General features: G+C 34.2%; 54 protein-coding genes, 1 pseudogene and 3 other annotated features (2 of these 58 cut by a window edge). Of the genes and pseudogenes, 41 read left to right on the forward strand and 14 right to left on the reverse strand.

Annotated elements, in window-relative coordinates:
• The 9 genes from AN960_RS13385 to rplT all read left to right on the forward strand — a co-directional run.
• Positions 1–419, forward strand: the 3' portion of a protein-coding gene (locus tag AN960_RS13385) for a glyceraldehyde-3-phosphate dehydrogenase (RefSeq protein ID WP_056472267.1). 601 nt of this gene lie to the left of the window's left edge; only the last 419 of its 1,020 coding nucleotides appear in the window; its start codon lies off the left edge, out of view; its stop codon occupies positions 417–419.
• A 492-nt stretch (positions 420–911) separates the two neighbouring features.
• Positions 912–1,298: an adenosylmethionine decarboxylase gene (gene speD / locus AN960_RS13390; protein ID WP_056472268.1), complete on the forward strand. Its 387-nt coding sequence runs from the start codon at positions 912–914 to the stop codon at positions 1,296–1,298.
• Positions 1,299–1,610: 312 nt separating this feature from the next.
• A complete protein-coding gene (nrdR, locus tag AN960_RS13395) occupies positions 1,611–2,081 on the forward strand; it encodes a transcriptional regulator NrdR (protein WP_025568424.1) in 471 nt (156 codons plus the stop codon).
• Positions 2,082–2,117: 36 nt separating this feature from the next.
• Positions 2,118–3,548 carry a replication initiation and membrane attachment family protein gene (locus AN960_RS13400; RefSeq protein ID WP_056472274.1) on the forward strand — a complete coding sequence of 477 codons (1,431 nt, stop codon included), beginning with the start codon at positions 2,118–2,120 and terminating at the stop codon, positions 3,546–3,548.
• A gap of 14 nt (positions 3,549–3,562) precedes the next feature.
• A complete protein-coding gene (dnaI, locus tag AN960_RS13405; protein ID WP_056472276.1) occupies positions 3,563–4,498 on the forward strand; it encodes a primosomal protein DnaI in 936 nt (311 codons plus the stop codon).
• A gap of 111 nt (positions 4,499–4,609) precedes the next feature.
• Positions 4,610–5,443 (forward strand): sporulation protein YtxC, encoded by an 834-nt coding sequence (ytxC, locus tag AN960_RS13410; RefSeq protein ID WP_056472278.1) that lies wholly within the window; start codon positions 4,610–4,612, stop codon positions 5,441–5,443.
• Positions 5,444–5,575: 132 nt separating this feature from the next.
• Positions 5,576–5,702, forward strand: a sequence feature (ribosomal protein L20 leader region).
• 74 nt (positions 5,703–5,776) lie between these two features.
• Entirely contained in the window at positions 5,777–6,280 is a 504-nt protein-coding gene (gene infC / locus AN960_RS13415) for a translation initiation factor IF-3 (protein WP_069034593.1), read from the forward strand.
• 23 nt (positions 6,281–6,303) lie between these two features.
• Entirely contained in the window at positions 6,304–6,504 is a 201-nt protein-coding gene (rpmI, locus tag AN960_RS13420) for a 50S ribosomal protein L35 (protein WP_025568429.1), read from the forward strand.
• Positions 6,505–6,546: 42 nt separating this feature from the next.
• Complete coding sequence (gene rplT, locus AN960_RS13425) at positions 6,547–6,903, forward strand: 50S ribosomal protein L20 (RefSeq protein ID WP_025568430.1); 357 nt, start codon at positions 6,547–6,549, stop codon at positions 6,901–6,903.
• 136 nt (positions 6,904–7,039) lie between these two features.
• On the opposite strand, the gene AN960_RS13430 is transcribed toward rplT, so the two are convergent.
• Positions 7,040–7,906: an MBL fold metallo-hydrolase gene (locus AN960_RS13430; RefSeq protein WP_056472280.1), complete on the reverse strand. Its 867-nt coding sequence runs from the start codon at positions 7,904–7,906 to the stop codon at positions 7,040–7,042.
• Positions 7,907–8,035: 129 nt separating this feature from the next.
• Positions 8,036–9,106: a nitric oxide synthase oxygenase gene (locus AN960_RS13435; RefSeq protein WP_056472284.1), complete on the reverse strand. Its 1,071-nt coding sequence runs from the start codon at positions 9,104–9,106 to the stop codon at positions 8,036–8,038.
• A 205-nt stretch (positions 9,107–9,311) separates the two neighbouring features.
• Here AN960_RS13435 and AN960_RS13440 point away from each other — a divergent pair, with 205 nt between their 5' ends.
• The 3 genes from AN960_RS13440 (at position 9,312) to AN960_RS13450 (ending at position 14,200) form a co-directional block, all read left to right on the forward strand.
• A complete protein-coding gene (locus tag AN960_RS13440) occupies positions 9,312–10,397 on the forward strand; it encodes a M42 family metallopeptidase (RefSeq protein ID WP_056472286.1) in 1,086 nt (361 codons plus the stop codon).
• Positions 10,398–11,254: 857 nt separating this feature from the next.
• Positions 11,255–12,457, forward strand: coding sequence for a glycine betaine/L-proline ABC transporter ATP-binding protein ProV (gene proV / locus AN960_RS13445; protein WP_056472290.1), 1,203 nt, complete (start codon positions 11,255–11,257; stop codon positions 12,455–12,457).
• A gap of 3 nt (positions 12,458–12,460) precedes the next feature.
• Complete coding sequence (locus AN960_RS13450) at positions 12,461–14,200, forward strand: glycine betaine ABC transporter substrate-binding protein (protein WP_056472293.1); 1,740 nt, start codon at positions 12,461–12,463, stop codon at positions 14,198–14,200.
• 70 nt (positions 14,201–14,270) lie between these two features.
• Here AN960_RS13450 and sspI read toward each other — a convergent pair whose 3' ends face one another.
• A complete protein-coding gene (gene sspI, locus AN960_RS13455; RefSeq protein WP_056472294.1) occupies positions 14,271–14,480 on the reverse strand; it encodes a small acid-soluble spore protein SspI in 210 nt (69 codons plus the stop codon).
• Positions 14,481–14,582: 102 nt separating this feature from the next.
• On the opposite strand from sspI, the gene AN960_RS13460 reads away from it, so the two are divergent.
• From AN960_RS13460 to pheT, 3 genes are all read left to right on the forward strand, one after another.
• Positions 14,583–15,332, forward strand: a complete 750-nt coding sequence (locus AN960_RS13460; RefSeq protein ID WP_056472297.1) for a TrmH family RNA methyltransferase — start codon at positions 14,583–14,585, stop codon at positions 15,330–15,332.
• 134 nt (positions 15,333–15,466) lie between these two features.
• Positions 15,467–15,713, forward strand: a binding site (T-box leader).
• A gap of 56 nt (positions 15,714–15,769) precedes the next feature.
• On the forward strand, positions 15,770–16,804 hold the full coding sequence (gene pheS, locus AN960_RS13465) for a phenylalanine--tRNA ligase subunit alpha (protein ID WP_056472299.1): 1,035 nt from the start codon (positions 15,770–15,772) through the stop codon (positions 16,802–16,804).
• Between the two features lie 18 nt (positions 16,805–16,822).
• Positions 16,823–19,237 carry a phenylalanine--tRNA ligase subunit beta gene (gene pheT, locus AN960_RS13470; RefSeq protein WP_056472301.1) on the forward strand — a complete coding sequence of 805 codons (2,415 nt, stop codon included), beginning with the start codon at positions 16,823–16,825 and terminating at the stop codon, positions 19,235–19,237.
• Between the two features lie 296 nt (positions 19,238–19,533).
• Here the strand turns inward: pheT and AN960_RS25075 are convergent, their stop codons facing one another.
• Positions 19,534–21,207: a hypothetical protein gene (locus AN960_RS25075; protein ID WP_286131707.1), complete on the reverse strand. Its 1,674-nt coding sequence runs from the start codon at positions 21,205–21,207 to the stop codon at positions 19,534–19,536.
• A gap of 291 nt (positions 21,208–21,498) precedes the next feature.
• Here AN960_RS25075 and AN960_RS13480 point away from each other — a divergent pair, with 291 nt between their 5' ends.
• The 4 genes and pseudogenes from AN960_RS13480 to AN960_RS13490 all read left to right on the forward strand — a co-directional run bounded on the left by AN960_RS13480 (position 21,499) and on the right by AN960_RS13490 (position 26,507).
• Positions 21,499–23,124, forward strand: a complete 1,626-nt coding sequence (locus tag AN960_RS13480; RefSeq protein ID WP_286131708.1) for an exosporium glycoprotein BclB-related protein — start codon at positions 21,499–21,501, stop codon at positions 23,122–23,124.
• A 154-nt stretch (positions 23,125–23,278) separates the two neighbouring features.
• A partial coding sequence (locus tag AN960_RS13485) for a collagen-like domain-containing protein (protein ID WP_502692549.1) occupies positions 23,279–24,183 on the forward strand: 905 nt, incomplete at its 3' end.
• A 1-nt stretch (position 24,184) separates the two neighbouring features.
• A pseudogene (locus AN960_RS25080) lies at positions 24,185–24,889 on the forward strand (collagen-like protein); the annotation flags it as partial.
• Positions 24,890–25,130: 241 nt separating this feature from the next.
• Positions 25,131–26,507 carry a glycosyltransferase gene (locus tag AN960_RS13490; protein WP_056472306.1) on the forward strand — a complete coding sequence of 459 codons (1,377 nt, stop codon included), beginning with the start codon at positions 25,131–25,133 and terminating at the stop codon, positions 26,505–26,507.
• Between the two features lie 22 nt (positions 26,508–26,529).
• Here the strand turns inward: AN960_RS13490 and AN960_RS13495 are convergent, their stop codons facing one another.
• Both AN960_RS13495 and AN960_RS13500 read right to left on the reverse strand, forming a co-directional pair.
• Positions 26,530–27,588, reverse strand: a complete 1,059-nt coding sequence (locus tag AN960_RS13495) for a tetratricopeptide repeat-containing glycosyltransferase (RefSeq protein WP_156339688.1) — start codon at positions 27,586–27,588, stop codon at positions 26,530–26,532.
• Between the two features lie 204 nt (positions 27,589–27,792).
• A complete protein-coding gene (locus AN960_RS13500; protein ID WP_056472313.1) occupies positions 27,793–28,878 on the reverse strand; it encodes a tetratricopeptide repeat-containing glycosyltransferase family 2 protein in 1,086 nt (361 codons plus the stop codon).
• A gap of 123 nt (positions 28,879–29,001) precedes the next feature.
• Positions 29,002–29,223: a binding site (T-box leader), on the forward strand.
• 42 nt (positions 29,224–29,265) lie between these two features.
• On the opposite strand from AN960_RS13500, the gene argS reads away from it, so the two are divergent.
• On the forward strand, positions 29,266–30,954 hold the full coding sequence (gene argS, locus AN960_RS13505) for an arginine--tRNA ligase (protein ID WP_056472315.1): 1,689 nt from the start codon (positions 29,266–29,268) through the stop codon (positions 30,952–30,954).
• Positions 30,955–31,212: 258 nt separating this feature from the next.
• Complete coding sequence (locus AN960_RS13510) at positions 31,213–31,806, forward strand: nitroreductase family protein (protein WP_056472318.1); 594 nt, start codon at positions 31,213–31,215, stop codon at positions 31,804–31,806.
• A gap of 64 nt (positions 31,807–31,870) precedes the next feature.
• Here the strand turns inward: AN960_RS13510 and AN960_RS13515 are convergent, their stop codons facing one another.
• Positions 31,871–33,427 carry an ABC-F family ATP-binding cassette domain-containing protein gene (locus AN960_RS13515; protein WP_056472320.1) on the reverse strand — a complete coding sequence of 519 codons (1,557 nt, stop codon included), beginning with the start codon at positions 33,425–33,427 and terminating at the stop codon, positions 31,871–31,873.
• A 260-nt stretch (positions 33,428–33,687) separates the two neighbouring features.
• On the opposite strand from AN960_RS13515, the gene AN960_RS13520 reads away from it, so the two are divergent.
• Entirely contained in the window at positions 33,688–34,314 is a 627-nt protein-coding gene (locus AN960_RS13520; RefSeq protein WP_056472322.1) for a YgaN family protein, read from the forward strand.
• A gap of 94 nt (positions 34,315–34,408) precedes the next feature.
• A complete protein-coding gene (locus AN960_RS13525) occupies positions 34,409–35,023 on the forward strand; it encodes a PH domain-containing protein (protein WP_056472324.1) in 615 nt (204 codons plus the stop codon).
• A gap of 403 nt (positions 35,024–35,426) precedes the next feature.
• Here the strand turns inward: AN960_RS13525 and AN960_RS13530 are convergent, their stop codons facing one another.
• Together AN960_RS13530 and AN960_RS13535 are read right to left on the reverse strand one after the other, a co-directional pair.
• Entirely contained in the window at positions 35,427–35,885 is a 459-nt protein-coding gene (locus tag AN960_RS13530) for a PH domain-containing protein (RefSeq protein ID WP_056472325.1), read from the reverse strand.
• A 15-nt stretch (positions 35,886–35,900) separates the two neighbouring features.
• Positions 35,901–36,341, reverse strand: a complete 441-nt coding sequence (locus AN960_RS13535; RefSeq protein ID WP_056472327.1) for a DinB family protein — start codon at positions 36,339–36,341, stop codon at positions 35,901–35,903.
• 119 nt (positions 36,342–36,460) lie between these two features.
• Here AN960_RS13535 and AN960_RS13540 point away from each other — a divergent pair, with 119 nt between their 5' ends.
• Positions 36,461–36,733, forward strand: coding sequence for a hypothetical protein (locus AN960_RS13540; protein WP_056472328.1), 273 nt, complete (start codon positions 36,461–36,463; stop codon positions 36,731–36,733).
• A gap of 34 nt (positions 36,734–36,767) precedes the next feature.
• Here the strand turns inward: AN960_RS13540 and rnhC are convergent, their stop codons facing one another.
• Entirely contained in the window at positions 36,768–37,700 is a 933-nt protein-coding gene (gene rnhC / locus AN960_RS13545) for a ribonuclease HIII (protein WP_056472330.1), read from the reverse strand.
• A 97-nt stretch (positions 37,701–37,797) separates the two neighbouring features.
• Between rnhC and zapA the strand changes: the two genes are divergently transcribed.
• The 6 genes from zapA (at position 37,798) to AN960_RS13575 (ending at position 44,315) form a co-directional block, all read left to right on the forward strand.
• Positions 37,798–38,088 carry a cell division protein ZapA gene (zapA, locus tag AN960_RS13550; protein WP_056472333.1) on the forward strand — a complete coding sequence of 97 codons (291 nt, stop codon included), beginning with the start codon at positions 37,798–37,800 and terminating at the stop codon, positions 38,086–38,088.
• Positions 38,081–38,608: a CvpA family protein gene (locus tag AN960_RS13555; RefSeq protein ID WP_056472335.1), complete on the forward strand. Its 528-nt coding sequence runs from the start codon at positions 38,081–38,083 to the stop codon at positions 38,606–38,608. The genes zapA and AN960_RS13555 overlap by 8 nt, the downstream gene beginning before the upstream one ends.
• A 49-nt stretch (positions 38,609–38,657) precedes the next feature.
• A complete protein-coding gene (gene polX / locus AN960_RS13560; protein WP_056472338.1) occupies positions 38,658–40,382 on the forward strand; it encodes a DNA polymerase/3'-5' exonuclease PolX in 1,725 nt (574 codons plus the stop codon).
• A gap of 15 nt (positions 40,383–40,397) precedes the next feature.
• The gene (locus tag AN960_RS13565; RefSeq protein ID WP_056472341.1) at positions 40,398–42,752 is read left to right on the forward strand and encodes an endonuclease MutS2; all 2,355 of its coding nucleotides are present in this window, start codon (positions 40,398–40,400) and stop codon (positions 42,750–42,752) included.
• A 228-nt stretch (positions 42,753–42,980) separates the two neighbouring features.
• Entirely contained in the window at positions 42,981–43,850 is an 870-nt protein-coding gene (locus AN960_RS13570; RefSeq protein ID WP_056472344.1) for an alpha/beta hydrolase, read from the forward strand.
• A gap of 9 nt (positions 43,851–43,859) precedes the next feature.
• Entirely contained in the window at positions 43,860–44,315 is a 456-nt protein-coding gene (locus AN960_RS13575; RefSeq protein WP_056472347.1) for a GNAT family N-acetyltransferase, read from the forward strand.
• A 36-nt stretch (positions 44,316–44,351) separates the two neighbouring features.
• Here the strand turns inward: AN960_RS13575 and AN960_RS13580 are convergent, their stop codons facing one another.
• Positions 44,352–44,792 (reverse strand): hypothetical protein, encoded by a 441-nt coding sequence (locus AN960_RS13580; protein ID WP_056472349.1) that lies wholly within the window; start codon positions 44,790–44,792, stop codon positions 44,352–44,354.
• 95 nt (positions 44,793–44,887) lie between these two features.
• Here AN960_RS13580 and AN960_RS13585 point away from each other — a divergent pair, with 95 nt between their 5' ends.
• The 6 genes from AN960_RS13585 (at position 44,888) to AN960_RS13610 (ending at position 49,984) form a co-directional block, all read left to right on the forward strand.
• Complete coding sequence (locus AN960_RS13585; protein WP_056472352.1) at positions 44,888–45,424, forward strand: hypothetical protein; 537 nt, start codon at positions 44,888–44,890, stop codon at positions 45,422–45,424.
• A 107-nt stretch (positions 45,425–45,531) separates the two neighbouring features.
• Entirely contained in the window at positions 45,532–45,888 is a 357-nt protein-coding gene (locus AN960_RS13590) for a hypothetical protein (RefSeq protein WP_056472353.1), read from the forward strand.
• A gap of 2 nt (positions 45,889–45,890) precedes the next feature.
• Positions 45,891–47,135: a glutathionylspermidine synthase family protein gene (locus AN960_RS13595; protein ID WP_056472355.1), complete on the forward strand. Its 1,245-nt coding sequence runs from the start codon at positions 45,891–45,893 to the stop codon at positions 47,133–47,135.
• Between the two features lie 23 nt (positions 47,136–47,158).
• The gene (locus AN960_RS13600; protein WP_082459504.1) at positions 47,159–47,560 is read left to right on the forward strand and encodes a DUF350 domain-containing protein; all 402 of its coding nucleotides are present in this window, start codon (positions 47,159–47,161) and stop codon (positions 47,558–47,560) included.
• A 309-nt stretch (positions 47,561–47,869) separates the two neighbouring features.
• A complete protein-coding gene (locus tag AN960_RS13605; RefSeq protein ID WP_056472357.1) occupies positions 47,870–48,754 on the forward strand; it encodes an ABC transporter ATP-binding protein in 885 nt (294 codons plus the stop codon).
• Positions 48,755–49,984: an ABC transporter permease gene (locus tag AN960_RS13610; RefSeq protein ID WP_056472359.1), complete on the forward strand. Its 1,230-nt coding sequence runs from the start codon at positions 48,755–48,757 to the stop codon at positions 49,982–49,984.
• 64 nt (positions 49,985–50,048) lie between these two features.
• On the opposite strand, the gene AN960_RS13615 is transcribed toward AN960_RS13610, so the two are convergent.
• The 3 genes from AN960_RS13615 to dat all read right to left on the reverse strand — a co-directional run bounded on the left by AN960_RS13615 (position 50,049) and on the right by dat (position 52,415).
• Complete coding sequence (locus tag AN960_RS13615) at positions 50,049–50,885, reverse strand: SGNH/GDSL hydrolase family protein (protein ID WP_056472362.1); 837 nt, start codon at positions 50,883–50,885, stop codon at positions 50,049–50,051.
• 279 nt (positions 50,886–51,164) lie between these two features.
• A complete protein-coding gene (locus AN960_RS13620; protein ID WP_056472363.1) occupies positions 51,165–51,464 on the reverse strand; it encodes a hypothetical protein in 300 nt (99 codons plus the stop codon).
• 66 nt (positions 51,465–51,530) lie between these two features.
• Positions 51,531–52,415: a D-amino-acid transaminase gene (dat, locus tag AN960_RS13625; RefSeq protein WP_056472366.1), complete on the reverse strand. Its 885-nt coding sequence runs from the start codon at positions 52,413–52,415 to the stop codon at positions 51,531–51,533.
• Between the two features lie 153 nt (positions 52,416–52,568).
• On the opposite strand from dat, the gene AN960_RS13630 reads away from it, so the two are divergent.
• The 5 genes from AN960_RS13630 to AN960_RS13650 form a co-directional block, all read left to right on the forward strand.
• Complete coding sequence (locus tag AN960_RS13630; RefSeq protein WP_056472369.1) at positions 52,569–53,378, forward strand: sugar nucleotide-binding protein; 810 nt, start codon at positions 52,569–52,571, stop codon at positions 53,376–53,378.
• 126 nt (positions 53,379–53,504) lie between these two features.
• On the forward strand, positions 53,505–55,211 hold the full coding sequence (locus AN960_RS13635) for an AMP-binding protein (protein WP_056472372.1): 1,707 nt from the start codon (positions 53,505–53,507) through the stop codon (positions 55,209–55,211).
• A gap of 268 nt (positions 55,212–55,479) precedes the next feature.
• On the forward strand, positions 55,480–56,067 hold the full coding sequence (fadR, locus tag AN960_RS13640; protein ID WP_056472373.1) for a fatty acid metabolism transcriptional regulator FadR: 588 nt from the start codon (positions 55,480–55,482) through the stop codon (positions 56,065–56,067).
• 37 nt (positions 56,068–56,104) lie between these two features.
• Entirely contained in the window at positions 56,105–56,875 is a 771-nt protein-coding gene (locus AN960_RS13645) for an enoyl-CoA hydratase (RefSeq protein ID WP_056472375.1), read from the forward strand.
• Between the two features lie 56 nt (positions 56,876–56,931).
• Positions 56,932–57,671: the 5' portion of an electron transfer flavoprotein subunit beta/FixA family protein gene (locus tag AN960_RS13650; RefSeq protein WP_056472378.1), read on the forward strand. Its footprint extends 34 nt past the window's final position; 740 of the gene's 774 nt are visible here — the first part of the coding sequence; the start codon lies at positions 56,932–56,934; its stop codon lies off the right edge, out of view.

Here is a 57,671-nt window from a genome sequence, read left to right on the forward strand (position 1 = left end):
GTCAATCAATTATTCCAACAACTACAGGTGCAGCAAAAGCATTATCTAAAGTACTTCCACATTTAAATGGTAAGTTACATGGTATGGCTTTACGTGTTCCTACTCCAAACGTATCACTTGTTGACTTAGTTGTAGACTTAAAGAGAGAAGTAACTGTTGAAGAAATTAATGAAGTGTTTGAAACAGCTTCTAAAGGTTCAATGCACGGAATTGTCGAATATTGTAACGAGCCATTAGTATCAATCGATTTTAATACTAATACACACTCTGCAATTATCGATTCTCTTTCTACAATGGTAATCGACGGTACAAAAGTTAAAGTATTAGCTTGGTATGACAATGAGTGGGGCTACTCAAGACGCGTTGTTGACTTAGTGTCAATCGTTGCATCTAAAATAAAAAAGCTTGAAACTGTTTAATCATTAAATATTGTACTTATAAAAAATTGTAAACGAATACAAAAGGCTAACTAGTTAATCTAGTTAGTCTTTTTGAAGTTGTATGACATATTAAGAAGTAATGTGAATTTATGACTACATAAAAGGGGGAAGCATGACTTAATATCTATGAAAGAAGACTGTTGAACTAAGATTAGAAAAAAATTTAAGACCAGAAAAAGTTAAATATCCCCTTAAAAGGCATAGCTTTTGTGTAACTCGCTTTTCTTGTCATTCCTGTGTTTTCAAATCTGCCTGACGCATTTTCTTCACAATTAATTTAGTAAATAACAAAAAAATAAAATTTATCTTGCAATTCAAATTTAAAAAAAGTATACTAACTTTCGTGAACTTCTAAAAGTATAACTAATTACTTAAAGGGTTAGGACCTCTTTGGACTAACTTTCCCCCGTGGTAGTTGATCATACTTTCGCAATAGAAGTCATGACAAATTATTTTAAGGGGGAAATGAATATGGATACTATGGGTCGTCACGTCATTTCAGAATTATGGGGTTGCAATTCAGAAAAATTAAATGATATGAAATTTATTGAGGAAACTTTTGTTGATGCTGCGTTACGCTCTGGTGCAGAAGTTCGTGAAGTTGCTTTTCACAAGTTCGCTCCTCATGGCGTTAGTGGTGTCGTAATCATTTCAGAATCACACTTAACTATTCACAGTTTTCCTGAGCATGGTTATGCAAGTATTGATGTTTACACTTGCGGTGATAGAATTGATCCGAATGTAGCTGCAAACTTTATCGCTGAAGCTTTAGAAGCTGATACTCGCGAAAACGTTGAGTTACCAAGAGGAATGGGTCCCATTCAAGTTGATAATGTAAAAGTTGTAAATGGTAACTAAAGAGAATTGAGAGAGGTGATTTTTCATCTCTCTTTTTTGTTTTTGCTTAATTACCATACCCGAAAAATATATTCTGTAGCGGATTCAGATTATCTAAACAATCTTGCTTTTAATAGCCTTCTAGAGAATGAACTAGCTTTACATAGTGAAAAATATTTCCATTAACATAAAATAATGAAATTTTGTTGATCATGACGAAAAATAGGCTTTATGACTTTTATGAAATAAACTTTAGTTTATTTTGAATTTGTTATAGTATAGAGTTATAATAATACGTTTAAACAATTAAGTGTTTGGAGTTGAACTATAACGATGAGATGTCCAACGTGTAACTTTAATGGGACAAGAGTACTTGATAGTAGACCAGTTGATGAAGGTCGTTCAATTAGAAGAAGACGTGAATGTGAAGAATGTCAGCATCGTTTTACAACTTTTGAACGAGTTGAAGATAATCCTATTTTAGTTGTAAAAAAAGAGGGAGCTCGTGAAGAATTTAGTAAAGATAAGATGTTAAGGGGACTGATTAAAGCGTGTGAAAAACGCCCTGTCTCTTTATCTCAGCTAGAAGACATTATTCATAGTATTGAAAAAGAACTAAAAAATAGTGGCACATCAGAAGTTCCGAGTGAAGTTCTAGGTGAAATGGTCATGGAACATTTATCTAAAGTTGATGAAGTTGCATACGTACGATTTGCGTCAGTTTATCGTCAATTTAAAGATATTAATGTATTCATTGATGAATTAAAAGATTTAATTAACAAAGAGCGAGGTAAAGACGAATAATACTTCGCTCTTTTGATACAAGAAAGGGATGTTTGAATGTCTATTGATAAGCAACATTGGATGGATGTTCTACCGGCGGATCCTTATACTGTAATGGCAGCTGGGTATTTACATAATTTTCATAGGCAAGTATTAACGATGTTGTATCAACCAATAATTGGTAGTCAAGCTTTAAGTTTATATATGACACTTTGGGGTGAATGTGAGCAAACGGACCTTAATCCTAATACGTTAACACATCATTCTTTAATGCTTGGAATGAAAAGTAATTTAAAATCAATTTATGAACAAAGATTAATCCTTGAAGGAATCGGCTTACTTAAAGTTTATGAAGGATTTGAAAATGGTACAAAAAAGCTTCTATATGAGCTTCAATCTCCGCTAGATCCTCATTCTTTTTTCGAAGACCCTATCCTAAATATCTTTCTGTTTAAAACAATTGGAAAAACACAATATCAACGAACTAAAACCTTTTTTAGTAGACAATCATTTGCGAAAGAAGGGTTTCGTGAGATTTCACGTTCATTTGATTCGGTATTCCAAGCTATTACAGTTGAGCAATTAAATGAAATTCAGCAAAGTAACGATCTTTCTACGTCAAATGATAGTAGGATTTTACAAGACAATCAGCCAATTAAAATATCTGTCAAAATGGAAGAATTTGATTATGCTTTATTTTTAGATGGGCTTTCGGATTCGTTTGTTCCAAAAAGAGCATTTACTACAGAGGTAAAAGAAACAATTCTAAAACTTGCATTTTTATATGGCATAAATCCGATTCAAATGAAAACGATTGTTATGCGCTCGTTAAATGAAGATAATAAAATCAATATTGAGACTCTACGACTTGAAGCTAGAGATTGGTATCAATTCCAACATCATGAAGCTCTGCCTACGATTGTTGAAAAGGTTCAACCTATTCAGCATAGACAAATGGTTAATGAGCAGCCATCAACTCAAGAAGAAAAATTAATTCATTGCTTCGAAACAATTTCTCCGCGTCAGTACCTTAAGGAGATATCTGGTGGAGCTGAACCAAGTGAAGCTGATTTGAAAATTATCGAAGAGATTATGATTGATCAAAAGCTTCTACCTGGAGTAGCAAATGTGTTAATTGACTATGTAATGATCCGTTTAGATAAAAAGCTTTCTAGAAATTACGTAATTAAGATAGCAAGTCATTGGGCGAGAAAAGGTGTAACAACAGTTAAACAGGCTATGGATCTTGCACGTAAAGAGTTTGAAGAAACTAAACAGAGTGCAACTGCTGCTAAAACTCGCTCAAGTAATAGACGAAATAAAACAATTCGAACTGAGATTGTACCTGACTGGCTTCAATCAAATGAGTCGAATGATTCTCAGAGTGCACCGGCAACAATCAATAACCAAAATGATTCTTCGATAGATGAAGAACGAAAACGATTAGAAAAAGAACTAGAAATGTTTAAAAATAAAAAGAAACGTTAAATGGGAGGACGCTAATGGAACCTATTCAAAACGCATTTAGTGCATTAATGAAAAATAAACAATTCCAGGACACCTTTGAAAAAATGCGACAAGAAGTCCGTAGTCACCCAAAAATCATTTCATTTTTAGCCGAGCATAAAAATGAAATTACGGATCAAATGATTGATAGTAGCCTAGTGAAGCTATATGAGTATATTGGACAAAGTGTAAATTGCGAAGATTGCCCATCTTTTAGTGAGTGTAAAAATATGGTGCATGGATATCATCCCCATTTGATTATTCAAGGAAAACGCATCGATGTTCAATATGATCGTTGTCCAAATGGTGTGAAAAATGATAAACGCAAAAAACATGAGTCATTGATAAAATGCATGTACTTACCAAAGGATGTTCTTCAAGCTTCTATGTCAAACTTGTCATTAGAAGACCCTGGCCGTTTTGAAGCTATTTCTGCTGCTAGACAGTTTATTATGAACTATGAAAAAGGAAAAATGGCTCAAGGTTTATATTTACATGGTCCATTTGGGGTTGGAAAAACATTTATTCTTGGGGCTATAGCAAATGAACTAGCAGAGGAAGAAATAACTTCAATGCTCGTTTATTTACCAGAATTTTTACGTGAACTAAAAAGCTCTATTAGTGATGGCACTTTAGAGGAAAAAATTGAAGCTGTAAAAAAAGTGGAAGTTCTTATGTTAGATGATATTGGTGCAGAGCAAATGTCTAGTTGGGCAAGAGATGAAATATTAGGTACAATTCTTCAATACCGTATGCTAGAAAAATTGCCAACATTCTTTACATCGAATGCTGATTTAAATCAATTAGAGCATCACTTAACATATTCTCAACGTGGAGAAGAAGAAAGGGTTAAAGCAGCACGTATAGTAGATCGTGTTAAATTTTTAGCCAAACCAGTTAAAATTTCAGGTTCAAATTTAAGACATTCATAAAAAAATCAAAAAATGGCGTAAAATCACAAATTACTAAGTGATTTTGCGTCATTTTTTAATTATTTCTTTAATATATATAGGACTAGGTGGTGCTAGAAAGGGGGGAACAGGGTGATTGAAATTTTTTTCAATGAACCCATTGACGCAGCTTATGTCTACGAACGATTACAAAAACGCTTAAGAAAGCAATCGAGACCATACATTTTAAGAAGACACAAAATCAATACAATTTTAATCACATTTCCTCAAAACACTGAAGATTTAATAAAAAGTATTTTAGTTCCGACACTAGTACAATTTATTTTACTTCAAAAAGAAGATAAATGGATTCAATCCATTTTACATACATCTTTTTTCTATGAGGAAGACGAGCAAAGTCAAATCATACCTATTGCACAATCATTATTAAGAGGTACTAGAAGAAGCATACCAAATCAGAAAAAAATTCGTAGAAGTAAGAATTTAGTATCATATGCACTTTCTGAGTATATAAAAGATGGAGTAAATTTTAGCTTCGATTCATTTATTACATTTCGTTTGAAGGAATATTATAAGCAGTTAGCCTATGTTTGTGAAATTGCAATAGATGAGTACAAGTTAGAAAACGAATACCAGAATCTTATTGAGAGTCTAAGACAGCAGGTACTTAAAACGGATGCACTTATTCCTCATGTGCATATAGTGTTTGACGGGAAGTTTAGCGTTTATGATCATCTGTTTTTACCACTTACTAAAGATGTATTAAAAGAATATGGTAAACAAGTGGAAAATAGGGAATATATAGATAACGAATTAATTTTGCCCTTAACGGCAATTGCACCTAAAAGAATTCATTTATACACTTCATCAGTCGATATTTCATTGATTATTACACTTCAAAATATCTTTCAAGAACGAGTCCTAATACATACATTACAAGAGTTTTCACAGGAAAAATTGAAATGAAAATTTATAATTTAAAAAAGCATTGTCATAAATAAGTTTCTTTGATATAATAAATTTCGTTGCGAACAAAGCATACGAATATTGACAACATCATGTCGCTATGTTATAGTAACGAAAGAAAAGAATACTTATTTGTTGAAGAAGAGGCACCCGCTTCTCACCTGGATGACGCAAAAAGCTGTTATCAGGTAACAGAATCATTAATTACTTTGATACTGTCAGTGTGGGTGTATTTATATACCCACACTTTTTTGTTGGGTTATGATTGCTTCAACGATACAAATTAAGATCATTCTTACAATACCTTGGAGGTGTTTTACTATTAGCAAAGACATGATGGTAAACGATGGAATTCGTGCTCGTGAAGTTCGATTAATTGGTCCTAACGGAGATCAACTTGGAATCAAGACAAAACAAGAGGCTCTTGAGTTAGCTTCGAATGTTAATCTTGATCTAGTGATGGTAGCACCAACGGCAAAACCACCTGTATGTCGTATTATGGACTACGGAAAATTCCGATTCGAGCAACAAAAGAAAGACAAAGAGAGCCGTAAAAACCAAAAAATTATTAGCATGAAAGAAGTTCGTTTAAGTCCAACAATTGATGAACATGACTTTAACACAAAACTTCGTAATGCAATTAAGTTCTTAGAAAAAGGCGATAAAGTTAAAGCGTCTATTCGTTTCAAAGGACGCGCTATTACGCATAAGGAAATTGGACAACGAGTACTTGATCGTTTCTCAACTGCTTGTGCAGAAGTTGCAACTGTTGAGTCACATCCAAAAATGGACGGTCGTAGTATGTTCTTAGTCTTAGCACCTAAAAACGAAAAGTAATTTATTTGAGGAGGAAACACGATATGCCTAAAATGAAAACTCACCGTGGTTCAGCAAAACGTTTTAAAAAGACTGGATCTGGTAAATTAAAACGTGGTCGTGCATACACAAGCCACTTATTCGCTAACAAATCTACAAAAGCAAAACGTAAATTACGTAAAGCTTCATTAGTAAGCAAAGGCGATTTCAAACGTATCCGCTTTATGCTTACAAACATGAAATAAGAACGATAAACGTATTAGATAGATATCTAGGAGGGAAACAATATGCCAAGAGTTAAAGGCGGTACAGTTACACGCGCTCGTCGTAAAAAGGTTATTAAATTAGCAAAAGGTTATTACGGTTCTAAACATACATTATTCAAAGTTGCAAACCAACAAGTTATGAAATCATTAATGTATGCTTACCGTGACCGTCGTCAAAAGAAACGTGATTTCCGTAAATTATGGATCACTCGTATCAACGCGGCTGCTCGTATGAACGGACTTTCTTACAGCCGTTTAATGCACGGATTAAAATTAGCAGGTATCGAAGTTAACCGTAAAATGTTAGCTGACCTAGCTGTTGCTGACGAAAAAGCATTTGCTGAATTAGCAAACGCTGCAAAAGCTAACTTAAAATAATTCGTTTAAAAAATCCTTAACATTTGTTAAGGATTTTTTTTCACTTAATGTATAAATTGGCAACGAGGAAGTTAATTCGACGTATTATCCAATTTTAGGAATAAAGTATAATTGCAACTAAACCTCTGTCTTCGCCTTAAGGCTTGCCAATCGGCAAGTTTTCTTTATTTGAATTGATTTTTTTAACGAAACTAAATTCTTTTTTCATGTTATTAACGTTGGATTCATGACAATATTTCGTGAATCCAGATGGAAATGAAAACTCTTTTTCTAATAAATTTATTTCTGCCTCATTATTATTTTGTACAGCTTTTTGAAGTCTTTTTAAGTAACTTCTACCTAGCTCAATTCGAGTAGCAATCTCTTCTTTTTTTGATGAAACTTGACCGTGGCCTGGAACTAACAATGAGAATTCAAATTTACTAATCAGTTCTTCTGCCTTATCTAAAGTAGTGTAGTAACTTTTTACACTATCAAATACAATCGGAAGTTCAAAATCAGATAAATAATCCCCTGTAATCCATATTCCTAAATTTTCAATATAGAGGAATAAACCATCTTTAGTATGTCCAGGAGAATGATAAAATCTTAATGTTGTTTGTCCTATTTTAATTTCCTGACCATCTTCACTAATAATTAAATCAATTTTTGGGAATTGTATTGGCTGGGCATGATTAATGTAATTATCATTGTAAAATTGACGGATTTTTGATAGTTTATTATCCTTTTCAGGATGGTTATGTAAATTTTCGCTACCAATCGTCTTAGCGTTAGGAAATGCATAATAACCTATGATGTGATCAAAATCTCCATGTGTAAAGTATAAATAAATAGGTCGTTCATTTTTAATTGAATCAACAAATTCCTTTATCTCATTTATTTCGTGAGGTAACCAAGTTGGATCTACGATAATGATACAATCGTTTGTTGTTACAACGGTTGAGTTTGTTTGAAATAATGCACTTTGAAATACTGTAATATTGTCATTTTGAAATAAAATCATTGAATTACTCCTTTGTATAATTTTTAGAAAATTATGCTTATGCTTAATATTGTATCAAATAAAAGAAAAAACCTTAATGAATTAACTACAAATATGTCAATTCAATAAGGTTTTAACTATATTCAATGATTATCTTGGAAAGAAATTTGGCTTAAGCGTAGTATCATCGTATCGCTTATGAAATACATGAGTTGTAGCAGGCGACATAGGAGGAATTAACCACTTCCAATTACCTGTTAACTCACGGCAACATGATTCTTCTTGTTTTTCAAATTGGAGAAATTGCTGTGCAGCAGAATGATGATCAACAATACTAACGCCATTTTTTTTATATGAATATAAAACGGCAATATTTAATTCAACTAGTGCACGATCTTTCCAAAGTGTACTGTTTCTTTTTGTATCTTGGCCGATAATTTTTGCTACTTTAGGCAACAGATTAAAACGACTTTCATCAGCAAAATTTCGAGCACCGATTTCAGTTCCCATATACCATCCATTAAATGGGGCAGCACTATAAGATATACCACCAATCTCTAGAGTCATATCTGATATCATCGGAACAGCATACCATTTAGTATTTAGAGGGGAAAAATCATATTCAGGATGTTCGATTGGTACTTCGAGTACGATTTCATTTGGAATTGTAAAATAGTTTGGTTCATGATTGTCTAAGGAATAAACTATGGGCAAAATATCGAAGTTAGTACCATTTCCTTTCCAACCAAGCTTCTCACATTCCTTTGTAAACATGATTGATTTTGGATCTCCAATTATTCCATTTTCTGTTTCATAGCCAGCATATCGTATAAGCTGGTGATTATGGATTTTAAGAGAGTTATTTGTTCCTAGATTCGGTTTAAAAATTGTAATTGTAGGCAGAATCTTACCTGAATTTGTAGCATATTTTATATGATGCAATATTTCGTGCTCTATACTTTTACCATCGTTAATATGGCGAGCATCTAAAACATGAAGCTTATCCCAAAATAGTCTACCGATACAGCGGTTACTATTGCGCCACGCCATTTTTGCACCGTGCTCTAATTCCTCATAAGTATGAGTGTAAATTCCAGTATCTCGAATCTCGGCTTCGATATTTTTTAATCGTTTTTCTATTTGATCGGATTTATCGAGTTCCTTATAGCATTGTGATATAAATGAAAATGCTTCTTTATATAAAGCGGAAGTTGTTATCATATTAATCTCCAAATGGTTAATTTAAAAATCTAGTAGTAATTTGTAAGCTTCATTATTATACCCCACAAATAATTTGGAGAAAATTAATATTAAATTTATATGTTTTAATAGGAGGGTTGAAGAAATATCTAAAAATTTTGTCAAAAAGAATCCCAAATTGTATAATGTTAAATGTACATAATCATAAAAAAAAGGATGGATGAGTTTGTCTACTTTAGATGCAAAGTTACAAATGTTAAAAGAACTAACGGATGCAAACGGCGTAGCAGGATTTGAACATGAACCACGTGAAGTAATGAGAAAATATATTACACCACTTGCTGATGAGGTTGTAACTGATAATTTAGGAAGCTTAATAGCAGTTAAAACCGGTGACCCAAATGGTCCAAGAATTGAAGTTGCTGGACATCTTGATGAAGTTGGATTTATGGTTACACAAATCGATGACAAAGGATTTTTACGTTTTCAAACAATTGGTGGCTGGTGGTCGCAAGTAATGCTTGCTCAGCGTGTTACCATTTCAACAAAAGAAGGTAATATTACAGGTATTATTGGTTCGAAGCCACCTCATATTATGAGTGCTGAAGCAAGAAGAAAAGTAGTAGACATTAAGGATATGTTTATTGATATCGGTGCTTCAAGTAAAGAAGAGGCATTAGAATATGGTGTTCGTCCTGGAGACCAAGTTGTTCCATATTTTGAATTCCAGACGATGAAAAACGAAAAACTATTATTAGCAAAAGCATGGGATAATCGTATCGGTTGTGCTATTGCAATTGACGTTTTAGAACAATTACAAGGTCAAGCACATCCAAATATTGTATTTGGAGTTGGAACAGTACAAGAAGAAGTAGGACTTCGTGGTGCGAAAACATCTACATATAAAATTGAACCAGATATCGGTTTTGCATTAGATGTCGGTGTTGCAGGTGACATGCCAGGTGTATCTGAAAGAGAAGCACAAGGCAAATTAGGCAAAGGCCCTCAAATCGTTTTATATGATGCATCAATGGTATCTCATAAAGATTTACGTGAATTTGTAGTAAGTGTAGCAGATGAAATTGGTATTCCATATCAATATGAATCAATGCCTGGCGGAGGAACTGACGCTGGTTCAATGCATATTACGATGAAAGGTGTTCCAGCATTAGCAGTCACAATTCCAACGAGATATATTCATTCACATTCTGGTATCCTTCATCGTGATGACTATGAAAATACAGTTAAATTACTCGTAGAAGTAATCAAACGATTAGATCGCGAAACAGTAGAGCGTTTAACATATAACTAAGAAAAAAAAATCCCTCATTTATTGAGGGATTTTTTTGTAGATTTAAATTGAATTGCCTACATCTTGCATTTTTAGGTAACCCCTTATGAGTAACTAAAAACCAAGAATTTGTGATTATAGTACCTCATGGAGCCCTTATGAGTAGCTAAAAACCGAGAATTTGTGGTTATAGTACCACATGAAGCCCCTATGAGTAACTAAATAGCAAGATATAGCCGTTATAGTACCTCAAGAAGCCCTTATGAGTAACTAAAAACCAAGAAATTATGGTTATAGTACGTCATGAAGCCCCTATGAGTAACTAAATAACAAGATATGGCCGTTATAGTACCTCAAGAAGCCCTTAAGAGGAACTAAAATACAAAAATTCTGCAGTTATAGTACCTCATAAAACTCATAAGAGTAACTAAATTTCACAATCTTGCTTTATTACATCCTCATGAATTTCACTTGAGTAAGTAATATTCATATCTCCGAAAAAACCCTTATTTATTAAGGTTTTTTTGCTTTATCTACCTACCACCCCAACCAGATTTTTCCACTTTTTGCGTATTTAGCGTTATCGAACTGAAACAAATTGTATTCTTCCTATAACTAGTTTGAAATAGTTTTGTCATATCTTATTGTTATCATAAATGCATGCTTTTCAATAAGGATACTCGGAAATAGAATTAAAAAAATGGATTTTTAGAGAATTTTTAAAGCAAATAAATAACAGATAGACTCCTATTTTGTAAATGGAGTTTAATAAGGAGCCAAGACTTTTATAGTACTTGGCTGATTTTTTTATATCTAGGGAGAATCCTTATTTAAAAATATGGAAAAGTAAAATAAATAGAAAGTTTTGAGGTGAGTTAATGAAAGCAAAAGTTAAAGTGAAAAACGTAACAAAGGTTTTCGGTAAATCTCCAAAGAACGCCATAAAGTTACTAGAAAAAGGCTACTCAAAGAAGCAAATTTTAGAGCAAACAAATTCAACAATTGGAGTGAATAATGCAAGCTTTGAAATATTTCCAGGTGAGATTTTTGTTGTGATGGGACTGTCAGGTAGTGGTAAATCAACCTTGATTAGAATGCTCAATCGGTTAATTGAACCAACAATCGGACAAATCTTGATCGACGATGAAGACATCGTAAAAATGAATCCTCAGCAGTTAAGAGATGTCCGTCGTAAAAAAATCAGTATGGTTTTCCAAAATTTTGCTTTGTTCCCACACAAGACAATTCTTGAAAATACTGAATATGGTTTGGAAATACAAAATATTTCACAGGAAGAAAGAACAGAAAAAGCTCTGAAGTCATTAGAAATAGTTGGCTTAAAAGGATATGAGCATCAATTCCCATCACAATTAAGTGGTGGTATGCAACAACGTGTTGGGCTTGCAAGGGCACTAACAAGTGACACGGATATTTTATTAATGGATGAAGCATTTAGCGCGCTCGATCCATTAATTCGTAAAGATATGCAGGACGAATTATTAGAACTGCAAGAGACGATGAAAAAGACGATTATCTTTATTACGCATGACCTCGATGAGGCTTTGCGTATTGGAGACAGAATTGCTCTTATGAAAGATGGTAACATAATGCAGATTGGTTCTCCTGAAGAGATCATGGTAAATCCAGCCAATGAATATGTTGAACGATTTGTAGAAGATGTAGACCTTTCAAAAGTATTAACGGCGGCTCATGTGCAGAAGCGTGCTGAAAGAATTACGCCTGACCGTGGACCGCGTGTAGCTTTACAAATAATGAGAGATCAAGGTTATTCAAGTATTTTTGTTGTCGATCGTAGACAAAAGCTACTTGGAGCCATTAATGCTGATGACGCTTCAAATGCTCTTATTAAAAATAAATCGGTAGAGGAAGTTATGCAAAAGGACATTGTGTCTGTTAATGAAGATACATTATTAACGGATGTAATCGGGGCACTGGCAACTTCTGCTCTTCCATTAGCTGTAGTAGATGAAAATAATCGATTAAAAGGCGTTATTATACGTGGAGCTGTTATCGGTGCTTTAGCAGGTAAAACAGACGATTTGAATATAAAAGGAGGTTAATATATGGGTATTCCAAAAATTCCGTTAGCTGAATGGATTGATAAAATTGTCGAAGTGATTATTAAAATTTTTCATCCTCTATTTAACGTAATAACCAACATCACAGAAACCCTTTTAAATGGCCTTGTTAAGGTTTTAGGACTTGGCCCATCCATTATTCTAATATTAATAATTTCATTACTGGCTTTTTATACAAGTAGGTGGACAGTTGGTCTGTTTACATTACTCGGATTGTTATTAATAGATAATCTTGGACTTTGGGATGCTACAGTTGATTCGTTAGCATTGATTTTATCAGCGATCGTTATTACTGTTGTAATTGGAATTCCTTTAGGGATTTGGACGTCGCAAAACGATCGAGTGAAACAAGTGCTTACTCCAATACTCGACTTTATGCAAACAATGCCAGCATTTGTCTATTTAATTCCAGCCATTCTCTTTTTTGGAATTGGGGTAGTTCCTGGTATTTTAGCTTCAGTCATATTTGCAATCCCACCTACAATACGCTTAACGAATTTAGGTATACGTGAGGTTCCAAATGATTTAATAGAGGCATCAAATGCTTTTGGATCAACAACGTGGCAAAGACTCTTTAAAGTGCAGTTACCTTTAGCAGCACCTACGATTTTAGCGGGTATTAATCAAAGTATTATGCTTGCATTATCGATGGTAGTTATTTCATCACTAGTAGGTGCTCCAGGATTAGGTGCAGAGGTTTATCGTGCAGTAACACAGATTAAAGTAGGTGAAGGGTTCGAGGCAGGAATATCAATTGTTATTGTTGCAATTATTCTTGACCGAATTTCTCAAAATCTTCGTCAACCTGCTTATGGGAAAAAAATTGCGAAAAAATATGTTTATGGGTTAATTGCATTAATCTTTTGTATTTCCGCCATTACAGTTGCCGCTTCAGGTGGTAAAGATCAAAAAAAATCTTCAAATAAAATAGGTGCCGAGGTTAATTTTGAGATTACCGGAATTGATCCAGGAGCTGGGTTAATGAAAGCAACTGAAAAAGCGATGAAGGATTATGGTTTAAAGGATTGGACATTAAAAGAAGGCTCTTCTGCAGCGATGACTGCTGAATTGAAAAAAGCGTATGAAAATAAAGAACCTATAATCGTTACAGGATGGACGCCACACTGGATGTTTTCAAAATATAAATTAAAGTATTTAGAAGATCCAAAAGGGTCATTCGGTAAGGATGAAGAAATTCATACAGTAGTTAGAAAAGGATTAAAAGAAGACATGCCAGGTGCATATAAGATTTTAGATAACTTTTCATGGAAACCTTCTGATATGGAAGAAGTTATGAGTGATATTCAAGAAGGTGCGAAACCTGAGAATGCAGCGGCGAAATGGATCAAAAAGCATCAAGATCAAGTAAATAATTGGACGAAAGATGCTTCAAAAGGAAATGGTGAAAAAATTAGTCTCGTTTATGTTTCATGGGAATCTGAAGTAGCCAGTACAAATGTGATTGGAAAAGTACTTGAAAATCAAGGCTATGACGTTACATTAAAACAAGTTGAGGCAGGACCAATGTTTGCTGGTATCTCAGATGGAAGTGCAGATGCAATGGTCGCAGCTTGGCTTCCGACAACTCATAAAGATTACATGAATGAGTACAAAAAACAATTGGTTGATCTTGGACCGAATTTAAAAGGGACAAAATTAGGCTTAGTCGTACCAAAATATATGAAGATTAATTCGATCGATGATTTAAAAGGTAAAACGAAATAGTCAAAATAAAAGGACTAACGAAAAGTTAATAACTTAAGTTAGTCCTTTTTTATGTTTTGAACAGATTAGATTACTGACTTACTCCATTTTCTAATACTGAGAGTAGTTCATGCTTTTGATCTTCAGTAGCGTGACTCCAAAAAACCTCGAGAAGTACACCTAGACCTGGTAATACTTTTTCCTCGCCACTTTGAATAGCATCTACAATTGTTGCTTCTAATTGATCACTTTTATTACCTGAAATATTGTGAAGAACTGCTCCGCGAATATTAAAATTCATTTGGATTCTCCTTTCATATTAAGCTTTATGTAGTATTTGTAAACGGAAACGATTTTATGTATGATAAACGATATGATATACGATGAAAGGTAAAGGAAACTTATGAAACAAATTGATTCCATACAAAATAATTCTGTAAAGGCTTGGAAAAAACTACATACAAAAAAAGGAAGAGATAAAGCTAAACAATTTATCGTAGAAGGTTTTCATTTAGTGGAGGAGGCAATTAAGCATGATGCACCCATTCTTCATTTATTAATTAGTGAAGATATTGACTTACCTTCTAATTTTTCAACTGGGTCATTTGATATTACGTATATATCAAAAGAGGTTAGCAAAGAATTAAGCGAAACAGAAACATCTCAGGGTATTTTTGCAATTATTGAATTTTCTTTTGTAAGAATTGATTTTGAGAAAGTGTCAAAATTATTATTAATTGATGGAGTTCAAGATCCTGGGAATGTTGGAACAATGATTCGTACTGCGGATGCTGCTGGTTTTGATGGAGTTATTTTAGGCTCAGGTACAAGCGATCAATATAATGCTAAAACAATTCGATCCACCCAAGGATCATTATTCCATTTACCAATATTACGTGGTGATTTAGTTGAAGCAGTTTCTAATTTAAAAGATAAAGGAATAACTGTTTACGGAACATCTCTTCAAAATGCAAAACCATTTAATGAAGTAAACGTTACAAATCGTTTTGCCATTATTGTAGGAAATGAAGGTAAAGGTGTGAATTCAACATTACTTTCATTAACTGATGAAAATCTATATATACCGATTTATGGTAAAGCTGAATCATTAAACGTTGGTATTGCAGCAGGAATTCTAATGTATAGTCTGTGAGAAGTAGTAACTGTTAGAAGCCATGAGCTTTTTAGGTCAGTAAAAATGATTCAAATGATTTAGTAAATAATTATGTTGAGCAGTTGCATTAATTGAAAAAAATCAATATAATTAATTAAGAAAAATTTAATACATAAAAAGCTTTGACAGAGAGTAGTAAATTTGAATCTCTATTTTAGGGAAAAGGTGCCGTAGACTGTAAGCACTTTTATAGTAGACCAAATTGAATTCACCTCTTGAGCTAGCGCCGGGACCATTTTTAAATGTAAAGGCGACTCGGTCTATCTAAGTAGATCGTTATATGAATGAAGTGAGCAGTTAGTTTTTTGTAAATAATAACTGTTAATTAGGGTGGTACCGCGATCAATCCTCGTCCCTTTTTTGGGAGCGAGGTTTTTTTATGTTTAAATTTATGAATTTGAATAGGAGGATTATTCATGCAAGAGCGTTTAGTTTCTTTACAAGCAGAAGCGATTAAGCAAATAGAAGAAGCAAAAGATTTAAAAGCATTAAATGAAATAAGAATTGCCTATCTAGGGAAAAAAGGTCCGATTACTGAAGCAATGAAAGCAATGAAGGATTTATCTCCTGAAGAGCGCCCAAAAATGGGAGCAGTTGCTAATGAAGTACGTGCGGCAATCCAAGAAAAACTTGAAGCAAAGCAAGTTGTATTAGAACAAAATGCAATTAATGAGAAATTAGAAAGTGAATCAATTGACGTAACACTTCCAGGAAGACCAGTTCATGCAGGTGGAGCTCATCCATTAAGAGCGGTTATTCAAGAAATTGAAGATTTATTTATTGGAATGGGATATGAAATCGCAGAAGGTCCAGAAGTAGAAAAGGACTATTATAATTTCGAAGCCTTAAATTTACCAAAAGGTCATCCAGCTCGTGATATGCAGGATTCATTCTATATTTCTGAAGAAACATTAATGAGAACTCATACTTCACCTGTTCAAGCTAGAACAATGGAAGCAAACGCGGAAAAAGGACCAATTAAAATAATTTGTCCAGGTAAAGTTTATCGCCGTGACGATGATGATGCTACACATTCTCATCAATTCATGCAAATCGAAGGTCTTGTAATTGGTGAAAACATTTCAATGAGTGATTTAAAAGGTACTTTACAACTTTTTGCAAAAAAAATGTTTGGTGAAGATCGTGAAATTCGATTACGCCCAAGCTTCTTCCCATTCACTGAGCCTTCAGTAGAAATGGATATTTCTTGTATGAAATGTGGAGGAAAAGGCTGTAACATGTGTAAGCACACTGGATGGATTGAAATTTTAGGTGCAGGAATGGTGCATCCTAACGTACTTGAGATGGCTGGATATAATCCAAAAGAAGTTCAAGGATTTGCTTTCGGTATGGGTCCAGAACGTATTGCATTATTAAAATATGGTATTGATGATATTCGTCATTTCTATACGAACGATATAAGATTCTTAAAGCAATTCCAACAAATGTAAGGTAGGAGGGGACAAAACATGTTTGTATCAACAAAATGGTTACAAGAATACGTTGATTTAAGTGGTGTTACACCAGACGAGCTTGCAAAATTAATAACAAAAGCAGGTATTGAAGTTGAAGGTGTTAATCATCTTTCAGAAGGAATTAAAAATGTTGTAGTTGGTTATGTAATGGAACGTGAACAACATCCAGAGGCAGATAAATTATCAAAATGTACTGTTGATGTTGGAGAAGAACAACCAGTACAAATTATTTGTGGCGCACCAAATGTTGCTAAAGGTCAAAAAGTGATCGTGGCAAAGGTAGGCGCTGTTTTACCGGGGAATTTTAAAATTAAAAAAGCAAAATTACGTGGTGAAGTTTCTGAAGGAATGATTTGCTCTCTGCAAGAATTAGGAATTGAAGGCAAAGTCGTTGCAAAAGAATTCTCAAATGGAATTTTTGTTTTACCAAGTGATGCAGAAGTAGGAGCAGATGCATTAGATGTACTATATCGTGATGATGCGGTATTAGAACTTGGCTTAACACCAAACCGTGCTGATTGCTTAAATATGATTGGTGTTGCTTATGAGGTAGCTGCGATTTTAGATCGTGACGTGAAACTTCCAGCGATTAGCGCTCAATCAGCTATAACTGCTGATTATGTTTCAGTTTCAATTGAATCAAAAGAAGATGCACCATATTATAGTGCTAAATTAGTTAAAGGCGTAAAAATTGGTCCTTCTCCATTATGGATGCAAGCTCGTTTAATGAGTGCTGGTATTCGTCCGATTAATAATGTGGTTGATATTACGAACTATATTTTAATTGAGTATGGTCAACCATTACACGCGTTTGATTTTAATAAATTAAATAGTAATCAAATTATCGTTCGTCTTGCGAAAGAAAACGAAAAAATCATTACGCTTGATGGTGAAGAGCGCACATTACAGCCACATAATTTAGTAATCGCAACAGAAAAAGAAGCAGTTGCAGTTGCAGGTGTAATGGGTGGTCAAAGTACTGAAGTTGATGTTGAAACTGTAGACGTTTTAATTGAATCAGCTGTTTTCAGAGGTCAAAGTGTTCGCCAAACTTCAAAAGACCTGGGCTTACGTAGCGATTCAAGTGCTCGTTTTGAAAAAGGTATTGATGCATCTCGTACATTCCCTGCTTCTGAACGTGCTGCTCAGTTAATGGCTGAACTAGCTGGTGGAACAATTGTTGAAGGTACTGTTATTGCGGACAATTTAGTTGAAGATGCTAAAAAAGTTTCAGTTTCTGTTAGTAAGATTAATGGTGTTCTTGGTACATCAATTGATGCTGAAACAGTAAAAGATATTTTCCGTCGCTTAAGATTAGAAGCTACCGGAAATGGTGAAGTATTCACAATTACTGTTCCAAGTCGTCGTGGTGATCTTTCAATTGAAGAAGATTTAGTTGAAGAAGTAGGAAGATTATATGGCTATGATCATATTCCTGCTACATTACCAACGGGTGTTGCTAGCCGTGGGCAATTAACACCTTATCAAGCAAAACGTAGAAGAATTCGTCAGTATTTACAGCATGCAGGTCTTTACGAAGCTGTTACGTACTCTTTAACAAGCAATAATAAAGTAAAACGCTTTGCATTAGAAACAGTAGATGCAGAACCTGTACGTTTGGCATTACCTATGAGTGAAGAACGCAGTGAGCTACGTTTCAGTTTAGTACCACATTTATTAGATGCGATTGCATATAATGTTGCACGTAAAGAAGAAAATGTTCAACTATTTGAAACAGGCTCTGTATTCTTAACAAAAGAAAAGAACGATCTTCCACATGAAGAAGAATATTTAGCAGGAGCATTAACTGGTTTATGGTTGCAACATGCTTGGCAAGGCGAGAAAAAAGCTGTTGATTTCTATGTTGTAAAAGGTATTTTAGACGGATTATTTAATGAATTAGGTTTATCAAATAAAATAACTTATCTGGCTGCTAAGAAAGAAGAATTACACCCAGGACGTACTGCAAGTATTTTATTAAACGGAGAAGAAATTGGTTTTATCGGTCAAGTTCATCCTGTTACTCAAAAAGAGTGGGATCTTAAAGAAACGTATGTATTCCAATTATCTCTTGAAAAACTATTAAATACTGAATTTGATGATATTTTATACAATGCAATTCCTCGTTTCCCATCAATGAACCGAGATATGGCATTAGTAGTTGATTCAAAAGTATTTGCTGGTGATATTCTATCTACAATTCGTTCAACTGGTGGAAGACTTCTAAAGGATGCTACAATCTTCGATTTATACGAAGGAGATAAGATGGAAGCTGGTAAGAAATCAGTTGCCTTCTCATTAACATATTTCGATCCAGAACGTACTTTAACGGATGAAGAAGTAACTAAAGCTCATTCAAAAGTATTAAAAGCAGTAGAAGAAACACATAATGCTCAGTTACGTGGGTAAATAATTAATTAATAATATATTGAAATTGATAAAAACCAAGTTCTTTTTTTAAAGAATTTGGTTTTTTTGTGCTGCAGGTATGTCAGGCTTTACCTATATTCTTGATACAACTACTCAAAATTTAGATGCAGGTGAAGCGGTAAGATCACCTTTTCAAATAATATATATAAAAAACCCTTCAAAGTAGACGGGGTATAACTTTTTGCTGTCTACTATTGAAGGGTATTTAATCAGATATTTAAGTTAATATCAATAATCATACTTCAAAATTTATTTTCGATAAGCTTATTGAATCACTAAATATCTAGTCTAACGATGTTTAGTGCAGCACTATTTACACTTGCACCATCAACACTGTTTGCTAAATGGTCTGGGGTAGCACCAATATTTCTAAGCTGGAATTGTTCACCAGCTGTGAAATGTACCATTACCTCGCCATTAATTTGTAAATTTGTCATTGGACTATTAGGGAGATCTACACCAGTTCCGAATTCGCTGCCTTGAACCATGGTAAATATTGGAGTTAAGCCACTGAATATTGCATAGGCTCCTTCAATTGGTTGTGTGCCTGTACCACCCATATTTCTAAAAATCACACTGTAGTTAATTAAATAATCTCCGGTGCTCATTACTGTAATTGTATCTCCTCCAATAAGGGCGAAATCTCCAGAATTAAGTCCCACATTATTAAAGGATACTGGTGTATTTGTTGGTATATTACCTTGAGAATTAGTATTGTAAAAACTTGCATACATTGGAGTACAACTACATTCACCTGTTGCTCCCCTAGGTCCGGTTGCTCCAGTAGCACCAGTAGCACCAGTAGCACCAGTAGCACCAGTAGCACCAGTAGCACCAGTAGCACCAGTAGCACCAGTAGCACCAGTAGCACCAGTAGCACCAGTAGCACCAGTAGCACCAGTAGCACCAGTAGCACCAGTAGTACCAGTAGCACCAGTAGCACCAGTAGTACCAGTAGCACCAGTAGCACCAGTAGCGCCAGTAGCACCACGTTCACCAGTAGCACCAGTAGCGCCAGTAGCACCAGTAGCGCCAGTAGCACCAGTATCGCCAGTAGCACCAGTATTGCCAGTAGCACCAGTATTGCCAGTAGCACCAGTATTGCCAGTAGCACCAGTATTGCCAGTAGCACCAGTATTGCCAGTAGCACCAGTATTGCCAGTAGCACCAGTATTGCCAGTAGCACCAGTATTGCCAGTAGCACCAGTATTGCCAGTAGCACCAGTATTGCCAGTAGCACCAGTATTGCCAGTAGCACCAGTATTGCCAGTAGCACCAGTATTGCCAGTAGCACCAGTATTGCCAGTAGCACCAGTATTGCCAGTAGCACCAGTATTGCCAGTAGCACCAGTATTGCCAGTAGCACCAGTATTGCCAGTAGCACCAGTAGCACCAGTAGCACCACGTTCACCAGTAGCGCCAGTAGCACCAGTATTGCCAGTATTGCCAGTAGCACCAGTAGCACCAGTAGCACCAGTAGCACCAGTAGCACCAGTAGCACCAGTAGCGCCAGTAGCACCAGTATTGCCAGTAGCACCAGTAGCGCCAGTTGGACCAGTTGGACCAGTTGGACCAGTTGGACCAGTAGCACCAGTAGCGCCAGTAGCGCCAGTAGCACCGGTTGCTCCCGCCGGTCCAGTTGGTCCCGCCGGTCCGGTTCCTGTAGCTCCATTATTTTCTACATTTACACAAACGTTTACATTTTGCTTTACGTTGCATCCGCAATTTCTTTTTCCACAATCATGACATCTATCATCATGACATCTGCAATCATCATGGTCGTGATTACATTTCTTGCATTTATCACGGCATCTGCAATCATCTTGATGGTGATCACATTTTCTGCATTTACATTTGCATTTGCAATTTTTATGTTTACATTTCTTGCATTTACATTTGGAATCATCATGGTCGTGATCACATTTCTTGCATTTATCTTCTTTGCTCAATAATTTCACCACCTTCAAGTATTCCTGTTATTTTATGAGACAAGCCATTAAGACGTTTGGGCGAATATAAATTATTTTTGAAAAATATTATATAAATAAAAAATTGTTTCAATATAAATTCATTTATTCTGGCTTGTAAAAAGCACTTAATTTTTTGAAAGGGAAATTATATTTGAATAATGATTAATTTGTACATGTTTTTTGACTCATTTTTTTGATAATAATGAACCAATTTGTCCTTTTTTTATACAATAAAATGTACAATTAAAATTTTATGAGAGGTGTATTTTTTTGCCACTACCACCATTACCACCACGATTTCCACAACCATCAGAACAACCAGAAGAACCAGAAATGTCACTAAATACAGATCCTTCAGATTCGCCTGTAACAAATTCTCATTTTTCACCTAGTTATTCATTTGATTCGAATGATTCAAATGATTCAAATGGTTTAATTGGACCAGTAGGACCAATAGGACCTATGGGTCCAACAGGTCCAACAGGTGCAACAGGCCCACGAGGAGAAAGAGGTAAGCGAGGTAAAGAAGGTGATGATGGAGACAGAGGTCCAAGAGGTCATATGGGACCAATGGGACCAATGGGACCAATGGGACCGACGGGACCAACATCACCACCTGTATTTGTCTTAGGCCCAACAGGCCCAGCGGGAGCAACAGGTCCAGCGGGAGCAACAGGCCCAGCGGGAGCAACAGGTCCAGCGGGAGCAACAGGTCCAGCGGGAACACCAGGAGCAGACGGAGCAACAGGCCCAGCAGGAGCAACAGGTCCAGCAGGAGCAACAGGAGCAGACGGAGCAACAGGCCCAGCAGGAGCAACAGGTCCAGCAGGAGCAGCAGGAGCAACAGGAGCAGACGGAGCGACAGGCCCAGCAGGAGCAACAGGAGCAGACGGAGCGACAGGCCCAGCAGGAGCAACAGGAGCAGACGGAGCAACAGGCCCAGCGGGAGCAACAGGCCTAGCAGGAGCAACAGGCCCAGCAGGAGCAACAGGCCCAGCAGGAGCAACAGGCCCAGCAGGAGCAGACGGAGCAACAGGCCCAGCAGGAGCAACAGGAGCAGACGGAGCAACAGGCCCAGCAGGAGCAACAGGTCCAGCAGGAGCAACAGGAGCAGACGGAGCGACAGGAGCAGCGGGAGCAACAGGCCCAGCAGGAGCAACAGGCCCAGCAGGAGCAACAGGAGCAGACGGAGCGACAGGAGCAGCGGGAGCAACAGGCCCAGCAGGAGCAACAGGCCCAGCAGGAGCAACAGGTCCAGCAGGAGTAACAGGTCCAGCAGGAGCAACAGGAGCAGACGGAGCAACAGGCCCAGCGGGAGCAACAGGTCCAGCAGGAGCAACAGGTTCAGCAGGTATACCAGGTACAGGTGCAATCATTCCGTTTGCATCAGGTGCACCAATTGCAATGGCATCAGTAGATGTTCTTGGAGTCAGTGTAGCTAGTACGGCAGGTCTTGTAGGATTTGGAATTTCACTTCCGAATGTTTCATTATTACCTGGACCAGCGATTAATTTAACTGGAACTGGATTGCCAACTGAGATTCTTGATTTTGCATTCTCAATGCCTAGAGATGGTATTATTACAGCTATTTCTGCATCTTATAGTAATGTAGTAGCTTTGAATATTTTAGGAACGAGTATTACGGTTACTGCACAATTATATAGTGCACCGGTAAATAGCAATAACTTTACTCCAGTTTCAGGTGCAAGCGTCACTTTACCAGCTCTAGTAGGTCCGCTTACAATAGGCCAAATCACAAGCGGTATTTCTACACCTTTAGCAATACCAGTCACAGCACAAACTCGTTTAATGATGGTATATACTGCAACTGGATCTGGTATTAGCCTTGTTAATACTGTTACGGGATATGCTAGCGCAGGAGTAGCTATTAATTAATAGATAATAATGATAAATAGAATTAAAATTTGACTCTATTAAACTAGATCATATATGACTATCATTGATAGTTTTGAATCTAGTAAGTAGAGTTTTTTTGCGGATTTTTAATAGAAATAGTATTAATATCCAAACAAACTTGTCCTACAAAAATATGATAAAGTGTACGTCAAAATATTTTTGGAGGTGTATCTATTTGCCAATACCACCAGGCCCACCAGGCCCACCAATTCCACCATTATTCCCACTACCGCCTAGTCCAACGGGTCCAACTGGAGCAACAATGCCGCCAGGCCCAGGAGTACCGCCACCAGCTCCTCCAGGCCCGTCAGGAATCACAGGTCCAACAGGCCCACAAGGCCCAACAGGTTCAGCAGGAGCAACAGGTCCAGCGGGAGCGACAGGCCCAGCAGGAGCAACAGGTCCAGCAGGAGCAACAGGTCCAGCAGGAGCAACAGGCCCAGCGGGAGCAACAGGTTCAGACGGAGCGACAGGCCCAGCAGGAGCAACAGGTCCAGCAGGAGCGACAGGAGCAGATGGAGCGACAGGCCCAGCAGGAGCAACAGGTCCAGCAGGAGCAACAGGAGCAGACGGAGCGACAGGCCCAGCGGGAGCAACAGGTCCAGCAGGAGCGGCAGGAGCAGACGGAGCGACAGGTCCAGCAGGAGCAACAGGCCCAGCAGGAGCAACAGGAGCAGACGGAGCGACAGGCCCAGCAGGAGCAACAGGTCCAGCAGGAGCAACAGGTCCAGCAGGAGCAACAGGAGCAGACGGAGCAACAGGCCCAGACGGAGCAACAGGAGCAGACGGAGCAACAGGCCCAGCCGGAGCAACAGGTCCAGCAGGAGCAACAGGTCCAGCAGGAGCAACAGGCCCAGCAGGAGCAACAGGTCCAGCAGGAGCAACAGGTCCAGCGGGAGCAACAGGAGCAGATGGAGCGACAGGTCCAGCAGGAGCAACAGGAGCAGATGGAGCGACAGGCCCAGCCGGAGCAACAGGTCCAGCAGGAGCAACAGGAGCAGACGGAGCGACAGGCCCAGCAGGAGCAACAGGTCCAGCNACAGGTCCAGCAGGAGCAACAGGAGCAGACGGAGCGACAGGCCCAGCAGGAGCAACAGGTCCAGCGGGAGCAACAGGTCCAGCGGGAGCAACAGGACCAGACGGAGCGACAGGCCCAGCAGGAGCAACAGGTCCAGCGGGAGCAACAGGAGCAGACGGAGCGACAGGCCCAGCAGGAGCAACAGGTCCAGCGGGAGCAACAGGAGCAACGGGTCCGAGTGTAACTTCAACTGGATTCTCAGCATTCATTCCAAGTGTAAATACTGCTGCTACAGCTCAATTAACTAACTGGAGTGTTGCTAGTCCACATTTCAGTTCACCAGCTTTTGATCCAACACTTGGTAATTTTACAGTACCTGCTACAGGAAGATATACTTTTGAAGCAACAATTAACTATTCTACAACTGCAACAATAACGGCTGCTATCGGAGCAGGGATCAATCCTTCTTTTGTAATACGTAGAACTGCTCCTACTACTGCTGACTTAATAAGTGGTTTAGTACCAATTTTAGATGTAAATATACTTGCAGTACTGAACTTAAGAGCAATTCTAGGAGATGGAGCTGTCACGATTACAGGTGATTTCGAATTAACTGCAGGAGATGTGATTGGCCTCTTCTATGAAGCAGACGGATTGACAGTTCAGCTTACTTTAGGTGGAAACAATACAGCTGGTATCACTTGGTCAGTTCACCGTATTTCTTAACAATCACTCTTAGAGATTAGTAGTCCAATATTAAGGTGATGACAGTCCTCATTAATTATTCAATAGTAATCTATTCGAATAAATTAATGAGGATTTTTTTATTAAATAATTAATACTGACCAAATATTTCCATCTTGAATATATTGATTAATGTATGTGTTATTTAGATATATGAAGGGTAATGAATTTAAAAGAAATCATACTTGCTAATGCAGTGAGATACTAAGAAGGTGTTTAATGAATGAAAACTAGTATTATTATTTTGACCTATAATCAGCTCGAGGTATCGAAAAAATGCTTTGAAAGTCTTGCGAAATATACAAAGAAAGATGAAGTAGAAATCATTGTTATTGATAATGGCTCGACTGATGGTACCCGAGATTATTTAAAGAATAATCCTTCTTTTATTACAATCTTTAATGAGATAAATATGGGGTTTGCTAAAGGGTGTAATCAAGGAATTGAAGTCGCAACAGGTGATAACTTGTTATTTTTAAATAATGATACAATCGTTACAGAAAATTGGTTAGAAGCAATGCTTACTCTTTTATATAGTAACGATAAAATTGGCATGGTTGGACCTGTTAGTAATTATGTAAGTGGATTGCAGCGAATTAATGTTGATTATCAAAATGATCAAGAAATTAATGATTTTTCATTAAAATATTGTGCCAATGTAAAAGGAATGTCTAAGCAAGTATTAAGATTAGTAGGATTTTGTTTATTAGTTAGACGCGAATTAATTGATCGGTTAGTAGGATTTGATGAGAGATTTAAACTAGGTTCATTTGAGGATGATGATATTTGTTTAAGAACTATTTTAGAAGGATATGAATTGCATATTGCATTAGATTCATTTGTTCATCATTATGGCCACATGACATTTAATGGAAATAGTGATATTAACATAAATCACCTATATATTGAAAATAGAATGAAGTATATCGAGAAGTGGGGAAACAATTTAATTGATATTGGTTATCCGAAGACGGAAGTTATTGAAATGGTACCGGGTAACATAAATAATGTATTAGAAATTGGTTGCTTAGCAGGAGCTACAGGTCTAGAAATTAAAAATCTATACAAATGTGAATTATATGGAACAGAAAGTGATTCAGAGTTATCCTCAATTGCATCACAATTTTATAAGAGGGTTGATACAATCGGTGTTGACGAAGTGCCCCACAGTTATCCTAAGGCGTTTTTTGATTTAATCATAATTGATAATATTGTAAACCATCTTGTAGATCCTTGGAGTTATGTAAAAGAAATCACTAATCTTTTAAAACCATCTGGCTCAATTATTTGTAGAGTTCCAAATGTTTCCCATGGTGAAGTTCTCTTTCAATTACTACAAGGCCAATGGAATTATATACACGCTGGGATATTGAAAAAAGAAAATATTAGATTTTTCACGCCTCAAACAATTAATACGCTATTTCCAACTGACCAATTTGAAATGACCACGAAAAAGAATGAAAATATATATGTAGATTTAAATATTAAGTTGTTTTTTGAAGAAGTAGTTCACCTAGCTCATAGTTTTGGAATAAATCTTGAACAACTAACTTCAAATCTTGAAATATATAATATGCTCATGTTAATAAGGAAAAAATGATTAAAAGGCAGTTGAGAGATTCTCAGCTGCCTTCGTTATTTAATCGATCTGAAAAGTACTCTCTATTTGAAAGAATACTTGGGTGTGTTGGATAAAATTTATAAGCTAATTCATTGTGCTCATTTGCAAGTCGAAACTCACCTATTCTGTCATAGCATACAGCTAGCTGTAAATGTGGTAGCCAAGTAGTACATGATGGGTTGTGAAGAATCAAACGATTGTTAACCTTATTTAAGGTTGCTTCTTTATACCAATAAATAGCTGAATTAAAATTATTTTTTTCAAAAAATGTATAAGCCAATCTACAACATGTTTCTGGATGAGTATTACCATATTTAAGGGCTCTTAATAACCAAGTAGTTTCTAAGTCTCTTAGATTAAACTCATGATAACTATTAGCAATATAATGACAGGCAAGGATATTAAGTTCCTCAAATGGCTGATTTAATCTCAAAAATTTTAAAAAATACTTTATTGATCGATCATGTTGATGATCTGAACTTAACTCTTTTGCATAATAAAATAAATCCATCGTAGAAAGATTAATGTGATTACTTAACATTTGTTCATATATTTGAATATTTTCTTTTGTATTTTGTGTAAAAGGAAGATCTGTAATAACGAGATTAGTAGAAAATGATTCAGAGATTTGTTCATTATTCATATCCGGTGAATGACTATTTGAACTTAATCTTTTAAATAATCTACTAATTTTTTGTTTACTTTTTTCATTCCATCCAATCTGATAATCGACAGCTACATTATAAACTTCATTGTCTATTGAGTGTTTTAACTTAGACAATGTTAAACGATCATTTTCTAGTAAAATTTCACTATGGTTTAGTAAAAGTATAAAGTCTTTTGTTGCCAATGATTTTGAAAAATTTAATGCAGCTATTTCATCCACACCATCAAAGACATGTATTTGGTCTGTAAACTGTCTTGCTAGCTCTATCGTTCGATCGTGGGAATTCATATCAACGATGATAATTTCATCAACTATGCTACTAACTGAACTAAGACATCTTTCAATTGTGGCTTCATTATTTTGTACAACCATGCATAAACTGACTGTGATCAAGCTATCACCCTTTCTTTAATTTTGATTTTGTATAAAATGATTGATGTTATTTTAATGTTGATTTTATTAAATAGTAGTTTCCAGATCATCTATTTTAGGACTGAATTTCTAGTTCTTCTTACACTAGTTAGTTTTTCAATCAAAATTGGGTCTACTAAACTGTTAGGATCCAGGAAAAGAACGTTAGAAGATAGTAAGGGTGGGTTATTGGTCTTTAAAATATGAGCGGAAATATTCTTGGTTGTGTAGAACGGAAGGATTATTCGGAACATAACTAGCAGCTATATCATTATATTTTCTAGCAGTAAGTTGATCGCCTAATCGACTATAGCATAGACATAACTGTAGATTAGGTAACCAAGTGTAACAAGCCTGATTTATAAAAGGACTACTTGTTGGAACATCAACAAGAGTAGCAAGTTTATACCATGAAATAGCGCGTGTAAAATCACCTTGTTGAAGATAGACAAATCCTAAACGACAGCAGTTTTCTCCACGTGGTCCATCATATGAAAAAGATCTTAGACAACTACTAATCGCTTTTTCCAATTCGTTTAGATTAAAATAGCAGTCTGCCATTTTTCCGCACGCTTGAATATTATCCTCGTACCAGCCCTTTCCTTCATCAAGAAATAATTCATACCATTCAATTGCCTTTTCAAACAGCTGATGATCTACGCATTCATTCGCATAATAGTATTTGTCACGAGGACTTAGTTCATTTCCTGAAGAAATCGCATTTTCATAAATCTTTAAATTACGATCAGAAAACTCTTTGTCTTTTTGATGAATAATTGCGGCATCCGATTGAATAATTTCGCCGTAAACCTCCAAATATTCATGAACGAATCCAATCCATTTAAAATTTCTCTCTCGTTTAACGATTCGATTGCGTACAGAACTAAAGCTAGGATTACCATTTTCATCGAAAGCTAGATGATATTTCATCCCGACAGCGTCGACCTTTTTAGTTAATGACTTTTTTAATTTAAGTAATTTTTTTGCATTTTCATCAGTGATAATATCATCTGCATCTAGCCACATAATATAATCCTTCGTTGCTTTAGAAAACGCAAAATTTCTTGCCGCAGAGAAATCATTGATCCAAGTAAAATCATATATTGAATTTGTAAACTTTTTCGCTATTTCCTTTGTTTTGTCTGTTGAACCAGTATCAATTATGACAATTTCGTCTACTATATTAGATACAGAGGATAAACATCTGGAAAGTACAGCTTCTTCGTTTTTAACAATCATACAAAGGCTTAAAGTTATTGGTTTTTTTTTCATGAAATCCACCTCAATTTCTATGTTATTAAGGTTGTCAACAAATGGTGTCATTCATAAAGTTCAAAAAAAAGATTAATGTTGAAATTCTACATTAGATATGATTAAATGGAAAAAATGAATATTGAAAATTTTTAGATGAAGAGAGTAATCTTATTTTGATTCTTGTAGAGAGTTGGGGATGGTGGAAGCCTAACAGAGCGAATAAGATGAAGCGCACTTCGGAGAAGCAGTCTGAATTGATAGTAGGACTTTGCCGGGGAAGACCTCGTTAACAAATTTTAAAGTTGGTTCAATATATTTGAACAATTAGAGTGGTACCGCGGATTATTTAAACCCGTCTCTTATGATAGAGACGGGTTTTTTATATTTTGGAGAGGATTGATCATAATGAATTATGTAAATATGTATAGTGAACAAATTGAAAAAGCTTTAAATGGATCACTAACTTTAACTGAAATTAACACACTTATCGAAAAACCGAATTATGCAGATCAAGGTGATTTAGCATTTCCTTGTTTCCAATTAGCAAAAGCATTAAAAAAATCTCCAGTAATAATTGCAAAGGAAATAGCAGCACAGATTAACCATGATTTAATTGAAAAAGTAGAAGCAAACGGCCCATACGTAAACTGTTTTTTGAATAAAAAGCTAGTAAGTAAGCAAGTAATTGAATTAGTTCTTGGTCAGGGGAAGGAATATGGTAACCAAGTAATTGGAGAAGACAAAACGGTTGCGATCGATTGTTCCTCTCCAAATATTGCAAAGCCATTTTCGATGGGGCATTTGCGTTCAACAATGATTGGAAATTCAATTGCTAAAATAGCTGAAAAAAATGGGTATAAAGCAATAAAAATTAATCACCTTGGAGACTGGGGAACACAGTTTGGGAAATTAATTGTTGCTTATAAACTTTGGGGTAATCAAGACGAAGTAAAAGAAAATCCAATAAAAGAACTTTTAAAATTATATGTTAAATTTCATGAAGAAGTTGAAAAAGAGCCTCAACTTGAGGAAGAAGCTAGAAGCTGGTTTAAGCAATTAGAGGAAAAAAATGAAGAAGCTTTACACTTATGGAAGTGGTTCCGTGATGAGTCTCTAAAAGAATTCATGTTAGTATACGATTTATTAGGTGTTAACTTTGATAGCTTTAACGGAGAAGCATTTTACAATGATAAAATGGACCGAGTTATTGAACTTCTAGAGCAAAAAAACCTTTTAGTCGAATCTGAAGGTGCAGATGTTGTTGAATTAACTGAAAAGGAATTACCACCATGCTTAATTAGAAAATCTGATGGAGCTACGCTATATGCTACAAGAGATCTAGCAGCTGCACTTTATCGTAAAGAAACATATGATTTTGATAAAGCAGTGTATGTTGTAGGTGGAGAACAAGCATTGCATTTTGAGCAAGTATTTACAGTTTTGAAGAAAATGGGATACGAATGGGCGAATGAAATGGTACATGTTCCATTCGGCTTAATCCTACAAAATGGTAAAAAAATGTCTACACGAAAAGGAAAAATTGTTCTTTTAGAAGAGGTAATTGAAGAAGCGATTAGTTTAGCTAGTCAAAATATTGCAGAAAAAAATCCTACATTAAAAAATAAAGAAGAAGTAGCAAAAATGGTTGGAGTCGGCGCAATCATTTTCCAAGATTTAAAAAATGATCGTATGAATAACATCGAATTTTCACTTGAGCAAATGCTAAAATTTGAAGGTGAAACAGGACCATATGTACAATACTCCATTGCGAGAACAAATTCAATTTTAGATAAAGCTTCATCACAGGATTTAACAAAACAAGAGGGACTGGATGATTCATATAGTTGGGACATCATAAAACATATACTTGAGTTCCCTAATAAAGTAGCGCGTAGTTTTGAACAATTTGAACCATCTGTCATTGCTAAATATACAATCGATTTGGCACAAAGCTTCAATAAATATTATGGAAATACACATATTCTAACAAATGATGACCAATTAGAAAGTAGATTGGCATTAACTAAAATTGTTTCCGTTGTTCTTGAAGAAGGACTAAGATTATTAGGAATTCGTGCTCCAAAAGAGATGTAATAAAAACAGGTATTGAAGAAAATTTATTCTTCAATACCTGTTTTCTTTTTTGATATACTCTGAGCTTAAACACAGTCTTTCCATTTTTTACTACATATAAATAGTTATATCATTCTGTAGGAAGTAATTAACGATTTCATAATCAAAATAACGAAGTCTAAGAAAATAATTAAAAAACCAAAAGATTTATTGAAAATGATTATCATTTCCATTTATAATGAATTTAGTGATATTTAGAGACTAAGGAGATAACGTTCAATGTCAATTTTAGATTTTATAAAAAATAGAAGAACAATAAGAGATACAAAAAAGGATCCAATTAATATGGAAGAATTAATGGAGCTACTTGAAGCTGCATCTTATGCTCCTTTCCACAGCAAAGAAGAGCCTTGGCAATTTATTATGGTTTCCGAAGAAAAAGAAAAAGAATATTACGCTTCAAAAATTGTAGATAGCTACGAAAGAATGGAATTAACGGAAACATATACAGTAGAGAAAATTAAAAAATCAACGGAATTCTTTAAAACATATATCGTCGACACACCAATGCATTTAATCATAACGACAGACCACTCAGAAAATGAAAAGAAAAATTTAGAAGCGATTGGAGCAACCTGTGCATTTGTTCAAAATTTACAATTAGCAGCTTGGGAAAAAAATATAGGAATGGTATGGCGAACAAATCCTTATATTTTTGATAAACAATTTTATATAGAGATGGGCATTCCTGAAAATCGAAAAATTTTAGGAGCTCTTCATATCGGTTATATAAATACAATGCCAAAAGGAACAAAGAAAAGAAAACATCCAAGTGAATGGACTACTAAGTTAAGTCAAAATATTACACTTTAAAAACGAAGATAGGACAAAATAAAAAGAGAGTACGAAAATTTTTCGTCTCTCTTTTTTAAATTAATTAAAACACTTTAGTAGTCCAGTTTTCGCCATTCCAAACGTCTGTAACTAAACCTTGGTAGAATTCAGGTTCGTGACAGATAATTAAAAGGCTTCCTTTGTACTCTTTTAGTGCTCGTTTAAGTTCTTCTTTAGCATCTACATCTAAATGGTTAGTAGGCTCATCGAGAACAAGTAAGTTTGTTTCTTGATTAATTAATTTACATAAACGAACTTTCGCCTTTTCTCCACCACTTAAAACAGCAACTTTACTTTCAATATGCTTTGTCGTTAGTCCACATTTTGCAAGTGCAGAACGTACTTCATATTGAGTAAATGATGGGAATTCATCCCAAACTTCATCGATACATGTTTTATTATTATCACCTTTTACTTCTTGTTCGAAGTATCCGATGTGAAGGAATTCTCCGCGCTCAACTTCACCAGAAATTGGTTTAATATCGCCAAGTAAACTACGCATTAACGTCGTTTTACCGATACCGTTCGCCCCAACTAAGGCAATTTTTTGTCCACGTTCCATACGAAGATTTAACGGTTTAGATAGTGGTTCGTCGTATCCAATCACTAAATCTTTTGCTTCAAATATTAATTTACCTGAAGTGCGAGCTGGTTTAAAGTGAAATTCTGGTTTTGGCTTTTCACGTGCAAGTTCAATGACATCCATTTTATCAAGTTTCTTTTGGCGAGACATTGCCATGTTACGGGTAGAAACACGAGCTTTATTACGAGCAACGAAATCTTTTAGTTCAGAGATTTCTTGTTGTTGACGTTTATAAGCTGATTCTAATTGTGATTTTTTCATTTCATGAATTCCTTTGAAATTATCATAATCACCAACATAACGATTTAATTCTTGGTTTTCCATGTGGTAAATTAAGTTAATTACACTATTTAAAAACGGAATATCATGCGAAATTAAAATAAATGCATTTTCATACTCTTGTAAATAACGCTTTAACCATTCAATATGCTGCTCATCTAAATAGTTAGTAGGCTCATCGAGTAATAAGATATCTGGTTTTTCTAAAAGAAGCTTTGATAGAAGAACCTTTGAACGTTGACCACCAGAAAGTTCTGTTACATCTCGATCAAGACCGATATCTTCTAAACCTAAACCTCGACCAATTTCTTCAACTTTAGCATCGATAATATAGAAATCATTATTTGTTAAAGTATCTTGAAGAACACCTACATCCTCAAGCATTTTCTCCATTTCTTCTGGAGTTGCATCAGCCATTTTTACATATAAATCATTAATTTCGTTTTCCATATCAAACATATATTGGAATGCACTTTTCAATACATCACGAATTGACATACCTGGCTGTAATACAGCATGCTGATCTAAGTAGCCTACACGTACTTTTTTAGACCATTCAACCTTGCCTTCATCAGGCTGTAGTTTTCCAGTAACGATATTCATGAAAGTTGATTTACCTTCACCATTTGCACCAATAAGACCGATATGCTCACCTTTTAATAGACGGAACGATACATCATTAAAAATTGCACGATCACCGAATCCATGACTTAAGTTTTTTACAGTTAAAATACTCATTTATCTACACCTTTTCTATTGTTTTCGTTTTATATATTAATGTTCTTTAAATTAGGCTATTCGTAACTTTTATCTCTAAATATTATAGAAAAGCCATAAAAAAGAACGGAATTTAAGCAATCACCTTCTAATTATAGTCTGCAATTGGGTATGTGTTCAATGGTAAAATTAAAATAGCAAAAAAGGGAAAAAGCGGGAAAGCAGGGAATAGAGAGGTAGAAGAATTATATGAGTAAGAGAAATAAGGAGGTAAATTTTTATTGAAAAAAAGATTTTTATTATTAGCCATATTTGTTTTTTTAGTTAGTTGTAATCGAGAAGTAACAAGTAACCATTTAACTACTAGTGGAAGAAGTATTGTTGAATCTTATAATATGACTAATTCTGAGAAAAACGTAATTAAGAGAATAGGAGAAAATCCTGATCAAATAGCACTATTTAAATTGAATTTTGGAAATGTTAATCAGTTAAAAGAGATTAAAGTAAAAGTGAAAGTGTATGAAGATGGAAAACTAATTCAGACTATTTCAGATTCAGGCATATATATTACTAAAAATGATATTGGAAAACCATTTTATCTTTCATTTCAACGAAAACTTCAATTAGAAACAGAGCGAACTTATGAATGGAATACTACTATTTCACAAAGCGCTAAAACCAGTAGTACGGTTCAAACGGTATACAAACAGCCTCAAATGACGAATGTTTCAACAATTGGAACCATATTTAAGAAACAAGAAATCAAAAAGGATAAGGAAATTATTCTTGGGGCATTTATAGATGCAGTAGACAGGATGGAAACAGTGGAAGTATTTCCTGACATTCAAGATAATGAAAGACTATTTAAAAATAAATATGTATACTTATTATGTCTAGAAGTGAAATAGATAAAAGAGTGATAATGGGAAAAAGGGAATAGCTTTTCATTTCCTTCGTATAGATATCCCATACAAAGATCCAACAAATGAGGAGGAATAATATATGTTTGGTAAAGTTGCTGCAGATATGCTTGGTTTAAGTGATGTAGGTAGTGTTATTGAACCGAAAAATTATGACAAAGTTGATTCTGACGATTATGTAATGCATGAAGATAATGAAAAAATTTATTTTTTAATTAAATCAAAATCAGATGAGTATTGCTTTACGAATAAGGCTTTAATTCATTTAGACGGTACAAGTGCAATAAGTAAGAAGCGTACACTTCATCGTTATAATTATCACACTCATAAAATCACACATGTTTTACTTGAAACAGCTGGTACAATTGATTTAGATGTTGAAATTAAGTTCAACATAGGAGGTAGAGAGTTTTCGATTGATGTTCATAAAAAACATATTGAACAAGTAAAGGATCTATACAAAGCATTACTAATGATCGCTGAAATTAGTCATGAAAATGAAAAAGCACTTGACTATGCGAAAGAAAGCATTGAAATTGCTTCTACAACATTAGGCCGCGTAACTTCAAATGAAAATAATTTAGTGAACAGTTTTAAAGAAATTAATGAAGCTGCTTTTGAATGGTTAATGAAATCTAGAGAGCAATACAAAGTTAAAGATTTCGGATCAGTATTTGAGAAGTATATTAATAATTAATTATGTAAAGGGAAGTCTCGTAAGTCTAAGCTAAGCACTTATGAGACTTTTTTTGTGCCTTAGATTAGAGAAATGCGATTATAAGGATTCATGAGTAAGTGAAAAAGCAAAAGTATGAAATATAGTACCTCATAAAGTGTTCATAAGTAAGTTGAAAAGCACAAAGATGGAATATAGTACCAAATAAATGGTTCATGAGTAAGTGAAAAAGCAAAAGTATAAAATGTAGTACCTTATAAAGGGTTCATGAGTAAGTAAGAAAGCAAAAAGATGAAATGTAGTACCTCATAAAGGGTTCATGAGGTAGTAAAAAAATTTGGAGAGAAATCAAACTAAAAATCAATTATAAACACAAAAAACACGCAAGGAACATAATACCTTGCGTGTTTTCGTGGGAAAAGTCCTAATTAATTAAAACTTCTGCTTTTTGACGATTTAATATAGTAGCATCGGGACAACGTTTTTTTATTTCTCGTAAAAAAATTTCTTCATCTTTAGGAAGTGAAAGTAAGGCAAATCCGTACTTGTTATATTCGATTTTTAAACGTTTGAAGGTCCATGCAGGTGATGAAACTGGATTATTCGAGAAATTAATTGTTCTGATTTCACTATATGGAATGTTAATTGTAATAAATCCAAATTTTGATTTGAATTCAGTTTCGGTTAATTCATGGTATGTGTTGAATAATGCCCAAACTAGAACAATTAATATTGGTAATAAAAAGACAAAGACTACTAAACTTATGATGATTCCCGTACTATCAGTTTCAATAAAGCTGATGATGGGAACTGAAATAATGATGGGAATTAAGCTCAGAATTAGGACGACTAAAAGAGGATTTTTCTTCACTTTAAATTTCATGGCGACACCTTAATCCTATCCTAAAATTTGATTTAAATGGTGCTTCATATGGTCAATGTAATCAGTAAATAACCAGCTTAGTGTAACAGATTCTTCATTTTGACTATTATATTGTAATTTCCATTGGTCTTCTGAAATGTTTGAGATCACATTCATGAAACGAGAATTTAGAGCAGTCCATAAAGTAAGAATTTCTTCAATTGTATAGCTATTTTGATAATCATTTAATTCAACCCATGAATTTTGTTTATAAAGCTCCAAAACAAGTTCATCATTAGAGGACAATCGATCTATAAATCTTTTATGATTCATAGTCGCAGAATCGCAAAGATGTCCAAGGATTTCTTTTTTAGACCATTTAGTAGGACTTGGTTTATAATCTGTATTCGATAAAGCTCTAATGATTTTTGGAACGGATTGGATTAGACTACTAAATTCGTTTATTAAATTATTCATCTAAATATTCCTCCTTCGTTTCTACATGTTATGAATATGTTTAAACATTTTTCTTTATGAGTCTTTAGACAAGCCATAGGTGAATAGGTTATTAGTAGGACAATCTTGGAGGTGGCTTCATGTTAATCTTTTTACTTTATGTCGGATTGTTGGTTGGAGTCTTAGCTGTTTATAAAGATGCCATTAAGCGGGATGTTAGTAATCTTGGGTTTCAAATGATCGGTTATTATGTACTAGCTTCTTTACCATTTAGGTTATTTTGGTTACCGATCCCTTTTGGATTTTTGATTTGTTTATTTTTATTATCTAAACCGATGCTTCGATATAAAAAACAAAAACAAGTTGCTAGCTTATTAGGTTTCATTGTATTTATAGTAGATGCTTTATTCTAAATGAATTTTTCATTTAGAATAAAGCTTTTTTATTTTATTTCTTTGAAATCTTTAATGCCTTTTCGGTATTAGCAAAATGTAACTTCGTTAAACTTCGTAAAGCTTCAAAACCTTTTGATTTAATTAGCTTTGCAGCGGCTTGATCAACTTTTGCCCCGGCACCTTTTGGTAAGGTCATGCCAGCTTTTTCACTTAATTGATCCATTTGTTGTAGGAAAGCATATCGGGCTAAAATAGAAGAAACTGCAACTGAGAGATGCAAACCTTCTGCTTTTGTAGCGAATTGAACTTTATCACGAATAACTTCTTTTGTTCCTTTTAAATATCCGTAGTATAAATTTGGAGGAGTAAATTGATCAATTAAGATTGCATCATATTTTTTATCTTCTAATTTTGAAATAGTATTTCGAATTGCTTGATTATGTAATAGCGCCTTTAGTTTATTCATGTTATATCCTTTTTCTTGCATAGCATTATATTTCTCATTGTGCAGTACTAAGAGGCTGTAAGTTACGACATGAACAATTTTTTTTGCTATGCTGCATATGGCATCGTCAGTTAGTTCTTTGGAATCTTTTACGCCTAATTCTTTTAATAATTCAAATTGACTTGGTTCTACAAAGGAAGCTACTACTGTCATCGGCCCAAAGTAGTCACCTGTACCAACTTCATCACTACCTATAACTGCAAGACTGGAAAAGTTTTTTGGTAAAGTTGAATTCGTATTTGTAGGGTTTACTTTTTTAGGAGTTTGGCTAGCTGATTTGCCTTGCCATTTACTTACTTCAGCATCACAATTTGAGCCTTGAAACATAACTTTACCTGATTTATATGCAGTGATTGTACAGCCACTAGGTTTAGCCATAAATACTCCACCTTGTGGTACTTTTGATTGAAGGCTGCTTTGGTAGTGTGCTTTCATCTTTATGAGAGTAACTTCAGAAACTGTTAATACAGTGTTTGACATAAATTTCTCCTTTATAAATGGATATTTTCCTATACTTTTGTTTGTATTGAATTTCATGTTATAGTTAAGGTTAGAATGTTTATAGCTGAATGGAGGTATGAAGTTGTCCAATTCTTCATCGAAACAAAAACTAAATGTAACTATTTATGGGCAACATTATGCAATTACTGGTGACGAGTCAACAGATCATATTCGCCATGTTGCCTCAATTGTAGATGATAAAATGAAAGAAATAAATAAAAAAAATCCATTATTAGATACTAATAAATTAGCTGTATTGACAGCAATAAATATTGTAAGTGATTATGTGAAATTAAAAGAAAGAGCTGAGATGCTCGAAAAATTATTAGAAAAACAAACGAAAAGTGAGCAGAAAGAAAATGATTGATTTAATTATACTTATTATTTTTATTTTAGGAATTTTGACAGGTTGGAAAAGAGGATTTGTTAGCAGCCTTGTACGATTACTAGGTTTTTTACTTTCCATATACCTAGCTTATCATTATTATGAGCAGACCGCTACTTCGCTTAAAAAAATATTTCCAATTCATATAAGCGGAGGACAAACCGTTAATGCAGAACAGTTCGTATATGAAATTATAGCTTTTGCTTTGCTATTTATTGGGACAAGGCTAGTTATTTCATTTATTGGTTCGTTATTAAATGGAGTTTTCCAATTACCTGTTTTAAAGCAGATGAACTCCTTCTTAGGTGGTATTTTTGGTTTTATAGAAGTTTATTTATTTGCGGTTTTGGCGCTTTTTATAGCTTTAATTATACCAATTGATACGCTTCATGTTTTATTACATAAATCAAATATCGCGTATTTTATGGTTCAACATACACCATTTATATCAAATCAATTAATGGAATTATGGAACGGATTTTCTAGTTCTGAAATACTTTAACCTGAGTTTAAGTGAAAAAAAATTTCTATTGTTAAGTAGGTGACTTAAAATGCACAAAAAAGAGTTAATTAAATTGTTAGAACAAATTGCTACTTATTTAGAACTAAAAGGTGAGAATGCTTTTAAAATATCAGCATTTCGTAAAGCGGCAAATGCATTAGAAACTGATGAAAGAAGTCTTGAACAAATCGACGACTTTACTGCTATAAAAGGAATCGGAAAAGGGACTTCTGCAGTAATTTTAGAATATATTGAAACTGGTAAAAGTACGGTATTGGAAGAACTACAAGAATCATTGCCTAAAACTTTACTTCCTTTACTCAGATTACCAGGATTAGGTGGGAAAAAAGTAGCTAAGCTTTATCAATCATTACAAATTGAGAGCATGGAGCAGTTAAAAGAAGCATGCTTAAATGGTAAGTTACAAGGATTAGCTGGATTCGGTAAAAAGACAGAGAAAAATATTTTAGAATCAATCGAGGAATTTGGTAAGCAGCCTGAACGCTTGCCACTTGCAGATGTATTACCGATTGCTGATAAAATTGAAGCATATTTAGCAGAGATGAAGGATGTTGAAAAGTATTCAAGAGCAGGAAGCTTACGAAGAGTACGTGAAACTGTTAAAGATTTAGACTTCATCGTTGCATCAAATAAACCTGAAAGTATTAAAGAACAATTACTATCGATGCCGGAAATCGTTCGAATAATTGCACAAGGGGATACAAAAGTTTCTCTTGTTTTAAAAGGTGTTGAGTATGAGATTTCAGTTGACTTCCGAATTATTCAACCAAAAGAGTTTGCTACAACGCTGCATCATTTTACTGGTTCCAAGGATCATAATGTAGCTATGCGTCAATTGGCTAAAGATCGTGATGAAAAAATTAGTGAGTACGGTGTTGAGAATGTTAATACTGGTGAGGTTTTAACATTTGAAAATGAAGAAGATTTTTATGCTCACTTTAATTTACCTTGTTTTCCGCCTGAAATTCGAGAGGATGGAAAGGAAGTTTCAACTTTTACAAACGATTTTCCATTAATTCGTTTAGAAGATATGAAATCTGATTTGCATATGCACTCTACTTGGAGTGATGGTGGCTATTCAATTGAAGAAATGGCAGATGCATGCCGTGCTAAGGGATATAAATATATTGTCATCACAGACCATTCACAATATTTAAAGGTTGCGAACGGTTTAACTCCTAAGCGTTTATGGAAACAAAAAGAAGAAATTCAGCGTGTCAATGAAAAATACACTGATTTTACAATTCTACATGGGGTAGAAATGGATATTTTACCTGATGGTTCGTTAGATTATGAAGATGATGTTTTACGTTCACTTGATTTTGTTATTGCATCAATTCATTCTAGTTTTAGTCAAGATGAAGAGACAATTATGATGCGTTTAAAAAATGCAATGAGAAATCCTTATGTTAGCATGATTGGGCATCCAACAGGTCGCAAAATAGGTAGAAGAGCTGGGTACAAAGTAAATGCTGAAGAATTAATTTCTGTAGCAAAAGAAACAGGTACAATTTTAGAATTAAATGCAAATCCAAATCGATTAGATTTAAATAAAGAAATGTTAATGATGGCTGCGGAAGCTGGTGTGATGCTATCAATTAATACTGATGCACATAACATTGATATGCTAGAGCATATGACTGTTGGAGTTAGTGCTGCCAAGAAGGCTTGGTTAAAAAGAGAAAATATAGTAAATACATTTGAATTACACGAACTTTTAAGCTTGATTGAAAGGAAACGTAATCGAGTGTAAGGAGGATTACGGGGTATGCAACGTACATTAAGAGTTTTAGAGTACGATAAAATAAAAGAACAATTACTTAAACACGCTTCATCTTCACTAGGTAAGGAACGTATAAAAAACCTTTTACCAAGTACTAGTTATGATGAAGTTGTTGAACTACATGAATCAACTGACGAAGCTGTGAAAATTATTCGACTACGAGGAAATGTACCTCTTGGTGGTTTATCAGATATAAGAATGCAAGTAAAAAGGGCAGATATTGGTGGGATGCTATCTCCTTCTGAACTAATTGCGATTTCGGGTGTTACATATGCTGGACGTCAAATGATTCGATTTATTGAAGGCTTAATTGAGAGTGAAGTAGAAATTCCATATTTAGAATCATTAAGTGAGCAAATCATTCCTTTATTAGAATTAGATAAAAATATAAGGGCTGCTATTGGTGATAATGGAGAAGTTTTAGATGACGCTAGTGTGACACTTCGAACGATTCGCGGACAAGTTCGAACAGCTGAAGCTCGAATTCGTGAAAAATTAGAGAGTCTAACTAGAGGTACAAATGCACAAAAAATGTTATCAGATTCAATCGTAACGATTCGTAATGATCGTTTCGTTATTCCAGTAAAACAAGAATATCGACATGTTTATGGTGGTATTGTTCATGATCAATCTTCTTCTGGTCAAACATTATTTATTGAGCCACAAGCTGTCGTTACATTAAACAATAGTTTACAAGAAGCAAAAGTTAAAGAAGAACAAGAAATTGAGAAAATTTTAATGGCATTAACAGGCCAAGTAGCTGAGGCTTCAGCGGATTTATTGCAAAATGTTGAAATTTTAGCTGAAATGGATTTCTTATTTGCAAAAGCTAACTATTCGCACTCAATTAAGGCAAGTAAACCAATTTTAAATAACGATCGATATTTTAAATTAAAAAAAGCTCGTCATCCTCTAATTCCAAGGGATGTAGTAGTAGCTAATGATATTGAATTAGGTAAGGACTTTACTACGATTGTCATTACTGGTCCAAATACGGGTGGTAAGACGGTTACTTTAAAAACGATTGGTATTTGTGTTTTAATGGCACAATCTGGTCTACAAATTCCTGCACTAGACGGTTCAGAAATCTGTGTGTTTGAGCAAATATTCGCTGATATTGGTGATGAGCAATCAATCGAACAGAGCTTAAGTACATTCTCTTCTCATATGGTGAACATTGTAGATATTTTAAAACATGTTAATCATAGTAGTCTTGTATTATTTGATGAATTAGGAGCTGGAACTGACCCTCAGGAAGGTGCAGCTTTAGCAATCTCAATCTTAGATGAAGTAAGTGAATACGGTGCAAGAGTAGTAGCGACAACGCATTATCCTGAATTAAAAGCATATAGTTACAATCGAGAGCACGTTATGAATGCTAGTGTTGAATTTGATGTAGAAACATTAAGTCCGACTTATCGACTATTAATTGGTGTTCCAGGTAGAAGTAATGCATTTGAGATTTCTAGAAGACTAGGACTTTCAAATCGTGTAATTGAAAAAGCAAGAAATCATGTAAGTGAAGAAAGTAATGAAGTTGAAAATATGATTGCATCTTTAGAAACGAGTAGAAAAGGTGCAGAAACAGAATGGAAAGAAGCAGAAGATTTCCGTAAAGAATCAGAGCGTGTTTTCAAAGACTTACAAAAGCAAATGATGGAATTTTATGAGCACCGTGATGAATTATATCGTGGAGCACAAGAAGAAGCGAAAAAGCGTGTCAAGGTAGCGCAACAAGAGGCTGAGGAAATTATTAAAGAGTTGAGAGAGCTAAAAGCTGGCCAATTAGCTTCAATTAAAGATCATGAATTAATAGAGGCAAGAACACGTTTGGAAGGGGCAATTCCTTATGCTCCTAAGAAAACAATTCCTCAAGCTGCACCAAAGAAACAAAGAAAACTTCGTGAAGGTGACGAAGTAAAAGTAATTAGCTTTAACCAAAAAGGAACACTACTTGATAAAATTAGTGAAAGTGAATGGCAAGTTCAGCTCGGTATTATAAAGATGAAGGTTAAAGAAAAAGATATCGAATATGTAAGTTCACCTAAAGAAGTAAAAGAACGTACTGTTACAGCTGTAAAAGGTAAGGATTTTCATGTTAATCTTGAGCTGGATCTTAGAGGTGAAAGATATGAAGATGCGCTAATACGGGTTGAAAAATATATCGATGATGCATTATTAGCCGGTTATCCTCGAATTAATATCATTCATGGAAAAGGAACTGGCGCACTGAGACAAGGGGTACAGGAATACTTAAAAAAACACAGATCAGTTAAATCCTATCGATATGGAGCAGCCTCCGAGGGCGGAATAGGTGTTACTGTTGTCGATTTAAAATAAGGTAATAGGGGTTCTAAGATGGAAAAGTTGGCAAAAATCTTATTTGCGGTTTGTGCAGTATTTTTAATTTGGGGAATTTTGTATGTAACAGTTATTAAATAAAGTAATTGAGGCTAGCATCATTAATGTATTTCTATTAAATTATGTAGACGTTAAAATCTTACATAATAATGAACTTAGAAGACATAACCTGAGTTAGTCTCTTTTTTGTTAGAAAGGTGAATTGGCTTGAAGAAAATCATTTTAGCATTAGTCATCTTTGTTATTGTCTTTGTTGGTTTTAATGGTTTTCAACATAAACACCATAAGAAGATAAATGATGTAAGTAAAGATATTATTGTGCAAAGAGATGTACGTTACACAAATCCTGCCCAGGTTCCACAAACCTTTGATGTATACCGATCTAAAAATTCACATGGTCCATCACCAACGTTGATATTTGTTCATGGTGGTTCTTGGAGATATGGAAGTAAAGCGTTAAATAAGCGTTGGAGTACGGTCTTTAACGAAATTGTAAAAGATGGATATACAGCAATTAGTATAGACTATACACTTTATTCAAAAGAAAATTATTCATATAACTTTCCAGTTCGTGACGTGAAAACGGCAATCGACTTTATTTACAGAAATTCTACTGAGTTAGGAATTGATCGAAATCAAATCGGGATAGCTGGTGCTTCTGCCGGTGGACACTTAGCTTTATTAACTGGTCTTCAGCCAGATATACAAAACAAAATAAAATATATAATTGCTTGGTATCCAATATCAGACTTAACGACCATGAATCAATCCCCTTCTTCAAGGAGTTCAGAAATTGTAGATAAATATATGAATAGTACTGTAGATCAAATGACAGATGAGTATAATCGAATGAGTCCAATTCAATATGTAGAAACGACAAAAGTCCCAATCTTTATCGTACATGGAACTGGAGATAAGCTTGTTCCGTTCAGTCAATCTAAGCGTTTTGCTAAAAAAAATCCAAAAATGGTTACGTTGATTGCACTTAAAAATGGAAACCATGGATTTACAAATCTTTCGGTACAAAAATCTACCAATGATACGATAAACTATTTAAAGGCAAGATTAAAAAAGTAAGGAGTATCAATGAATCATATTAATAAAATTCAATTTCTAACAAAAGAGCATTGGAATCTATTGTTATTAGCTGATCCATCAAAAGAAATGGTAGATAAATATATTCAAAAGAGTAATATTTATGAAGTATTAGACCAAAAGTTACTCGTCGGTGTATTAGTATTAATGGAGAATTCAAGTGAAGAGATTGAAATTAAAAATATTGCAATTGATCCGGCCTTCCAAGGACAAGGATTTGGAAAAAATTTAATCCACTATGGAATTAATGAATCTAAAAAACTTGGTTACTCTAAAATTTCGATCTGCACAGGTAACTCAAGTACATATCAACTAGCATTATATAAAAATTGCGGATTTCAAATCAGTACTGTTTATCACAATTTCTTTATTGATCAATATGATGAAGAAATTTGGGAAAATGGCATACAGTGTAAGGATTTAATCAAGCTGGAACAATATTTATAAAAAAAGCTACCTATGAAGATTTAGGTAGCTTTTTGTTTATTCATTATACGGTTTGACATACATTACATAAGTATTACGGTCTTGATCAACTTCATTTGAAGTTTGCTCATAAATTTGATGATTTATAGTTAGATAAGTTGATTGGAGCCATGAAAGTAAATCCAATTCATCTCCGCTCTCATAGAAATGAATTTCATCAAAAGAATCGACATCTCTAATTTCAATGCCTAACGGTCTGTTTAAATGGTAAAAAGGAGTATTTTCCATATCTGATTCAATAACCTCAATTACATATCGATCTTCTTCGATATAAGAGCCTCTATTCTCGTAAACGAAACCATTTAAAATAAAGTAATCGCAATATCTTCTTGTAAAGATTTGGACCTTTGATAAAAATGGAAAATGGTAAATAGGTCTTGTAGATTCTCCATCAAGTAATCGATATTCAAGAACAAAGATGTTGTCTGTATTAAACATTGTTCAAACTCCTTTTAATAATTGTATATACATTAGTATATAACACAGTTTAGGATAGAAATGTATGTATTTATATATTGAATTAGGAGAATACAATGTCAAAAACATCAAAATTAATGAAAAAAGTGAGTATTGCCTTAACAAGTGGTATTGTAATAAGTTCATTAACCGGGTGTGGATCTGAACCAGAGTTTATTGAGACAACTGATAATTCTCAAGATTATTATGAATCAAGTCAACCGGTCAATGAAAATACAAAGCAAGTAAATGAGGTTGATGAGGGGACGACGACTGATGATCGTTCAGATGAGACTGATTACACTGATCCTATTTACGAACAAACTGATAGTGACGAAACAGAGTTTGCTTATACAGATACCGAAATGCCTGATGACGAAAATTGTAGTGATTGGGAATTTGACTATGAAGATAATATTTGGATTTGTGATGATAGTTCAAGCGCATATTACCGAAATTTCTTCTTTTTAGGCTCATTCTTTGCAACAAAAAATATGTTATATAGCAACAATGATTTTAATCAATATAAATCCTCGGGCATTATTAACGGAACAAACTCCTCGGTTAAAAAAAGTGGTTTTGGTAGTGGCGTTTCTGGGGGATTTGGAGGTTAATTTAAAAGATAACAAGAGTAAGAGGGATAGCCAAAGCTAATTTCTATATACTTTAAGAGAAGGATTAGTTTAGAATAGAATAATTCAATACTCGAAAGGAGATCCCAATGTCAAAAACATCAATATTAATGAAAAAAGTTAGTATCGCATTAACGAGTGGATTAGCAGTAAGTACTTTAGCTGGCTGTGGTTCTCAAAATGCTGACAGACCAGAAAAACCGAAAAATGACGATTGTCGTGATTGGGAGTTTGATGATGACGAAGGTGTTTGGGTTTGTGATGACAGCACTAGTCATTACTACCATAGTTATTATCATGGCGGAATATTTTATCCAACAATAAGGGCACTTCATGGGAGTAGTTCTTATAAGAGCTATAAATCTTCTAGTAAATATGCAGGGCATACTTCGTCTTCAAGTAAAAGTGGTTTTGGAAAAGGTTCATCTGGAGGATTTGGTGGTTAATAATGGATAATGTGAATTTACAGAATCATAGACGAAAACGTAAAGAAGTATATCAAAAACTTCCAGATTTTTGGGCGGATTTACAAGATTCATATTATGCTTTATTAGATTATTATCCATTGACTGAAAGTGAAGTTGATGAAATTCATTCAATAACGGAACAAATTGGGAAAATCTATGATAAGACAGCTCGGTTAATGAGACAGTTACCAGATGATATTTTTTATATGCTCGGTTATTCAAAAGAAATCGTACCATTTTTACGTCATAAAACGATTGAAAGTGAAGGAATCATCAGAAGAATTGATCTCGTTCGTACAGTAGATGGTTGGAAACATTATGAATGCAATAGTGACACTCCAACTTTTATTATGGAGACCCATCATATCAATGGCTATATTACAGATTATTTTAACTTGAAAAATCCAAATGCTGATAGTGAAATGAAACTTTCTAACGTCATAAATCATGTTGTCAATAAAAGTATAAAAGGGCTAGATGAACCAATTATTGTTTTTACAGCTCATGGTGATCATGAAGAAGATTGGAAGACAGTTAAATATATCCAATCCCTATACGATGGTAAGAGCCAATTAATATCACTAGAAGATTTACAGATTATTGAAAACGATGGACTTTATACACTTAAAGGGGAAAGAATACACATTCTTTACCGACAAACCTATCCAATTGAACACCTAGAGCATGATCAATCTTCAGATGGAACAAAAATTGGTCTGGCACTATTAGAACTTGTAAAGAACGGTAAATTGATTATTTTCAATCCATTATCTTCATTCTTACTACAGTCTAAAGCAGTTCAAGCATTAATTTGGAATTTACATATAGAGCAATCAGATGTTTATACTGACGAAGAACATGATGTCATTAGAAAACATTTTCTACCAACATTTTTAGAGCCAGAATTCTTTATTGAGCACAACCTTCCGTATGTTGAGAAACCTGCTTTTGGTCGTGAAGGAGATTCAATTAAGATTATTAACGGGGAAAACCGTCAACAAAGCAAACAAAATAACTATCATGATCAAGTTATGGTATTTCAACAATATTCACCTTTACCTATGAGCAAGGTTATGACTCCTGATGGAATGTTAGATTTACATGTATTAATAGGTAGTTTTTTGATTCGAGAAGATTACGGCGCAATTGGTGTACGTGCCGGGAATATTATTACAGGAAACGAAAGTTGTTTTTTACCAGTAGGGATCGTTGAAGAGAAAAATTAATTAGTGAGGGGATGAGAAGATAAATGGATAGTATTGTTAGTACTTTGATGTATTTAGGATCGGGACTTATTCTTTTATTTATTGGATTTTTAGCTTTTACTTTTACCACTAAGATGAGTGAACAAAAATTAATTTTAGAGGATGGTAATATTGCCGTAGCACTGAAATTAGCAGGAAAATTAGTAGGGTTAGCAATTGTTATTATGTCAGCAGCAAAGTATTCGGTTAACTATGGTGACTTCATTATTTGGAGCTTAGTTGGTATTATAGCTCAAATGGTTACTTATTGGATTGCAGAATTTGTATTATTTCCAAAAATATCGTTTGCTAAGAAGGTTGAAGAAGGAAATATTGCCGTAGCTACTTTATTGTTTACTTTAAGTGTAACAGTTGGGTTATTAATTTCAGGTAGTATTTCATATTAATCAGACTGCCCGCCAGTCGCTCGCTTTCTTCGTTGCTTCTCCTGCCTGCGCGGTGCTCATTACCTTCTAGGGTAACTCCGCTCCTCGAAAGACAAGCGCTTGCAATCAGTCTGAAAATCCGGTTTTTAGAACTTTGTTAACACACTGAAATGAGAATGCTAGAGTGACATTCTCATTTTTTCCTTTCTGTCTTAAGTATAACTATTTACTATTTTTACCTTTTATTAAAATTCTTTTAAATGTATGCTTAATGTATAGGAATTACATTTAAGTATACTTTTACTTAAACTTCAAAAAGGGGGAAGAGCGTTGACTTTAGAAATAAAACAGCTTTCTAAAAATTTTGGAGATACTATTGCAGTTAACGAATTGTCATTAACCTTGCCTACAGGAAGAGTACTAGGTTTACTAGGTAGAAATGGAGCAGGAAAAACGACCACCATTAAAATGTTATTAGGTCTTCTTACACCTACAAAAGGCGAAATAACTTGGAAAGGGAGCCCATTTAAACCCGATCAAGTTAAGGTAGGCTATTTGCCAGAAGAAAGAGGATTATTTACCAAAAGCAAGGTTGTTGATCAACTTAAATATTTTGGAAAGTTAGAAGGTATGTCTAATAAAGAGGTTGATGTAGCAATAACATATTGGTTAGACCGTCTTGAAATACCACATTATCGAAATAAAAAGGCAGGGGAGCTTTCAAAAGGTAACCAACAAAAAATTCAACTAATTGTAACTTTATTACATAACCCTGAGTTGATTATTTTAGATGAGCCATTTAGTGGACTAGATCCAGTTAATGCAGAGTTAATGGCTTCAATTATTACCGAACAAATCCAGAAAGGGAAAACGGTAATTTTATCAAGCCACCGTATGGATCAAGTGGAGGCTTTTTGCGAGCATGTTTGTATACTTAAGAACGGTAATGTAGTAGCGGAAGGTAGTTTAAGTGGATTAAAAGAAGACTATGGGTATAGAAATTTAATTTTAGAAGATATAGAATCAATTAAACAAATACTAGATTCCAATAATGTAAGTTATGAACAAAAGCAATTAGGAATTTACGTAAAGGTAAAAAGTGATGAGGAAGCTTTTACGATATTAAATCATATTAAGTCAGACTTGGGTTCTATTAGGAAGTTTCAATTATTAGAGCCTACACTAAATGATATCTTTATAGAGAGGGCGAAATAAATGAAGAAGTTTAGTACTGTCTTTTTATTTCATTTACGTGAAGGTCTTTTGGCAAGAGCAACGTTGATTATGAGTGTTATTTTATTTGTATTAGTCGTTGGAATATTTGGCGTACAAAAATATTTTGCTGGTACAGAAAAGAGCAATAAGGATAAAGATAAAATTGTTTTGATAAATAATTCGAAAAACTATTCGGTAGATATTGCTAGTTTAAATAAAACGATTAAATCCGCAAAGATCGAGCAAAGCGATGCATCGAAAGAAAAAGATTTAAAAAAACAAGTTGAAGATGGATCAAAAGATGGACTGATTATTCTTTCCGAAAAGAACAATGTCCCGTCAATTCAATATACGTATAAAAAGTTTTCAAATAGTGAAATGCTTTCGGTCGTAAATATGACATTGCAGCAAAATTACTTAAATAAAACTGCCCAAGATTTAAAGCTATCGCCTGAATCTGCAACAAAGTTATTGCAAAAAGTAGAAGTAAATGAAAATGTTCTAAAAAATCCTATGGCTACATTCGGAATTGCTTACTTTTTTGGTTTCTTACTGTATATGTTTCTATTAATTTATGGAAACTCAATTGCAACAGGAATAGTTGCTGAAAAGTCTTCTAGGGTTATGGAAGTATTACTACCAAAAGTTAGTCCGATCGTGACTCTTTATGGAAGAGTCATTGCGGTATTTTTTGTAGCTTGTGCACAATTAGTTGTATTAGGATTAGGATTTCTTTTTGCCAATTTATTAGGCTGGGTTAATACAAGTGCGATATCTTTTTTTGGAATGAAAATAGATTTAGAGGCATTAGATACGACAACAATCATTGCATTTGTAGTTTATTTCTTACTAGGTTATTTGCTTTATGGATTACTTTACGCTGCAATTGGATCAGTCGTTTCAAGAACAGAAGAGCTTCAAATGGTTCTGATGCCAATTACTTTTTTAGTCGTAGCGGCATTCTTTATTAGTATTAATGCATTAGTAAATCCAGGTGGTACATTTGTCCAAATTAGCTCATATATTCCATTCTTTGCTCCGCTTGTAGCATTTTCTAGATTTGTAAGTGGAGAAATGAATTTTATAGAAATTAGCACTAGTATATTAATTTTAATCGTTTCAATTTGGATTTTAACTCGTGTTGCTAGCCGTATTTATGTTAATGGGGTAATGTATTACAGTGATAAGGTAAAGTGGAAAGATGTAGCTAGATTATTAAAAAGACAATAAAAAAATAGATCTCATAGGTCAAATTGCTGACTTTTGAGATCTATTTTTTAGCTGTTTTTATTGTCTAAGTTTCAGTTTTATGATCATTGTCCTCTTGTTCAATTCTACATTTAACATCCTGCTGTAGAACCTCTAACTCTCCAATTACAATCTCCGAAACTCGTTTATATCCTCTTGTTTTATTTGGATGCATACTATCAATTAAATAATATTCACCGTTCATTCTATTCCACCCAACATTAGAGTATAGGTCGATGCATGGCAATGCGTAAAATGCAGCTACATCTTTTACAGCACTAGCATAATCAGCTGTTAAATAACCGACTTTATTTTTATCTTCATATTTTCCGTTGTGATATCTAGGTACAGGCGTCATAAGAATAATCCTGCAATTTGGTAACCTTGTTTGTATTTTTTCAATCATTGAACATAAAGCACCGATAAAAGTAGATTCGTCTAAATTGGGTCGTTCATTTGTTGGGAACCCTTTTCCTAAAGGAAGACCTCTACCAAAGTCATTTGTTCCACCCATTATTGTTAAAAGCTGAGTATCAAGTGGAATCGTAGCATTGATCCTTTGACTGTTACACATACTTGATAAAATTTCAGTCGTTCCATTTGGCTGTGGTTGAGGTGGTTGACCTTTGTAATTTCCATTTTTATCAATCCAGGCAATCGACCCATTTTCAGTTATAGTTGTTCCGCCAATCCCTCTATTTACATGAGTCAAGCCTAACCTTTCTGCTACAGCCGGCTGCCATCCGTTAGACGAAGTGATACTATCTCCGTAACTAATCCATTTTTTTGATTTGTAACCGGTTATTTTTTTTCCTTTTTCCATAGTTTTATTTATTAAAAATGAATTAAAAATACGTTTTACATACGATGTTAATCTAACCATAGAAATCACCCTTTTTACATATTTACTTCATAAACATGTAAAGCGTTTTTCTAAAAATGAAATTCCAATGACAGTACAGGATTTTGTAGTATGTAACATTTTATATGTGAAAATTATGACATATTACATTTATTCAAATAAAAATCAACTTAACAAAACTTTAAATCAATTGTTAAAACTGTTTATTAAAAGAAATTTGCACTTCGATAGTTAGTAAAACAACAAAAAAGCCTGTATCTTATAATTCTAGTCTAAGATACAGGCTATACTTTTCGGTTACTAATGGTGCTTATAAATATTTTTATCGGAGCTTTTTTTCATGAAGATCCCTATAATTAGCTGAATGAGACCAATAAGAAATATGATTGGATACAATACCCACATCAACATCCCTGCCCAGCCATCTCCTTTGATAATAGCATACGTAATTCCAATAGCAAATGACAAAAATGGACCAATGGCTACCATATTCGTGATACCCCATATGATATATTTTCGTTTTCTAGATTGCCCTATAGTAAAAACGAAAGCAAGAGATGCTCCAAAAAAGGCGATTAAAATAGCTATAAAAATTGCCAAATCAAGTCACTCCTCACTAAGGTAAAGCAATAAATTTTAATGCAGTTTTAGAATGCTAGTGAAAGTCTAGTTAGTTGACTGATCCTGCGGAATTTTATCAATTAAATTAGTGTATGAATCTTGAATTCTCTTTGTTATTTCTCCACGTTTTCCTAAACCAATAGTATAGGACTTTTCATCAATTAGAACCGAAGTAACAGGTAGTATGTCAGAAACTGATGCTGTTGTAAAAGCTTCATCTGCATTTAAAAGCTCATCAATTGTGAATGGAATCTCTTTTACTTCGAGTCTTTCTTTTTTGGCAATTTCAAGTACTACTTTACGGGTAATGCCATTTAGAATTAAGTGATTAGCAGGATGAGTGAATAGAGTAGAGTTTTTTACGATAAAGACGTTTGTTGCTGAGCCTTCTGTAATGATTCCATCTCTATGCAAAATAGCTTCTTTCGCTCCTTTAGCGTAAGCCTCATTTTTTACTAAAACACTTCCTAATAAGTTTAAACTTTTTATATCACAGCGGAGCCATCGAATATCATTTGTTACATAAGCAGTTATTCCTTTTTCCATTAGCTGTAATGGTCTATGATCTTCTCTTACTGTGTAAGCAATCAGTTGTGGCTTTAAATTAGCTTCGTCTTGATAAATATGATTGCGATTCATTACACCTCTACTAATTTGGATATAAACATATCCATTATCGTAATCGCAAGTATTCATTAAATAAACTAAATCACTTTCAAGTTTTTTGAGGTGCATTTTAAAAGGTATTAATATTTTTTCACAGCTTTCCTTCAATCGAATTAAATGTGCATCGAGTTCAAAGTACGACTTATTGAAAAAGCGAATAACTTCATAAACGCCATCTCCAAATTGATAACCCCGATCTAAAATATTTACATTTGCAGATTTTAAATCGACAATACGGTTGTTTAAAAGAACCTTTGTTTTCATATCATCCCCACTCCCTGTTATCATTTAAGTCTGTTTGACATAAGCCTTGAAATAGTCTGGACTTTAAATTTATGACCTTTGTAATCACTGTTAATTATGATACATTCAATATATCACAAGTTTATTAAATATTTTGTAAAAAGGAGAGAGACAATGAAATTATTAATTTTAGGTGCTAGCGGACTAGTTGGAAAGGCTTTAATAAAAGAATTTTCTCCTGATTATGACGTTTATGGAACGTTTAATCAAACAAAATTAGATTTGAAAAATGATCATCAATTACAATGGGATATTAATAACTCAGAGGAAATTTTGACCTGGATTGATCGTATTTGCCCAGATATAATTGTTTCTTGTTTACGTGGCGATTTTACTGTTCAATTCGAGGCGCATTCTAGAATAGTAGAAAAAATAAAATCAACTTCAACGAAATTTTTATTTTGTTCTACAACAAATGTTTTTGATGGAGAAGTTTCAAAGCATCACGCTGAAAACGATCTTCCCGTTGCAGAATCAGATTATGGACAATTTAAAATAAAATGTGAAGAATTAATTAAGAATGAGATTGGTGATAACGGGATCGTATTAAGGTTACCAATGGTTTGGGGTAAACAATCACCAAGACTAAATGAATTAAAAGATAAAATAGTAAAGGGTCAAGAAATTGACGCGTATGATAATATTTTTTTAAATCATGCCATCGACACAGGTATTGCTAAGCAAGTAAGAAAAATTGTTGAAAATGATTTAAAAGGAATATTTCATCTTGCAACAACCGATATAGACTCACAATATTCATTTATATTAAAACTTATAAAAAGGTTATCAAATGAGGGGAAAGTCAAATCTCTCTCTTTAGAAAACTTTGATGAATACAATTTTGGATTATTGACTAATCGCAGCGATTTGCCACCTAATTTTTACTACGATAGCGATGAAGTAATTGATCAATTAGTTCATTAATTCCCAAAACAAATTTGAATACCACTAGTGATTAAATATTCTTAATATTTTGATTGTATAGCTGAAATTTGTAACATATACTAATTTTAGTATGAACATACTTTTAAAATACTGGTGGTGAATGGTATGGAGGAACCAAGAGTAAAGCCTTGGGTGAGTCAGTATCCAGAGCAAATACCAGCTACATTAGAAGAAGATTTTGATTTATTACCAACATATTTAAAGCAAACAGCTTCAAAATATCCAGCTAAGAAAGCCCTTAATTTCCTTGGGAAATCGATGACCTTTAATGAAATTTATATTCAGTCTTTAAGATTTGCAAATTTTTTAAGGAATGTGGGAATTAAAAAAGGCGATCGAGTAGCAATTATGCTTCCTAATTGCCCTCAAGCAGTGATTGCTTATTATGGGATTCTTTTTGCAGAAGCAATTATCGTCCAAACAAATCCTCTATATACTGAACGCGAGCTTGAATATCAAATGAATGATAGTGGTGCAACAGCTATTATTTGTTTAGATTTATTAATTAATAGAGTGCACAAAGTAAAAAAATCTACTAATCTACAACATATTTTTGTTACTGCGATTAAGGACTATTTACCATTTTTTAAAAGGCTGCTATATCCTTATTCAAAACAGCCAAAGGCACCTGCGATTCCTGAAGATCATTCGATTCATCAATTTAGTTTTATTATGCAAATATCTGCACCTATCGAACAGGATCTTTCAAGTAGCAGTGTAGAAGATGTAGCAATACTTCAATATACTGGAGGAACTACTGGATTTCCTAAAGGTGTAATGCTTACACATAAAAATTTAGCATCGAATACGTTAATGGCAGAAAAATGGTTATATAAAAGCAAGAAGGGCCAAGAAAAGATTTTGACTGTATTACCATTTTTTCATGTATATGGAATGACGACATGTATGAATTTATCAATCATGTGTGCGTATGAAATGATTATTGTTCCGAGATTTGATGCAACTCAAATCCTTAAGGCGATCAATAAATATCGACCTACATTATTTCCAGGTGCACCAACAATGTATATTGCATTATTAAATCATCCTGATTTAAAGAAGAACGATATCTCATGTATTCATGCTTGCCTAAGTGGTTCCGCAGCATTACCTGTTGAAGTTCAAGATCAATTTGAAAAGGTGACAGGTGGGAAATTAGTAGAGGGCTACGGTTTATCAGAAGCTTCTCCAGTTACACATAGTAATTTCCTATGGGATAAGCGAGTAACGGGAAGCATTGGTGTTCCTTGGCCAAGTACAGATGCTAAAATTGTATCTCTAGAAACTGATGAAGAGTTACCTTATCGTGAAATTGGTGAATTAATCGTTTCAGGACCGCAAGTAATGAAGGGGTATTGGAATCGTCCAGAGGAAACCGCAACGACGTTAAAAGATGGCTGGTTATATACAGGTGATTTAGGCTATATGGATGAAGAAGGCTTCTTTTATATCGTTGACCGTAAGAAAGATATGATTAATGCAGGAGGATTTAATGTTTACCCTAGAGACATTGAGGAAGTATTATATGAACACGAGGCTATTAAAGAAGCAGTTATAGTCGGTATTCCTGATGCTTATCGAGGAGAAACAGTTAAAGCTTACATTGTATTAAAAGAAGGAAAATCGGTAACTGAGGCTGAACTTGATGATTTTTGTAGAAAATATTTAGCAGCTTATAAAGTACCGAGATTTTATGAGTTTAGGAATGAATTGCCAAAAACAATGATCGGTAAAATATTAAGAAGAACATTACTTGAAGAAGAAAAACAAAAGGAAACGAAACCTGAGAATTCAGATGAAAATTTAATATAATAATATAGGGGGGATGATCATATAAGCATCCCTCTTTATTTTACGAACTGATATAAAAATACTATGTTAAAATAAATTTTAAGATTGATTAAAAAAGAAGTCTGATAAAATTTAAAGAAAGTACAAAGATTAAAAAGAAATTTAAAAGATTTTTTATAAAGAAACTTTATACATAAAAATATTACGGGACAATTGACAATTTTCTGATAAATTTGTATTATGAGAATATGAATGATTATTCATTCACTGTAAGAAGGGGTAAATAACAATGAAAAGAGATAAACCAAAATATAAACAAATAATTGATGCTGCAGTTGTTGTAATTGCTGAAAATGGTTACCATCAGGCGCAGGTTTCTAAGATTGCAAAACAGGCTGGTGTAGCTGACGGGACAATCTATTTGTATTTTAAAAATAAAGAATCCATCTTAATTTCACTGTTTGAAGAGAAGATGGGAAATTTTACTGAAAAAATTCGTGAAAAAATTGAAGGTAAACCGGACGCGATATCGAAATTATTAATGTTGGTAAAAACTCACTTTTATGAAATGTCTAAAGATTCGCATTTAGCAATCGTTATGCAATTGGAAGTAAGACAAACAAATATTGACCTTAGATTAAGAATAAATGAGGTACTGAAAGAGTATCTACATATCATTGATTCAATTTTAAATGAAGGGATCAATAGTGGTTTGTTCGACAAACAATTGGATATTCGTACAGCTAGACAAATGATCTTCGGCACGATTGATGAAGTGATGACCCATTGGGTAATGACAGGTCAAAAACAAGATTTAGAGTCAAAAGCCGATAAAGTTCACCAACTATTAATAAGAGGATGCGGGTACCAAAATTAACGTCCTAGTACATTTTGAAAAATAGGGAGGAATAGTTGTGAGTTTAATTCAATGTAAAATATCCGATGGTATAGCATTATTAACAATTCAAAATCCACCAGCAAATGCAATGTCTTCGGTTGTATTTGCTGATTTAGTTAAGCGTTTAGATGAATTAGAAAGTAACGATGATGTAAGCGTTTTAGTTGTTCATGGAGAAGGTAGATTTTTCTCTGCAGGTGCAGATATTAAAGAATTTACTTCTTTCAAAAATGCTGAAGATGCAGCAGCTGTTGCAAGAAGAGGTCAACTAGTATTTGATCGTGTTGAAAATTATTCTAAACCGATTATCGCAGCAATCCACGGTGCTGCATTAGGTGGCGGACTAGAATTTGCGATGAGCTGTCATATTCGAGTTGTTGCAGAAAACGCAAAACTTGGTTTACCTGAATTAAACTTAGGAATTATTCCTGGTTTTGCTGGAACACAACGATTACCACGTTATGTAGGTAAAGATAAGGCGTTAGTTATGCTTGCGACTTCTGAACCAATTTCTGGTGTTGAAGCTGGTAAAATTGGATTAGCTACAATTGTAGTGCCAGAAGAAACTTTATTAGATGAAGCAAATGCTTTAGCAGCTAAAATTGCTAATAAAAGTATGCAATCAATTCAATATATTCTACAACTACTATCTTCTACTAGAACTACTTCATATCATGAAGCGGTGGAAGAAGAGTCTAAATTATTTGGAGAAATTTTTACAACTGAAAATGCAAAAGAGGGTATTTCGGCATTTTTAGAAAAAAGAAAACCAGTGTTTAATAAATAAGTAGTTTAATATTTTAAAAAAATAGATGTAGTTACATTTCCTGGGAGGGTATAACAATGAACATTTATGTACTATTAAAAAGAACATTTGACACTGAAGAAAAAATTACAATTTCAAATGGTGTAATCCAAGAGGATGGCGCTGAATTTATTATAAATCCATACGATGAGTATGCAGTTGAAGAAGCGATTCAAATTCGTGACGCTCATGGTGGCGAAGTAACTGTCATAACAATTGGTAACGAAGATAGTGAAAAAGAACTTCGTACAGCATTAGCTATGGGTGCTGATAAAGCAGTATTAATTAACGTTGAAGATGACGTTACAAATGCTGACCAATATACAACTTCTAGACTGATTGCTAAATACTTAGAAGATAAAGATCCTTCAATTATTTTAGCAGGTAATGTTGCAATTGATGGTGGTACTGGTCAAGTAGGTCCACGCGTTGCTGAATTATTAAATATTCCTTACGTGACAACAATTACTAAAATTGATATTAATGGTACGACAGCTACAATCGAACGTGATGTAGAGGGTGACACAGAAATCATCGAAACATCTTTACCATTATTAATCACTGCACAACAAGGCTTAAATGAACCAAGATATCCATCTTTACCTGGTATTATGAAAGCTAAGAAAAAGCCTTTAGATGAATTAGAATTAGATGATCTAGATTTAGAAGAAGATGAAGTTCAAGCAAAAACGAAAACAATTGAAATTTACCTACCTGCGAAGAAAGAAGCAGGCAAAGTTTTAGCTGGTGAATTAAAAGATCAAGTAAAAGAATTAGT

Origin of the sequence: Bacillus sp. FJAT-25509, from assembly GCF_001420605.1 — a bacterium.
Taxonomy (GTDB): Bacteria; Bacillota; Bacilli; order Bacillales; family Bacillaceae_G; genus Gottfriedia.

What these genes read in the sequence shown, in the direction of transcription:
- speD (WP_056472268.1), top strand. Translation starts at nt 912, where the DNA reads ATGGATACTATGGGTCGTCACGTCATTTCAGAATTATGGGGTTGCAAT.
- nrdR (WP_025568424.1), top strand. Translation starts at nt 1,611, where the DNA reads ATGAGATGTCCAACGTGTAACTTTAATGGGACAAGAGTACTTGATAGT.
- AN960_RS13400 (WP_056472274.1), top strand. Translation starts at nt 2,118, where the DNA reads ATGTCTATTGATAAGCAACATTGGATGGATGTTCTACCGGCGGATCCT.
- dnaI (WP_056472276.1), top strand. Translation starts at nt 3,563, where the DNA reads ATGGAACCTATTCAAAACGCATTTAGTGCATTAATGAAAAATAAACAA.
- infC (WP_069034593.1), top strand. Translation starts at nt 5,777, where the DNA reads ATGATGGTAAACGATGGAATTCGTGCTCGTGAAGTTCGATTAATTGGT.
- rpmI (WP_025568429.1), top strand. Translation starts at nt 6,304, where the DNA reads ATGCCTAAAATGAAAACTCACCGTGGTTCAGCAAAACGTTTTAAAAAG.
- rplT (WP_025568430.1), top strand. Translation starts at nt 6,547, where the DNA reads ATGCCAAGAGTTAAAGGCGGTACAGTTACACGCGCTCGTCGTAAAAAG.
- AN960_RS13430 (WP_056472280.1), bottom strand. Translation starts at nt 7,906, where the DNA reads ATGATTTTATTTCAAAATGACAATATTACAGTATTTCAAAGTGCATTA.
- AN960_RS13435 (WP_056472284.1), bottom strand. Translation starts at nt 9,106, where the DNA reads ATGATAACAACTTCCGCTTTATATAAAGAAGCATTTTCATTTATATCA.
- proV (WP_056472290.1), top strand. Translation starts at nt 11,255, where the DNA reads ATGAAAGCAAAAGTTAAAGTGAAAAACGTAACAAAGGTTTTCGGTAAA.
- AN960_RS13450 (WP_056472293.1), top strand. Translation starts at nt 12,461, where the DNA reads ATGGGTATTCCAAAAATTCCGTTAGCTGAATGGATTGATAAAATTGTC.
- sspI (WP_056472294.1), bottom strand. Translation starts at nt 14,480, where the DNA reads ATGAATTTTAATATTCGCGGAGCAGTTCTTCACAATATTTCAGGTAAT.
- AN960_RS13460 (WP_056472297.1), top strand. Translation starts at nt 14,583, where the DNA reads ATGAAACAAATTGATTCCATACAAAATAATTCTGTAAAGGCTTGGAAA.
- pheS (WP_056472299.1), top strand. Translation starts at nt 15,770, where the DNA reads ATGCAAGAGCGTTTAGTTTCTTTACAAGCAGAAGCGATTAAGCAAATA.
- pheT (WP_056472301.1), top strand. Translation starts at nt 16,823, where the DNA reads ATGTTTGTATCAACAAAATGGTTACAAGAATACGTTGATTTAAGTGGT.
- AN960_RS13490 (WP_056472306.1), top strand. Translation starts at nt 25,131, where the DNA reads ATGAAAACTAGTATTATTATTTTGACCTATAATCAGCTCGAGGTATCG.
- AN960_RS13500 (WP_056472313.1), bottom strand. Translation starts at nt 28,878, where the DNA reads ATGAAAAAAAAACCAATAACTTTAAGCCTTTGTATGATTGTTAAAAAC.
- argS (WP_056472315.1), top strand. Translation starts at nt 29,266, where the DNA reads ATGAATTATGTAAATATGTATAGTGAACAAATTGAAAAAGCTTTAAAT.
- AN960_RS13510 (WP_056472318.1), top strand. Translation starts at nt 31,213, where the DNA reads ATGTCAATTTTAGATTTTATAAAAAATAGAAGAACAATAAGAGATACA.
- AN960_RS13515 (WP_056472320.1), bottom strand. Translation starts at nt 33,427, where the DNA reads ATGAGTATTTTAACTGTAAAAAACTTAAGTCATGGATTCGGTGATCGT.
- AN960_RS13525 (WP_056472324.1), top strand. Translation starts at nt 34,409, where the DNA reads ATGTTTGGTAAAGTTGCTGCAGATATGCTTGGTTTAAGTGATGTAGGT.
- AN960_RS13530 (WP_056472325.1), bottom strand. Translation starts at nt 35,885, where the DNA reads ATGAAATTTAAAGTGAAGAAAAATCCTCTTTTAGTCGTCCTAATTCTG.
- AN960_RS13535 (WP_056472327.1), bottom strand. Translation starts at nt 36,341, where the DNA reads ATGAATAATTTAATAAACGAATTTAGTAGTCTAATCCAATCCGTTCCA.
- AN960_RS13540 (WP_056472328.1), top strand. Translation starts at nt 36,461, where the DNA reads ATGTTAATCTTTTTACTTTATGTCGGATTGTTGGTTGGAGTCTTAGCT.
- rnhC (WP_056472330.1), bottom strand. Translation starts at nt 37,700, where the DNA reads ATGTCAAACACTGTATTAACAGTTTCTGAAGTTACTCTCATAAAGATG.
- zapA (WP_056472333.1), top strand. Translation starts at nt 37,798, where the DNA reads ATGAAGTTGTCCAATTCTTCATCGAAACAAAAACTAAATGTAACTATT.
- AN960_RS13555 (WP_056472335.1), top strand. Translation starts at nt 38,081, where the DNA reads ATGATTGATTTAATTATACTTATTATTTTTATTTTAGGAATTTTGACA.
- polX (WP_056472338.1), top strand. Translation starts at nt 38,658, where the DNA reads ATGCACAAAAAAGAGTTAATTAAATTGTTAGAACAAATTGCTACTTAT.
- AN960_RS13565 (WP_056472341.1), top strand. Translation starts at nt 40,398, where the DNA reads ATGCAACGTACATTAAGAGTTTTAGAGTACGATAAAATAAAAGAACAA.
- AN960_RS13575 (WP_056472347.1), top strand. Translation starts at nt 43,860, where the DNA reads ATGAATCATATTAATAAAATTCAATTTCTAACAAAAGAGCATTGGAAT.
- AN960_RS13580 (WP_056472349.1), bottom strand. Translation starts at nt 44,792, where the DNA reads ATGTTTAATACAGACAACATCTTTGTTCTTGAATATCGATTACTTGAT.
- AN960_RS13585 (WP_056472352.1), top strand. Translation starts at nt 44,888, where the DNA reads ATGTCAAAAACATCAAAATTAATGAAAAAAGTGAGTATTGCCTTAACA.
- AN960_RS13590 (WP_056472353.1), top strand. Translation starts at nt 45,532, where the DNA reads ATGTCAAAAACATCAATATTAATGAAAAAAGTTAGTATCGCATTAACG.
- AN960_RS13595 (WP_056472355.1), top strand. Translation starts at nt 45,891, where the DNA reads ATGGATAATGTGAATTTACAGAATCATAGACGAAAACGTAAAGAAGTA.
- AN960_RS13600 (WP_082459504.1), top strand. Translation starts at nt 47,159, where the DNA reads ATGGATAGTATTGTTAGTACTTTGATGTATTTAGGATCGGGACTTATT.
- AN960_RS13610 (WP_056472359.1), top strand. Translation starts at nt 48,755, where the DNA reads ATGAAGAAGTTTAGTACTGTCTTTTTATTTCATTTACGTGAAGGTCTT.
- AN960_RS13615 (WP_056472362.1), bottom strand. Translation starts at nt 50,885, where the DNA reads ATGGTTAGATTAACATCGTATGTAAAACGTATTTTTAATTCATTTTTA.
- dat (WP_056472366.1), bottom strand. Translation starts at nt 52,415, where the DNA reads ATGAAAACAAAGGTTCTTTTAAACAACCGTATTGTCGATTTAAAATCT.
- AN960_RS13630 (WP_056472369.1), top strand. Translation starts at nt 52,569, where the DNA reads ATGAAATTATTAATTTTAGGTGCTAGCGGACTAGTTGGAAAGGCTTTA.
- AN960_RS13635 (WP_056472372.1), top strand. Translation starts at nt 53,505, where the DNA reads ATGGAGGAACCAAGAGTAAAGCCTTGGGTGAGTCAGTATCCAGAGCAA.
- fadR (WP_056472373.1), top strand. Translation starts at nt 55,480, where the DNA reads ATGAAAAGAGATAAACCAAAATATAAACAAATAATTGATGCTGCAGTT.